Here is a 53446-nt window from a genome sequence, read left to right as displayed (position 1 = left end):
ATGTTTGCTCTTGTACTAAACAAGAGACCCTACACATTTGATTTGTCGAAACTTTATTCAGTTTTCAAAGGTCTACTCTTAGACATGACACAAGAAATTATTATACGTGTTATCCATTAGAATGTCAATAAGTTTTTCAAACTCAATCACAAATTTCCAAAATCAACAACCTGTTAAAATAACCTCACTATGTACGTCCTATCAAGGAGAAAAAAGTAATCTATCTCCTCGACAACAATGTATATCATACCAACTATTTCATATTGCGTCAACAACTTTTTTTATTTTTATCCTCAATAGTGGAGAATCTGCATCATCCAAACCGGTAAGACAAAACACATTGAAAAAAGAAAGTAACATGGATCATAATGGGAGTGTGCCATAAGTCGGGAAAATTTGAGTACTAACTCGAAATTACGAACATAGCAGGCACTTTGCTATGAGTAATTCGAAGTTAGACGGAGAATTTTGACTTATGAAACACGTTTATACGGAATAAATAGAGAAACTGAATCAAAATTTAACTTTTGCCCCCGTCTTTCAATGTAAAACAAAAAGTTCTGACATTAACTGATTTTCATCAATATAATGTCAGAACTAATCTTAGATTATTTAATCTATTCCATAAATCAATCTTTTGCTACTTAATAACCTCTAGGCCGTTCAAATATGGACGAAGCACTTCTGGTACAGTAATTGTACCGTCCTCGTTTTGACAGTTCTCTATGATTGCTGCCACTGTTCTTCCAACGGCAAGTCCAGAACCATTCAAAGTATGCACAAATTTTAATTTGCCCTCTTCATCACGGTACTGAATATGTGCTCTTCGTGCTTGAAAATCTTCACAATTAGAGCAGCTTGAAATTTCACGATATACATGCTGTGTAGGCATCCAAACTTCAACGTCATGGGTCATAGCTGCAGAAAAGCCCATATCGCCAGTCGAAAGTGTAATAATATGGTATGGAAGTCTTAATTTGTCAAGAATATTGCCAGCATTTAAAGTCATTTTTTCCAATTCATCATAAGAGTCTTCTTGCTTACAATATTTGACCATTTCTACTTTGTTAAACTGATGCAGTCTTATCAACCCTCTCGTATCTCGACCCGCACTACCAGCTTCTGATCTGAAAGATGGTGACAGCGCTGTAAAATATACTGGCAAATCTTCATCTGGAATAACTTCATCACGATAATAGTTTGTTAAAGGAACCTCTGCCGTAGGAATTAAAGTTAGGTCCTGGCCTTCAATCTGGAAAACATCTTCTTTGAACTTAGGAAATTGGCCTGTGCCAAACATAGAAGCCCCATTTACCATATACGGCGGCAGCACTTCTGTATAACCTTCTTTAGCATGTTCATCTAACATGAAGTTATAGATAGCGCGCTCTAACTTTGCACCCCATCCTTTATAGTATAGGAAACGACTACCTGAAACTTTTGCTCCACGTTCAAAATCCAAAATTCCCAGTTTTTCTCCGATATCCCAATGCGCCCTTGGTTTAAAATCAAATTCACGAGGAGTTCCAACAACTTTAATTTCTACATTTGCCGCTTCATCCGGACCAACAGGAATAGTTGGGTTAGGCAAATTAGGTAATCTTGCTGCCATATCAAGAACTTTATCATTCACTATATTGAGCTGCCCATCGAGCTGTTTTATCTCATTGCCGACTTCTTTCATTTCGGCAATCGCAGCTGCTGCATCTTCCTTGTTTCTTTTTGCTTGAGCAATTGCTTGTGATACTTCATTTCTTTTTTGCTTAAGGCTCTCTGTCTTAACAACTAGCTCACGCCGTACCTTATCTTGTTCAAGCAACTCATCAATTATTTCAGGTTTAATATTGCGCGTTGCCAGTCTTGTCTTAACTTCGTCTTCATTAAGCCGAATCATTTTGATATCTAACATTTTTATTTCTCCTCCTATTTTTATTGAATAAAAAAAGCCTTCTCATCCCTCAATTGGGACGAAAAGACTTCATTCGCGGTACCACCCAAGTTCGACTTCAATGAAATCGCACTCAACTAGAATAACGGTCTCCCGTGCAGCATTACCTGCCCACATAACGAACGCTGGAATTTCGACTTCATGATTTGCACCAACCATCATGTCTCTGAAAGTCTACTTGAGGCGTACTCAAATGTTTTCTGATATATCATCTATCCATAATAATAGTATTTCTTCAATAAAAATGCAACTGTTAATCACTTTTTTTGCTTGCAATATCATGCGGTGTTAAATCGACTTTTTCCAATGGAATCATTTTCGTATGATACTTAATCTTATAATAGAAAAACAAAACTAGAAACAATGGGATACTCATATAGCTGACACCAATTGCCTGCCAATCCCAGTTAGCAAACGACTTTAAATCTTGTCCGATTATTACCAATACACACAGAATAAACGAAAGTATTGGGCCAAAAGGAAACCATTTCGCATGATACCTCAAATTGTCCAAAGACTTGCCTTGTGCTTTAAATGCCTTTCTAAAACGATAATGCGAAACTGCTATTCCAAGCCATGCGATGAATCCCGTTAAGCCACTCGCACTTAACAAGAATGAATATATTCTAGTACCATACACACTTGCAAAGAAAGTCAGCAACCCAACCGCAGTTGTTCCCAGCAATGCATAGAAGGGAACTCCTCGTGTATTTAACTTACTAAATATCCGTGGAGCATTACCATGATGTGCTAGTGAAAAAAGCATTCTTGTAGAGGCATACATCCCAGAATTTGCTGCGGAAATTACTGAAGTTAAAATCACCGCATTCATCACACTAGCAGCCGACGCCAATCCTGCTCTTTTAAAAACAAGTGTAAACGGACTGATTGTAATATCACTCGCACTTGAACCTAATAAATTAGAGCTTGTATACGGAATTAAACAAGCTATCACAAAAATTGAAAGAATATAGAATAACAAAATTCTCCAAAACACCTGTTTAATTGCCTTGGGGATACTCTTCTCAGGTGTCGCAGATTCACCAGCTGTAATTCCAATCAGCTCTGTCCCTTGGAATGAAAAACCTGCCACTACAAAAACACTTAATAAAGTTGGAATTCCTCCAACAAATGGCGCTTTGTGGTAAACAAAATTCTCAAGTCCTACTGCATGACCACCCATAATGCCAATTATTGTCAAAAAACCGACAAGTAAGAAAATGATAACCGTAACTACCTTGATTAGCGACATCCAATACTCAGCTTCTCCAAATGACAAAACCGAAAATGCATTAATGGCAAATATGATTACCAATGCTGCCATACTAAATATCCAGGTTGGAATATGAGGAAACCAAAACTTCATCACTAACGCAACTGTACTGACATCAACTGCAAGTGTGATTGCCCAATTGAACCAATAATTCCAACCCATTGCAAAACCAAATGCAGGATCAACAAATCTGCTGGAATATGTTGCAAAGGACCCCGTGACCGGCAAATAGGTTGCCATTTCACCTAAGCTGGTCATCAAAAAATAGACCATTATTCCAATCCCTATGTAAGCTGCTAGAGCCCCACCAGGTCCCGCAGTACTAATTGCAGAACCGCTTGCAACAAATAAACCTGTTCCAATACTTCCCCCAAGAGCAATCATTGACAAATGTCTTGTCTTTAGGGTTCGACTAACTTTTCTTGTAACTTTTTTTGCTTCCATTTTTCCTCCTAAATTTTTAAGAGGCAACCAAGCATGTACTTCAGTCAATTAACCCTTTACATATGAATAACAGTGTAGATAAAAAGGAGCTGGGTCAAAAATTAAATTTTGAGCCAACTCCTCTATTTATTACGAACAAATGTGTTTCATAAGCCAAAATTTTCATGGCTTATGTCACACTCCCATATAATTCATAAACTAATAAAAAGTCATACTCGATAGCTCTCCGCGCAAATCCGCACGACAGTCTCCAGCCTCTTAAGCTGAATCCCAACAACTAGCTGTTAAAGCAGCCAATTATTTCGGCAAAATCTCCTTTCACTGCAACTCACCAATGCCTCAACATTTCGTAGCAGCTACTAATATCATCTGCAACCTCTTTTCGATATATTTAATTATACGCTGTCGAAAATAAAAGACAACACCTGTAAATAAGTGCAATCTTTCTCAACTGCTGCTTAATGAATTTGATCATCTAAAATTTGTGTACCCAGTTCATGATTAAAACTGTAATCGACTGGAATATCGACAACAACTGGTCCTTTTGTTGCAAATGCTTTATCAAGAACCGCTTTAAGTTCGCTTGCCTTTGTAACCTTCAATCCAGTAGCGCCAAAGCTTTCAGCATACTTGGCAAAATCCACTGGTCCGAATTTTACACCAGCATCCTGTCCATACTTAAGCTCTTCTTGGAATTTGACCATATCGAAATTACCATCATTCCAAATAATATGCACAATGTTTAAGTTAAGACGAACTGCTGTTTCTAAATCTTGACTAGAAAATAAGAAGCCGCCATCACCAGAAACTGAAACAATTTGCGCATCTGGTCGAACTAAAGCTGCCGCAATTGCCCATGGTAGTGCAACGCCCAATGTCTGCATCCCATTACTGAACAATAAATGACGGGGCACATAACTTCTAAAATGGCGTGCCATCCAAATATAAAAACTCCCCACATCAACAGTGACTGTCATGTCATCTGTTATATGGCTTTGCATCTCGCGGATAACACTCAACGGATGATTTAGCACTTGCTCTTTTTCAACTGCTGGAGCTTCATCACGTTCTTCAAGTTTGACGTGTAAATCTGACAAATAGTTGCGTGATGTTTCAGGCACCTTGTATCCTTTCATGTATGGTAACAAGAAATCCAATGTTTGTTCGATGTTTCCAATCAATTCGCGTTCAGGTTGAAAATTCTTGTCTATCTGGGATTCAATCGTATCAATGACAACAATGTTCGCATCACCTGCAGCATTCCAGTTTCTTGGCTCATATTCAATTGGATCATAACCAATTGCAACAACCAGATCACTCTTCTTAAGCAAACGATCACCTGGTTGGTTGCGGAACAAACCAACACGACCAAAGAAATCACTTTCCATATCACGAGGAATAATCCCAGCTCCTTGGAATGTTTCAACAACAGGTAGATGTGTCTCCGAAATCAATGTTCGAATTGCTTTTGTTGCTTCTGGAGATGAGGCACGCATTCCAACAAGTAAAACTGGCATTTGCGCAGCCTTGATTCTTTGCGCAAGCAATGTAGATTCAACGGGACTTGCTGGCCCTAATTTTGGCGCAATTAATGGCTTAATTACTTTTGTGTTTACTTCGGCATCAACAACATCTTGCGGTACAGAAACAAATCCTGCCCCTTGTTTTCCTGCCTCTGCTTCACGATAAGCATTAGCAACGACCTCCGAGATATTGTCAGGATCTTGCACTTCAGCACTATATTTTGTAATCGGTGCAAATAAAGCAGCATTATCCATGCTTTGATGCGTCAAACGAAGCAAATCAGTTCTTTGAACTTGTCCTGAAATCGCCAGCACTGGATCTCCCTCAGCAGTTGCAGTAACAAGTCCTGTTGCAAGATTGCTTGCACCTGGTCCTGAGGTCGTCAATACAACCCCCGGTTTGCCCGTAATTCGACCGATACCTGCAGCCATAAATGCGGCATTTTGTTCATGACGGGTCAAAATCAACTTTGGCGCTCTGGGGTTGGTCGGATGTTCAAGTTTCTCAAACACACGATCAATCTTTGCGCCAGGAATACCAAATACATATTCAACGTCATGATTTGCAAGGCTGTCAATTAAAGCATCAGCACCATAATATTTTCCTTTGTCTTTCATTGTAGCAAAACTCCTTTTTAATCAACTCATACTGACTTGTCTGCATCAATTAATAAATGATGCTTGTAAATTCAAGGATTATGATAGCATTGAGAACTATCAAATACTAGCTTGTTTTTTCCTTGTGAACAAAATAATTATCACTTATGTAAGCAATTACTTGTAATTAAGGAATTCAATAAATAAAAAAAGTATGCTTTGTTAAAGGGGTAACTTTACAAAAAAAGAGCTTATATACCAATTTTTCAGTACTTAATATTTTTCAATAGTTCTGCCATTTCTTGTTTTTTCGTCACATCAGGATCGTTCCAGTCAACCAACTTAACTTGTCGGTTACCAAAAGTTTCTAGGATGATATCATGGACAGTTTTTTCACTTAAATATTCACACCATCGTTTATCAGCTTCTTGAAAAAGTTCACCAATTACATGTGTTGCTTCATGCGATATTGGCAAAAAGTCTTTGAATACTAAGTCAAGAAAGCCTAAGTCAGGATATGTTTTTATATCCCCCTCAGTCGCATTCACAATCTGCAGAAAGGTTATCTCTTTGGGATCTTTCGCCAAAGAAAATCCACCGCTATTGCCTGAAACAGATGTTATTAAACCCGCAACTACTAATTTGCGCATTATTTTTTGCAAATAGGTTTGTGAGCCTTTTATCCTTTCGTGAATTATCTGTGACGACAGCGGGACATCTCTTTTTTGAGTTGCTAAAAGTGCAATAATACATGCTGCCTGCTCAAAGCCTTTGGTTAACTGCATATTCAATTCCTCCTTTTTTCAAGAATTTTTTCATAGGCTATTACTTTGTTTTTCATAAGTTGTGCTTCAAAATACGGAACCTCAATAACTGAAGAAACCGTAAATCCTGCTTTTTCCAGTACACGTTGTGATGCAACATTCTCGATGGTCACATACGCCTCAATTACAGCTATCATCTTTTTATTATTCTTAATCCACTCGACTAATAACTGCATCGCTTCAGCCATATAACCCTTATTCCAATACTTATTATTGAGAGCATATCCCACTGCCACTCGCTTTACGGTCTGTTCCACAAAAGCAAGTTCCTGTTCATACAAACAAATATTTCCAATCACTTTCCCATTTGGCAGAGTTATTACCCATGCCAATTCGGTATCAAGCTCTGTGTAGAAATCCTTAGCCGCTGAGTACGTGCCACTCTGAATAAAACCGGCCGCTTGTGCAACCTCTTTTTGAGAGCTATATTCATATAAATCACCGACATCACCAAGCTGGACATGCCGCAATCGTATTTTATTTCCCCTAATCATTGTTAATTCCCCAATACTGGATATAGTCTATCTATTACTTCTTATTAAAAGTATAACTCATATCGCGCTTTGATTGGGGTAAAATCAGCAGCAAAAACAGCAAAAAATCTCCAAATCCAAAGAAAAATTTTATAAGTATCAAAATTCCCGGTAAACTGCAATCATGAAGCCTTCTTATCTGGGCAGTTGTAATTGAAACATAGATCAAAGTCATCCAAATGCCTATCGCAATTTGTTCTGTCAAATCTATAGCCGCAGGGTCAAATTTATTTACAATTACAAGCACTTCTCCTAATATCATGCCAAATATTAATGATAGTGCAAAAATTCCCACAATTGACCACCAAAAATCAGCTCTTCCCATTCTTTTTTGCAACACAAGCATATCCTTAAGCATCAGTCTTGTAGAAACAAAAATTCCGGGGTTTTTATTTTCATTCAGTAACAGCTTTTTTACCTGTGTTTCCTTCGCATTTTTCTTTTCTTCTTCAATATCTATTTTTTCAGCAGTCATAGGATTTTCTGTGAAGCCTTTTACATCGATAAAAGACTGGTCTTTCCCACAGTACGAACAGTAATTCGCATTAATTGGAATCTTCTTCTTACAAAATTTACATTTTTTTGCTTCAAATTCCGCTTCAAAAACTTCTTGTTGCACTCCACAATGACTACAATAACGCTCATTTTTCTTGATACCATATCCACAACGTTGACATTTCATTAATTAAGCCACCTTGTCCCTTCACTAAATATAACAATTAATTCAGCTGTTTTACTATTTTTTATTTTATACTATTATACAGTATTTATTTCTGATATTTTTTGATACTACTAAAAATACATCGCTTTTAGCAAAAAAGCGCATTATTTATACATAATGTTCCTTTCAAAAGTCCAGCATAAATTGATAAAAGCCAAAATTTAATCTTTGACCCAGCTCTGGCGCTATACAACTTCTTGTTACAGTTGGCTTACAACCTGACTTATCGCTTTCTTAATTGGTCATAAGTATTATTCTCTGTTAAAATTGGAACTGTTGATTCATCAGAGGAGATGAAATATTGTGGGCACAGAGCCAGAATTGAAACGTTCAGAAGTAAAGAAAAGAAAAGATCAGGCTGCTAAACCGCGGAAGCATAAATATTTCACGGCATTTTTATGTGTGTTCGTTGTGCTACTTGGAATCTTCTTTCTATATCTTGGTCGTATCTATAACACTGCTCAGAAAATGACAACCAAAATATACAGTTCAAGCAATATAACAAAGGCTCGTAATACTCAAAATTTACTAAAAGCAGGCAAGCCCATTTCTATCTTACTGATGGGTACCGATACAGGTGCTGTTGGGCGAAGCTTTAAAGGTCGAACTGATACCATGATTGTCCTAACATTAAATCCGCAAAAAAAGAAAATGACGATTGTTAGTCTTCCACGTGATGCTCTTGTTGCAGTAACTGGGTACAAAAAATATTACCCCAGCAAACTAAATTCGGCATATGATTACGGTGGCTCGGGGACAGCGATTAAAACCATTCAAAATTACTTGAATATTCCAATTGATTTTTATGCAACAATCAACATGGGTGGACTTGAAAATATGGTTAACGCTGTTGGTGGTGTCACCATTAAGCCTCTTCTAACTTTTTCGTATGGCGGACATTCATTCGTTAAAAACAAAGAAACTCAGATGAATGGCAGTACAGCTCTTGCATACGTTAGAATGCGTCATTCCGATCCATTAGGAGATTATGGGCGTCAGCAAAGGCAGCGTCAAGTCCTAGCAGAAGTTGTTCAGAATGGAACAAAATTAAAGTCCCTTTTGACTGAAAGCTTCTTCAAAGAAATTAAAAAACAGCTAAAAACAGATATTACTTTCAATGATATGCTGTTATTGGCATTGAAATACCGTGGCACCACACATAATATGATTTCAGATCATTTACAAGGTTCCGCTGATTTAATATCAGGGATATCTTTTGAAGCAGTCCCAGCAACAGAAAAGCAGCGAATTACAAACCTAGTCCGTTCTTCATTAAATCTTGAAACTGCAACAACTGGTAATACTTTATTAAACTCAAGTAGCATCAATACAACTGAAAAGTAAGCTGCAACTGCATACACAGTTAATGACTTGATGCCCCTACGTAGGAAGAACAAATGCAGCATAAGACTGTAAAACTTGAGTACCAATATAAAACTAAGAATCTCACGTGTACCTTTACTATGAATAATTTGGAGTTGTCCAGAGAATTTTTACTTAAGAAAAAACAAGAGGTCAGATCAAAATTTATTTGATCCAACCTCTTGTTTTTTAATTTAACGCTGTATTCCTAAACTTGTTCGAACTTCTTTTGCCGGAGCTCAATGATTGAGTCACATTTTTGCGCGACATCAAACTCATGAGTTACGATGACCACACATTTATTTTGTTCATGTGCAATTTGTTGAAACAGTTCCAACACATCCTCTGTACTGCTTTCATCAAGGTTCCCTGTTGGCTCGTCTGCCACTACAAATCTTGAATCACAACACATTGTCCGTGCAATTGCCACTCTTTGCTGTTGTCCACCAGATAATTTTGTTACTTTTCTTTTTGCATTATCTTCATCAATCCCAATTCTATCCAATAATTCCAAAGCGTATTTTCTGTCACCTGCATGCTTTGCACCAGTAATCGCCATTGCACATAATAAATTATCAAGTGCTGACATGTATGTCAACAAGTTATATGACTGAAAGACCATTGAGACACATTTTTTTCGATAATTCATCAAACCTATCTTCTTCAACGGTTCGTCTTCAAATTCAATTGAACCGCTTTTGGGAGTGTCTAGACCAGCTATCAATGATAAGAATGTTGTTTTACCAGAACCGCTCTTACCGATTATTGCGTACAACTTCCCAGCGTCGAATTGTAAATTAATGTCTTCGAAAAGCTTCTCATCAGCATTATCATACCAGTATGCCAGATTTTTTGTTGTAATCATATTCTACCTCCTATAGTATCAAAATTTTCTTCGGTTCTAATCGCAAGACATTAACGGTTCCAGCCAAAATAGCAATTAAAATAATTATCAATCCAAAGCCAAACAATTCAAAGATCGACATCAGATCGACTGACACCTCTAAATTGGATAAACTACTGCTCTGTTGATTTCCAGTACTTTGCCCTTGCTGTGATGCACCTCCACCGCTTGGCATTCCACCTTGAGTTGGTGCGCCACCTTGACTTTGACCGCTGCTAACCGTCATTGTACTTGTAGTAGAAGATGTCGATTGTGAGACAAGTTCTTTTGACATATAATTTCCGACAAATCCTCCACCAATTACCGCAATAATTGTTGAGAAGATCAAAACAACAAACATTTCTGTGAAGAATTGAGAAATGACCTTCCATCTCTTCTCACCCATTGAAAGCAAAACTCCGATTTCGTATCTTCTTTCACGAATCATTAAGATCACAATTAAGGCAAGAATAATTGTCCCTGCAATACTTACTAACCAGACAATCTTATTAGCAAATGATTTAACGTTATTCAACGGTGTCAGCAATGACTGATAAGTGCTGTCATCAGTTGTCAAAGAGAACTTGCTTGTACTAATTTGTTTCTTAGCCTGTTTAATGAATGTGCTTGCCTTTGCAGGATTATTCATGGTAAAAGTTACTGATTCTGCTTTGCCAGTTGTTCCCTTAACTTTATTGACATACTGTGCAGATGTGTAGATTGTATTGCCTGGATCAGATTGTCCCATTCCACCAGAACTTGCAGTATTAGATGCCTTATATATCCCAACAACTTTCAAAGTCCGAACTGTATCATCTGTGTCCTTAACCTTGATTGTAGAACCAACTTTTAAGCTGTTATCCTTTGCGAGTTCCTTTTCAATAACAACATTATTAGTATTGGCATCACTAGTTGTTAATCCCCGTCCAGAAACTAACTTAGCACTACTGCTTGATAAGACGGTTGAAGTACTCGAGACCCCAGAAAGTGTAATATCACCGCTGGAACTCTGCGAATTATTACTTCCACCCATTGATGGTCCTGATTGACTACTACTTGAAGATGTCTTGATTGCAGTAAAGGATTTGGCATCCACCGTCGTACTATTTGTAATATTGTAACTCTTAACATAGCTAGACTTAGCTATCTTCTTGGCTGTAGCAATGCTAACGCTTGGTAAACTCAGCGTTGTCGCCTTAGATTTGCTCTTTCTAGTATTCTTAAAAGCTTGTTCTCTGTTAGCGGTCAATGTAACCGTAGCATTAGAACTTTCTTTTGCTGTTGCGATTGCGCTCTTCGCTGCATTCTGAATGATAATTCCAGATAGTACAAATAATAGTATTGCTGACATTACTAAAAGAAGTAATATTGATCTACCTTTCTTCTCCTTAATATTGAGAAAAGCTCTCTTGATAAAATTCATTCTTTCGCCTCCATATTTAAAGTGCCGAAATACAACCGATTTTTTGCGCCAGCTTCCTCCATTTTTTATCTCATAATTTCTAGCGCGTCTCAGAAGCTGTTCTTCTGCTGCACTTCATTAATACTAATTGTAAGTTGTGAATAAATTTAGAATATTTTCCGACAAAAGATTCTATTAAATTCGTAATTATCGTGAACTTGTTTTCTCAAAACAAAAAGGACTCAATTTGTTATCGCTCCAAACTGAATCCTCGCAAATTAACATCTAATGCTTGATGATAATTCTAAAATAGGTTCTAGCTACCAATTCTGAAACAAAAAAGCCCATCGCAATTGCACCGGCAATCATCGCAACCTGTACTAAATTGCTGATTGCTGCCAGATCATTCCCAATAGCAAAGTTACGCACTGCCTTATACGCCTGCCCACCAGGGACCAATGGAACAAGACTCGGAATGTTGAATAAAATCATTGGCATTTTTAACCTGCGCGCCATAAAAATTGAGCTTAGGCCAATTGCTAATGCAGCCACCGCATTAGCTAGCATCGTACCACCGTCAGCAGCCTTAACTACCAAATACATTACCCATCCCAGCACACCGACCCAACCACACGAATTAAGTGCCTTATGTGGAATATTAACAATAATGCCAAAACCAATTGTTGCTAAATAACTGCAAATTATCTGTATTATTATCATCCTCTTACGCCCTTCATAAAAAGCGGAAAACAAAAGCAATGCCCATGCCAATTGCACAAGCACTCAACAATGCCTCCATTGCACGAGCCATTCCACTAAGAAAATGACCAGCGAATACATCACGAACAGCGTTAGTAATTGGTACTCCAGGCACCAGCGGCATTACCCCGCCAATGGTAATCATACCAATCTGTGTCCCCCACTGTAACCGCACAAACAACACAGCTATAACTCCAATGAGAAAAGACGCCAAGAATTCACTAACAAATCTGATATTAAGCCGATTATTAATCAAATAATAGCAACTATACCCAAATCCGCCTGCAAATGCAGTTGCAATCATATCATGCCAAGACCCGCCATACATTATCATCAAAGTCACACTTACAACCACAGCCGCAATCAACTGTAGCCAAAAAGAAAAAAAAGGGGTCGAAATATTCAGCTTCACCAAGTTATTGCGAAATTCTTCTAATGAAATTTGCCCATCTTGAAATGCTCTTGAGTTCTGATTAACCAATGAAACTTTCTCTAAATCAATTGTCCTTTTTTGAATAGGTTCAACTTGTGCGGAAGATTGCTCTGGAATTGACATTAAAATTCCAGTGGTCGTTTCAAAAATCTTTGGATTATCAATGCCAGCGTTCCGTGCAATTCGTGTTAATGTATCATCAACACGAGCCATATCAGCACCATTTTCAATCATAATCTTTCCCGCCATTAAAATTGTTTCAATAATAAGATCGTTTTTAGTCACAAACTCCACAACCTTTTTGAAAAATTATCTAACATTGTTAGGAAAATTGCAATTATTTTTTTAAATTAAAATAAGTTATTATTAAGCTGATAATCGTAAATAACAATACCAATAAAACTATCACCTCAAACAATACTTCATACGAAAACATCTCAACTACCACACCGCCTAACAATGGCCCGACTGCATGACCAGTTGAAGCAGCAATACTAACAAATCCCTGATACTTTCCCCGTTCAGAATTACTGCTCAAATTTGCTACAATCGCTGGAATGACTGGGAATGCAATTACCTCACCAAACGTTACTATTATCATTGACATCATAAAGTGCATATAGTCCTTTGCAAAAATCAAAGATGCAAAAGCAATTACAAACATCACGTAGCCTACATATACTTTTTTAAAATCATTTATTCCATATCTTTTATCAAGGAAACTGATAATTGGTTGCCCGATTACCACGATTACTCCATTGATTGTCCATAAATAACTGTACTTATTTAATCCAATTCCTAATGACTGCATATAGACAGAAAGATTTGACTGCCACTGTGCATATCCAACCTGAATCATCAGATATGTCAATAATATTCCACCAATTATAAGAATACTATTGGTGGACGTTTTTTGAAGCAACTCTTTTTTTAGATGGTTCGTATTTTTCTCAATTTGAATGTTTTCAAATACATATTTTGTCAAAGCAATTATAAAAAAGATTACGTACAACAAAAACGTAACAACAAAAATATACCTAATATTTATTTTGACAATAAAACCCACAATTAATGTTCCTAAGACAACCCCTATATTTGCCATAAAATACATCATATTGAATACGTAGCTGGCTTCATGGTTCTTAATAGACGCAGCCAAAGCATTAATAATTGTATTTGCAATCGCCCCAGTAAAACCATTAATAATCAATAGTATCGGATATGCTGGCCACTTATTAAAGAAGACCAATAATAATAGTGCAATAATCGAAACCATGATCGAACATAGCATCCAAAAGCGACCATTGCCATGGTCATATATATATCCACCAATATAACTTCCGCCAATCATAATCAGCGATTCTACAAATAAAACTATCCCTGCAAGTGCTAGAGATTTTCCTAAATAATCATGCATATATACGGTTGTGAGCGGCCAAATAAAACTCATTCCAGTACTCGAAATCAAGTTTCCTATTAGCAGCCATCTTAATTTTAAACTTTTCATCTCTCTCCTAACAAAAAAGGTTCACCATAAATCAATAAGAAGCTAGTTCAAAATTGAATTTTGAACTGACAAAAAAAGAGTGTGTCATAAGTCGGAAAAATTTGAGTATCAACTAGAAATTACGAACATAGTAAGATCTTTGCTCTGAATAATTCGAAGTTAGACGGAAAATTTTGACTTATGAAACACGTTTATTCATAATAATATAGAAAAACTAGACCAACATGTAACTTTTGGCCCAGTCCTGACAAAAAAAGCCGAAATGAGACAGCTGTCTCACTCCGGTTGCTTTTCGACTTTAAATTAGTCTTTTGTAACGTTAACTGCTTGTGGTCCACGGTCGCTTTCTTCAACGTCGAAAGTTACATGTTGGCCTTCATCTAAAGTTTTGAAACCGTCGCCTTGGATAGCTGAAAAATGAACGAATACATCGCTACCATCTTCGCGAGTAATAAAACCAAAACCTTTATCTGCATTAAACCACTTTACTGTACCTTGTTCCATGAATAAACTCCTCCTTGTGCCTATCTGGCACTATTTAATAATAGTTGTAATTCTTGATCGGCACAAATGGGGAAAGTTATTTGAAACATTCTAACCACGGTAACCCATACAAAAATACACCCTTAGTATATCATGCCATTCTCAAAAAAGATAGTGCTCTACGACTATTTTACAAAAATATAGTGCGCCGCTTTAAAACTAACATTCATTTTCTGCCCAGTTTCCTTAATCATAATTTTAATTGGCCCCTCAAAAGGAGAATGTCCCATTATTTTAAGTTCATCACCAATTTGTAGCTCAATGTCATCCAGATAAGTTAATAAGTCATGATTATCAATGAATCGATCAACTCTTACTATTGCTCCATCTTCTGCTTCGGCCAAAACTTTATGCCCATCTTCTTGATAATCGCCATTTTTATTTGGAATTACCCCACCATGTGGGCAATGCGTAGGATGATTTAAGAATGTATCCAAATGTTCCATTAAATTTTCACTTGCAATATGTTCAAGAACTTCAGCATCAGTGTGAACATCCTGCAGCTTATATCCTAATGCGGATACTAGAAAAGTCTCCCAAAGGCGATGTCTTCTGACTAACTCCTCTGCAACTTTAATTCCTTCTTCAGTTAAAGAGATTCCTGCATAAGGTGTATGTACAGCTAAGCCATCTTTAACTAATTTTGCCACCATCTCCGTGACAGACCCCGCCGCAACATTTAAGCTTAATGAAATCTGCTTGTTTGAGACCTTTTTTTGGGTTCCACCCAATTCAAAAATGATTTTTAAATAGTCTTCTTTTTTTGGTGTCAAACAGTTCCACTCCTTTAGCACCCTTATATAATTATATCAATGTACTCACATTATATTATAGCAAAAAAAAATTGCTCTGCCAAAATAATATAGATTTTCTTTTCCTTAGTTAGCTCAATCCTTCAAAAACTGGGGGCTGGGTCAAAAGTTAAATTTTGATTCAGTCCCTCTATTTATTCCGTATAAACGTTTTTCATAAGTCAAAATTCTCCGCCTAACTTCGAATTACTCATAGCAAAGTACCTGCTATGTTCGTAATTTTGAGTTAGTACTCAAATTTTCCCGATTTATGGCACACTCCAAAAAATTGCTGCATATCTGCAGGCAAACTACACTCAACCTCAACATATTTTTGTGTGAATGGCTCTAAAAACTTTAATTTGAATGCATGCAATGCTTGTCGCCCTATTTTATCTAAGCTGCCACCATACAGTTCATCTCCAAGTAAAGGATGACCAAGCGCGTTAAAGTGCACTCTAATTTGATGAGTTCTTCCAGTATGAAGCTTAACCAGTACCAGTGAACGATCCTTGAAACAGTCACGTACCCAATATTCCGTAATAGCATTTTGCCCTTCAGCCATAACTCTTCTGCGTATCTCGGAATCTCTTCTTCCAATCGGTTTATCAATCATTGCGTGTTCTGCCGCTAGCTTGCCTTCCACAATCGCCAAGTAATATTTTTCAAAATTTTTGCGGTCAATCTTATCAATCATTCCTTGTGCAACCCTATTTTTAGCAATTAAAACAACACCACTCGTAAACCGGTCAAGTCTCGTAATAATATGTGGCACTAAGTCTTTGGCCCCAGATTCAGCTAGGTATCCTTTTACATAATTGACAAGGGTCGTTTTCCGATTGCTTGGCCCAGGAACAGTTGTCATTCCAGCTGGTTTATCGACAATCAGCCAATTTGTATCCTCATACAATATCGTAAGATCACCCTGAGCTGCTACTAGCTCATCATTATTTTCATTTTGCAGTCTTAATGTCACTGTTTGCCCACATGCCACCATTGTTTTTAGCTTACTATGTTTCGTGCCAACCAGCACTTCTCCACCTTCACCACGCCTTATTTGACTCAAAAGGCGCTGGCTTAGTCCGTTAGTTAGCAGCAACTGCTTGACGGTTTGTTTGCCCCTACTGTTTATCCACGTATATTCCATTGATTAAATCCTATCTTATTATCTTTCTTAGTAATCCTAAAACAAAGAGTATCACACCAAACGCAATCAACCACAGCCCATAACCTTGAATCTGTGTAAATGTAATTTGCAATAATGTTCCAATCAACCCGCTAGCCTGGTCTGCCATACTTGCAATTTTATTTGGGATTTCAGAATTTCCAATCAAAAAAGCAGTTGCCGCTAGTACAATTCCACTCCAGATGGCCGAAATTCCCCAATAATATATAATTCTAAAAATATTTCGATCATGAACAATCAATAGTAATGAAAGAATAACAAAAGAAATGATTCCAATAACAAATATCAGATTATTCGTCTTTTTGATGTTTGTAATTACTTTCGCCAATTTAGCTGCGGGTGTTGCACTTATTTTACTGGTAATATAGGAACTCATTCCACTCAAAAATGTATTTTGAGCAGACTGATATACAACATTGTCTGTAGAAACACCTGCACTTGTGGCTTTTTCGGTCAAATTCTGCTCAATTTGTTTCTTGATTAATGTACTATCAATTATCTCACTTTTTCCGGCATAAATATTACGTGTGACGGTTGCAAGGTCAGTCTTAACCTGACTCTCAGTAACTAAATTAGATGTTAAGGACGACGGGATATTATTTTGAGATGCCAAAGCGGCCACAACACTATTTAAAGTGCTTGTAGCCTGCTTGATATAAACAGTTTTAGTAACTTCTGAAACAGCTACTTTAACATTCAGTATTGTATTTTTTAATGCATATGTCCCAGCTATCATCATCAGTGCTATCCCAATAAAAAATGCTAAATACCTACTGATACTCTTCCCTGGTTCCTTTGTATATTTTTCTCTTTCACTTCGCCTGTATGCTTGTCCTGGTTCAATCACTGTAAAACACCAACCTTTTAAAGTTATCTACAATCTTAATCTTAGTATAACCCAAAAAGTTAGATTAAAAACAATATCTACTCATTCTTGATCTTAAAAAGCTCCATTATCTTATAACTTCCAAACAAGCAGACTACACCTGTGAGTACGGCCACAATAAATGGCATCGTCGGATTCCATGCTCCCACACGCGCATTAGTTCCACTATATCCAACAATAAAGTGTAGAAAAGAATCAGTATGTTTGATTATATTCAGCATATAATCATTTTGTACTGCTGCAGAAATCCAATTGATAAAGACCACTGCCATTACAAAGAGGCCAATGAAAATATAGACCCTAGCTTTTTTAGTAAAGAGACTAAAAATACTGCCTACCATGATTGCCCCAACCGTAACAACCGATGTTGAAAGCAAGATAAAACATAATCCCATAAAAGAGTTCATTGCAGTACTGCCAAAATATTTGCCGTAAACCTGCATATATAGCGAGCTTCCATACCATGAATGGTTCGTATAGGGATTTAAAAGTCCTACAACAATTCCAATTAATTGGCCTAGAATACTAACAGCTAAAAAAGAGAGAATTCTTGCCTTCCAAAATGTCTTACGCGATATTCCGCTTTGAATTAATAACTTGAAATCATTATAAGGGAAAAGTGCAATTCCTGAAATCAAAATGGAGAGGACTGGTCCTAATGTCGTATCTGTTAAAATACTCCTTAAGGATATACTACTGAAGTTAAAACCACTAAATACCCAAGGAAAGAATAAAGATGAAAAAATTATCCAGATTAATATATATCCAAGCTTTTTAAGTGTATTTTTAAAAAAATAATTGGTAACACTAACTTCTTTTGCCGTCATCATTTCTTAGCCTCCTCCATATTAGTAAGATTAACAAAGAGTTTCTGCAAATCCATCCGTTCCACAGAAACTGTATCTGGCAAAATTCGATTATCGTCCAAGTCACCATAGATATAATTTCCGTGAATACTTCCCAGACTCTCTTTGCCTATTATGTTAAGGCCACGGCAATAATCAGCAACATCTTTTTGTGGTCCAGCTATCAAATATGCTTTCTTCATTATATCTTCAACATTACCATCAATCACAACCTCACCATGGCAGAGAATAAAGACATGTTCAAGAATATTTGTGATTTCTTCAATGAGATGCGTTGAAATCACAAAAGTCTTCTGCGTTTTAACATAATTATCAAGCAGTTCGCGATAGAATAATTCGCGATGGTTAGCATCCAGCCCCAAAATCGGTTCATCTAAAAAAACGTACCTTGCGGGAACAGTCAAAGCAATAATCAGCTTAAAAATACTCCGGTAACCCGTTGACAGTTTACCAAATTTTTGTTTTACGTCTAACCCAAACTTGTCGGCCAATTCATTAGCATATTCATAGTCAAACGAACCATAAAAAAGTTCAGTCAATTTGAAAATTTTCTCAATCTTAGCTCCTTCAGGATAAAGATTGCGTTCACTCATCAAATAAATTTGTCCCAATGCCTCGTCACGTTCAAAGACACTTTCACCATCCAATACGACGTCGCCAGAATCTGAAAATATTCGATTGGCTATGATACTCAACAAAGTGCTCTTTCCTGCTCCATTACGTCCTAGGAGGCCATATATTTTTCCAGGTTCCAGTTCAAGACTAACGTCGGATAAAATTTTCTTTTTATTAAATTTTTTTTGGATATTTTTAACTTCAATTCCCATATCAATCAATACCCCCGTTTGATTAAATTTAATAGTTCTTCTTCTGATATCTGTAACCTTTTTGCCTCATCAACAACTTGCACAATCTTATCTTGGTAAAACAATTCTCGTCGTTTTTTTACGAGCTTTTCGTATGCACCTTGAGCAACAAACATTCCAATCCCACGCTTTTTTTCAACCAAGTCACTACTTACCAACAGGTTAATTCCTTTAAGCACTGTAGCAGGATTAATATGAAAATCTCGCGAAATTTCCGTGGTCGAAGGAATCTGCTCTTTTTCAGCATAGTTTTTAGTAAAAATAGCTTCTTCAATCTGACTGGCGACTTGCAAATAGATTGGTTCTGTGCTGTTAAAATTAAAATGCATCTCTTTTCACCTCATCATCCATAAAACACAAAATCAAGGATACTAACAATCGTTATTATTTGTCAAATCTTATTCTTCAGAACAATTCTTTGATACATGAAGAATATTATCAAATAATATATCAAATACAACACAGCAAATATCGAAAATGGAAGCCAAATACCATAATATGGATTAATCAGCAGCCCTTTGAACAAGTTTAAACCAACCAGAACATGAACAACACCCACAATTGCAGGTAAAACAAACAATACTCCAATCTCCTTGGCAATTGCACCTTGCAATAATGACTTGCGCACACCTAACTTGGACAACATTGCGTATCTTTTAATATCCGCAAACGCACCCGAGAGAATTTTAAACATCAAGCAGCTTGCTAACATTGCCAGAAAAGCAATTCCAAGGAAAATCCCCATAAACTCGAGTCCGGAATACAGTGGCTTGATGATATAAATCTTTGCATCATAATTTCCCTGAATTGCATTTGTTCTATCAGTCTGTTTGCTCTTTGCATATTCAAGATTTGAGATTTGTGAAAGGACACTTTGTGCGCTCTGGGTATCTTCTGCCCTAAAAAATAGTGCAGTCTGTGTTTGGCCCTGAATTGCGGCAAATTTTTGCCCGTCTACAAGTACAACTTGTTTATTAGGCTGAATGCTTGCAGTAAATTGCTGTAATATATAACTCTTTTTCTTGAGGTCTGTAGCACTCAACTTAGTATAGCTTGAAGTAAAGTTTTTATTATTGAACTTAACTGTCTCAAATGGTTGAGCTTTAAACTGTGCATCTTCAAAATAGACAGCATTACCTGAAACCTTATACGAATAACTTGATTGTCGTTCAACATCCAATTTTTTAATTAAAGCCTTCTGTTTTGAAGTTGGTTGAAACAAGCCAAATGTATATGCTGATTGTGACTGCGCTGTCTTATCGGTAATGTTATTGAATCCAATTCCTGTTGTTATTGCACCAAGTGCGAGTGCTAATAGCATCGTAACCACTGTTAACATCTTGGTATAGTCATGTACTCTAAATTCTAGTTGACCTAAAGTAAATCCATTTAATTTCTTCTTTGCAAGTGTTGTTTTACGTAGGAAACCAATTCCAACTGTCACAATTGAATTGAAGACGAAGAATGTTCCAAAGGTAATGGTAAACAAACTAATTGGAATAGTCTTACTGCCATACTTAACTGCATTTAGAATTACTCCATATCCTATCGTAAGTAAAATCACGCCGATTAAGGCCTGGATAATTTGTATCCAGATAGGAAGTTGTTTTTTTGCAGCTTTTTGCTGACTTTTCAATAATTTAAGCGCGGGCTTCTTTGTCATCAGGAAGGTATTATAGATTGCTGCCAAGAAAAATAATCCAAGATAAAGAATGAGCGTCCAAAGAATTGCTTTCCACCAAATTGGTTCATAATACCTTGTAGTTAAACCTAAAGCCTTGATAACAATGTTTTGCATTCCTGTACTCAATATAATACCCACAATAATACCAACGAACGTTGACAAGAAACCAATCAGCATTGTTTCTATCCAAATTAATTGTCCGATTTTTCGCTTGCGCGCTCCCAGCATCATGAATAGGCCATAGTCCCTTTGCCGCATACTTAACAAGAAATTATTTGCGTAATTAATGTATACCAATGTAATCAACATTAATAAGACAGAACCAAAGGTAAAGATATACCCTATCATGCTAATTATTGCTCCATTTTCTTTTAAGTATTTTCCATTTGTAGAAAGTGTTTCAAATAAATAAAAAATGGAACTTGAAATTACTAATCCGGAAAAAAGTACTAAGTAATCTTTCCAGCGATTTTTAATACCACCTACCGCTAACTTGCGTAACATCAATTTTCCCTCCTTTCTATTGTTCGAATGTTCCTAAAAGATCTAAAACTTCTTGATAAAAATTACTTCGATTCTGCTTATCCGCTCTGATCAATTCACGTTCGATTCTGCCATCCTTAATAAAAATTATTTTCTTACAAAAGCTAGCTGAAAAGGCATCATGTGTAACCATCAAAATTGACGTTCTCATGTTCTCATTAACTTCTGTCATAAGCTCTAATAACTCACGTGCAGATTTTGAATCAAGTGCACCAGTTGGTTCGTCACCAAATAAAATTGCGGGATTATGAACTAGTGCTCGCGCACAGGCAACCCTTTGCTTTTGTCCACCAGAAAGTTCACTCGGATATTTTTTTAATAATTCAAAGATACCCAGTTCACTAGCGACCTTTGTTGTAGTAGCATCAATTTTTTTAGCTGAAACACCCTGTAAAGAAAGCGGTAGCCCAATATTTTCTGCAGCAGTTAGATTCTCAAGCAGATTAAAATCTTGGAAGATGAATCCAATTCTACTAGCACGAAAATCAGCAAGTGCATTCCCTTTTAACTTTGCAATTTCTTTTCCTTTAATCTTTACGGAACCACTAGTTGGTCTGTCAAAAGTTGCAAGCATGTTTAGCAATGTTGTTTTACCAGAACCGGAAGCTCCCATAATTCCAACAAATTCGCCGTCTTGAACACTAAAATTAATTGATTTTAATGCCTCATATTGCTTTTCATTCTTCTTGCCATATATTTTCTTCAGATTATTAACTTCGATAATTGTTTCTTGCATTTTTATATCCCCTATCCGTTGATTAGTTAATCACTTATGTAACTAACCGTATCACTGATGAACTATTGTGTCAAATAAAAAAAGCCAGATCAAAATTTAACTTTTGATTTGACTTTTTTCTTGATTTTATCTAAATAGAGCTGGGTCAAAAGTTAAATTTTGATTCAGTTTCTCTATTTATTCCGTATAAACGTGTTTCATAAGTCAAAATTCTCCGTCTAACTTCGAATTACTCATAGCAAAGTGCCTGCTATGTTCGTAATTTCGAGTTAGTACTCAAATTTCCCTGACTTATGGCACACTCCCTCTGCTGTGAAGATTGGATTATTTTATGATTTTAAATTTTTCAGCCAAGTTAGTCTTCAACTTCTTTGAAATATTTTGTAATTCTGCGACATTACCTGTAAATTCTTCCATTGTTGCCAGGACTTCCTCCGAATTGGCTGAGACTTCTTCAGTTCCAGCCGCATTCTCTTCGGTTGAAGCAGAAATACTTTCTAAATTGCTCAAAACATGAGTCTGAATCTCTTCAATACTCTTGCTTGCAATTTCTACATCTTCAATCTTATTAGCAACATCCTTATTTTTATTAAAGACTTCCGTTGATGAATCAATCGCTTCTTTTATTAAAGCTGATTGCTTCTCTCCACCTGTTAAGGATTCATTGGTCTGTTGCGCCATTTCTTCCGATTGTTCAGTAATTATTTCGATTATCTTTTCAATCTCATTTGTTGATTCTTTGGTCTGTTCTGAAAGTTTCCTGATTTCACTAGCAACAACAGAGAATCCCTTTCCAGCTTCCCCAGCACTTGCCGCTTCAATAGAAGCATTCAGAGCCAACAAGTTCGTCTGCTGCGAAATTCCATTAATTACATTTACTATCTTATTAATATTCTTAACATTGTCATTCAATTCATTCATTGAATTATTTAATTTTTCCATTCTTAATAGTTCTTGATTCCAATTACTATCAACATTCCCAGCAATCTTTATATTTTCACCATTCAAATTAGATGCTTCTGTCGATTTTTTGGTCATTTCAATTATATTTTCTCGCAGTACTTGCACAACCTTAGATAAATCCTTTACTTGCCTTACACTCTTCTCGGTCTCTTGTGCCTGGACACTTGTCACTTCTGCAATTCCCGTAATTGTTTTTGCAACCTCTTCAGTTGCTGTATCTGTCTGCTGCGCAAGCGTGAATAATGTGTCTGATTTCTTAGCAACATTGTTCCCTTCTTGCTGAACTTTGGTAACGAGCTCAGAAATTGATTTAACCATCTTATTAAAGCTTACACTTAATACTTGAATTTCATTACCAGATGTATCAGGCTTTATCATCATTTTTGTGGATTTAAATAATTTGGCATTATTCAACTTCTTATCATCAATTACTTCAAGTTCTCCATTTCCAGCTTTCTCAAAGTATCCATTTAAAACCCAGAAAATCTGCTTAAGTATTTTGGTTGTCACAATCGATATCACGATGACAGCAGCAATCATAATTAACGAAATAACAATTGAATTTATTACTAGCGAACCTAGTTCCGGAGTCAATTCATTTGCTTTCGTTTGTACAACAGCAAATGTTTGACTGTTAGATCCCTCCTTATTAAAGTAAGCCGCTTGAACTTTTGGCTCTCCTTTAGGAACTACACTGCCTTTTGTCTTTGAAGAACCGATAACCGCTTTATATAGAGCTGTCTTTTTAATATTTTTACCAATTAGTGCTTTGTCCTTTGAAGCAATTACTATGCCGTCATCCGAAACCAGCATTACGTTACCAGTACGTCCAACATTCATATTTTCTATGCCACTCTGCACAATGCTGTACGAAACATTGAAAGATAATACTCCAACCTGTCCATATTTATTCTTTATAACCTTAGACGCACTCGTAGTATATTGATTTGTAGTCACAGCTAAAAAAGGTTTAGAAAAAAAAGTTTCCCCATCTTTTGCCATGGCTCCTTTGAACCATGGTCGAGTTGTTGGATCAAAGTTACTAACTAACTTATTACTATTAGCTACAAAGTTCCCGCTTTTAGTCGTAAAAATAGCATCCTCAACTATTTTATTACCATTTTCTGCATTCCTAATGCTCTTCTTAATATCTTTCAAATTGAATTTTTCTTTAAAAACATCTTGTTTTGCAATTCCATCTAATGCCCCTCGAGCTTGCTCCCTTAATTCCTTTCTTGTGTTTATGGCAGTACTGACTGCACCAATTTTACTCTGATTATTCCTTTGAATTAATAGGTTATATGTATTGATATATGAACTCAACAACATAATTATGATTGGTGTAATTGCAACAAAAATTAAGATCAGTCCGTAGACATGACCAATACTTTTATTTCTTTTCTTTGCCATTATGATATTCGCCTCCAAAGTTTCTAAGTTCTATATGTTTAGAATCGGAAAAAAAGCAAGACATTTAAGTATGCCCTGCTTTTTATTGTTATAAACTCGAATAATTATTTAATTTTACTTGCGCGTTTAAAACTATTGATGATTCCGACATCATCTGTCTGTAAGATCAGACCTGAATACAGTCTCCCAACATACATTGCCAAACCAAAAGTTGCTGCTAATAATATCAGTAATGACAATCCCACTTGAATAGGACTAACACTACTGTATATCAAGCGCATTGGCATAAAGAATGAAGAAATAAATGGGATAAAGGATGCGACCTTCACAATAATATTGTTTGCGTTTTCTCCAAATACCAATGATCCGATGAATCCAACCAAAACAACATAGATTACAGGTTGGACTGCCTTTGAAGTATCTTCTGGGCGAACAACAAGCGCCCCACATAAAGCCGCTAGAATTGTAAAAATTATTACTCCCAACAAAACATAAAGCAAATTAATCGATAATAGGTTGCTCACAACTTTGCCAATCATCGTATTGTATTCTACGAACATTTTCTTGGAAATTTCTAATTTGGGAAGAATCAGATACAAGGCACTACCGCCAACTAGGTAGATCAATAAATGAGTTGCAATTACCGCAAAAGTCCCAAGTATTTTACCGTAAAAATATTTTTTGGCTGGCATACTAGAAAACACCATTTCCATGATTTTCGTGCCTTTTTCAGAGGCAATATCTTGTGCTACCGTTGTTGTATAAGTAATCAAGATAAAATACATTAGAAAAATAGTAATTGTAAACGAAATGGTTTTGATTGTTTCATCTGATACTCCCTTTTTTGATACCTGCTGCTCTAAAATTGATTGCGTTGCAAGTGCTTTTAATTGTGCTTGCGTCATTTGTGCTTTTTGTACATTTAAACTCTGTTGATTTGCTTGCAGCACTTGCTGGAAATGTGTTTTTTGTGTAGTACTGAGTCTTTCTTTTCCAACATATTTAGCTGTTAATTGACTATTCTTTTGCTCAACTACTAGATAACCTTCTATCTTTTCTTTCTTCAAGGCTTGCTGTGCGCTCTTTTGCGAGTGATATTTGAGCGTCATCTCGTCTTTATCGTATCTTAATTGCTTAGCTAGTCCCTTATTGGTTGAAACAATTGCAATCTGATCACTGCTATCTGCACCAAGAGTACTACTTAAATAACCAAATCCAAATGAAATAAAGATAAATATAAAAGGTGATATCACGAGCAAAATAAAGCTCCAGTTCTTAACCTGTCTTCTGTATGTTTCCATAAGAACTAATAAAATTTGCCGCATCTTATTTACCTGCCTTCATTTTAAAGATTTCATTTAACGTTGGTGGCTGCTGATCAAAGGTTTTCACATAATGTCCGCCTGTAACTTCATCAAAAATTTCTTTACCATATTTTTCATTTTCAATATCTAATCGATATGTTCCAAATTTAGTTTTCGCAACAGCTGTCACATGTGATAAGCTTTGAAGCTCTTCTTGTGTCATCTCGGTTTGTACAAAAATTCTGGTACTTCCAAAGCTAAGGCGTAATGCTTGAATCTCGCCATCTAGGGCAACCTGTCCATCACTGATCATTACAAGCTTGTCACAAAGTTCTTCTACATTAGTCATATCGTGATCCGAAAAAATAATTGTTGCGCCCCGTTCTTTTTCAGCTAAAATGACTTCCTTTAATAAGTCAGTATTAACAGGATCCAAGCCGCTGAAGGGCTCATCCAAAATGATTAGTAACGGTTGATGAATTAGTGTACATATTAATTGTATCTTTTGTTGATTTCCTTTAGAAAGGCTCTTGATCTTGTCATCAATTTTGCCCTTCACTTCAAGCTTGTCCATCCACCTAAGCAGCTCTTTTCGTATGACACTTGCCTTCATCCCTTTCAAGCTTGCAAGAAATCTGACTTGTTGAAAGACAGTCAGCTTAGGCATCAAACTTCTTTCCTCTGGCAGGTACCCAATTCTTTTATATGTTTCCTCCGTAATTTGCTGATCATCAAATACGATTGCACCGTCAGACTTAACAAAGTTCAAGATACTGTGAAAGATTGTCGTCTTTCCTGCTCCATTCTTCCCAATCAGTCCAGTAATCTCACCTGAATCCGCAGAAAAACTAACATCGCTTAAAACCTGCTTGGCACCAAAGTTTTTGCTTAGTTGAACTATTTTTAACATTTGCTTGCTCCTTACCCCTATATTTATATATCTTCACACTATACCAATGTTTAGTTTCCTTTTCACTCGTTTTTAATAAGCGTTTCTCTAATATTGTCTAAAATTGCCTGCTGCAGCTTATTAAAGACATGCGAACGACGATAAGCGATGCTCGTTACAAACATCGGTACGTCGGTATCTAACAACTCAACCTTGACAATATCCTTGCGAATGGGATTCACAACTGCCGTGAGAAGCCCTATTCCAACACCATCAGCAATCAAATTCATCAGACTATGTGTACCATTTGACCTAAAAACAACATGTGGGCGGAAATGATTACGTGCAGCGAGTAAATCAAACGCATGATTATGCACAAAACCATTTTTAAATAAAACAAAATCTTCACCTCTTAAGTCTTTAAACCACACTCTTTTCTTTTGTGCCAATGGATGCTTTTTAGCTACAAAGATCACGAAGGGTTGGCGATCAAACTCTTCAGTCATGATTAACTCATCACTTAGCGGATCAATCGAACCTAAAAGTGCCATATCGATTTCTCCATTTTGCAGCGCTTTTAAAGTTGTTCTTGAACCATATTCCATTGTCTGAATCCTATCCAACAGACCATCTTTTTTTAAGTTCTTAGCGACCTCTGGAAAATAGTTATTTTCAATAATAGGTGGCAGCCCCAGTGACAGCATCTTTAACCGGCTGTTCGTAATTTCTTTTTGTACTAAGTTATAGTGCAGCAGCATTCGCTTAGCGTGGTTCAGCAGTTGCGCCCCGCTGTCCGTTATCAGCAATCCACCTTGTGCACGATGTCTGACAATTAAATGCGCATTCAATTCTTCTTCCAATCTCTTTAATGCAAAAGTAATCGTGGGCTGGCTAACTCCAAATTCCTGCGCAACTTTTGAAAAATTCTTAATTTCTGTTAGCCTTATAAAATATTCAAGATCTCTAGTATTCATAAAGAGTATGTCCTTTCTTTGGTATAAAAGCATTTCAAAACTCATTATAAGAATTTCTTATTAAAAAAATATTTTTTGACTATAAAAAAGCAACAGGTTTATTATATGTATATCTTAACACAAGGAAGGTCTAAATGACATGGGAATGAATATTATAAATGATCCATTCAAAAATAAAGGTACTGCTTTCACACTAGAAGAACGTAAGGAATTCGGTTTGGAAGGACTCTTACCTCCATATGTTCAAACACTTGACCAACAAGTTGCTCAAACATATGCACAATTCCAAACAAAACCAACTGACCTTGAAAAACGCATGTTTTTAATGGAAATCTTTAATGAAAATCATATACTTTTCTTCAAACTCTTTAGTGAACATGTAGTTGAGTTCATGCCAATTGTCTATGATCCAACAATTGCAGATACCATTGAGAACTATAGTGAATTATTCGTACAGTCGCAAAATGCTACTTACTTATCAATCGATGATCCTGACGCTATTGAAAACTCGCTTAAAAATGCTGCTAATGGCCGTAATATTAGACTAATTGTTGTAACTGATGCTGAAGGAATTCTTGGAATTGGTGATTGGGGCACAAATGGGGTTGATATTTCTGTTGGCAAGTTAATGGTCTACACTGCTGCAGCTGGAATTGATCCTAGTCAAGTATTACCTGTTGTCTTAGATACAGGAACAAATAATGATAAGCTTCTACATGATTCACTTTATCTTGGTAATCATCATAGCCGCATCACTGGTGACAAATATTACGAATTTGTAGATAAGTTTGTTGAATCTGCCGAACGCTTATTCCCAAATCTTTATCTTCATTTTGAAGATTTCGGTCGTGACAATGCAGCTAACCTGCTCAACAAATATAAAGATAAAATCACAACATTCAATGATGATATCCAAGGTACAGGAATTATTACCCTTGCTGGGATTCTTGGTGCATTAAATATTTCTAAGCAAAAAATGACTGATCAAATTTATCTTTGCTTTGGTGCTGGGACTGCAGGAGCTGGAATTACAAAACGGATTTGTGATGAATTTGTTCAAGAAGGATTGAGTGAAGAAGAAGCTCGTAAGCATTTCTATATGGTTGACAAGCAAGGACTGTTGTTTGATGATGACACAACGTTAACACCTGAACAAAAACCTTTTGCCCGTTCAAGAAGTGAATTTACCAATGCCGCTGAACTCACTAACCTTTTAGCAGTTGTTAAAGCTGTTCATCCTACGATTCTTGTTGGGACATCCACACAGCCCGGAGCATTCACAGAAGATGTAATTCGTGAGATGGCTTCTCATACCGAGAGACCTATCATTTTCCCTCTTTCTAACCCAACAAAATTAGCAGAGGCTAAAGCTCATGATTTAATCGAATGGACTGAAGGACGTGCACTTGTTGCCACTGGAGTTCCTGCACCTGATGTTGAATTCAACGGTGTATCTTATCACATTGGACAAGCAAACAACGCTCTTGTATACCCAGGTCTTGGCTTAGGTGTAATTGCTTCAACTGCAACACTGTTAAATGATGAGATGATCTCAGCTGCTGCTCATTCATTAGGTGGAATTGTTGATCCTAAAGAAGCTGGAGCTGCCGTCTTACCCCCTGTTTCAAAACTAGATCATTTTTCAACTACAGTTGCCCTTGCAGTTGCTGAAAGTGCCAAAAAGCAAGGCTTAACAAGAGAAAAAATCACTGATGTTTCTGCAGCAATAAATGATACTAAATGGGTACCTGAATACTAATGGAGGCTTAACTATCTTGGCTACCAATAGGAATTATAAAAAGTTTATTATTCCTATTGCTGTAGCATTAATTATATGGCTGGCAACACCATTTCGACCAGAGAGTGTTTCAGTCGTCGCATGGCACATGCTTGCAATCTTTGTTGCTACAATAATTGGTTGTATTACCCAACCATTACCAATTGGTGCAGTTGCAATCTTAGGATTCACTACAACTGTTATTACTCACGAAATTCCTATTGATACGGCTGTCGCAGGTTTCGGCAACAATAGTATCTGGTTAATTGCGATGGCATTCTTCATTTCAAGAGGATTTATCAAAACTGGGTTAGGTCGTAGAATTGCTCTTGGTTTTGTGAGGATTTTCGGTAAAAAAACACTTGGACTAGCATATTCACTGATTGGTGTTGATTTAATTCTTGCACCTGCGACACCTAGTAATACCGCTCGTGCGGGTGGCATCATGTTTCCCATTATTAATTCTTTGTCTCGATCTTTTGGCTCTACTCCTGAAGATGATACTCAACGTAAAGTCGGATCTTTCTTGACCTTCGCCGAATTTCATGGAAATATGATTACCGCTGCCATGTTCCTAACTGCGATGGCCGGAAATCCATTAGCACAGTCTTTGGCTAAAAGTGCGCATATCAATATTTCTTGGATGGGGTGGTTTATCGCTGCTCTTGTCCCCGGAATTATAAGCTTAATTCTTGTTCCATTCATTATATATAAGCTTTATCCTCCCGAAATCAAGGAAACTCCTAACGCCAAAGCGTGGGCCAATGAACAGCTTTCGGAAATGGGCAAAATGTCTTTACCTGAAAAATTTATGGCCGGGATTTTCGTCATTGCGTTACTTCTTTGGGTTTTGGGTGACACATTAAATATCGATGCAACTTTGACTGCATTTATTGCTCTTTCTCTTTTACTGTTAACTGGTGTGCTTAATTGGAGCGACATCCTACAAGAAAAAGGAGCTTGGAATACATTAACATGGTTCTCCATATTGGTAATGATGGCTAACGAGCTGAATGTTCTTGGCTTCATTCCTTGGCTAAGTAAGACCATTGCAGTTAGCGTACACGGTTTGTCATGGCCTCTTGTCTTAATTGTTCTAATCTTGTTTTATTTCTACTCACATTACCTCTTTGCGAGTGCAACAGCACATGTCAGTGCGATGTATTCTGCCTTGCTTGGAGTAGCCGTTGCCTCGGGTGTTCCACCATTACTGGCGGCACTATCTCTTGGATTCTTCGGTAACTTATTTGCATCAACTACTCACTACAGTAATGGACCCGCACCAATCCTTTTCTCAGCAGGATACGTTTCACAAAAAGATTGGTGGCGTCTCAATGCAATCTTAGGTATTTTCTACCTCGTTGTCTGGCTTGGTCTTGGCAGCTTATGGATGAAGATTTGTGGAGTCTATTAATAATAATTAATGCTAAGAAGAAGGAATATACCATAGATCGAGAAATTCGAAGTTGAATGAAGCGCTTTGACCTATGAAACACGTTTATTCGTAATAATTATAAAGAGGCTGAATCAAAATTAAAATTTTGATTCAGCTTTTTTGGCTTTCCTGATAAATGTGTCACAGAAATCACATTTTCAGTTTCTTTTTTCTTTTGAATTCGTTATAAATAATATTTAATGAATAAATATTCCGCTTTATTATCCAAAGAAAAACATTGTGTGCAATTAATTAAATAATTTAAAACCGTCTTTCTATAATTAAAATTAGGTTTTAGTTAGATTCTATTTAAAAAGTTCTCAATAAACGTTATAATATTAATTATGAACTTATAAAAATGCGAAGTCTATTTTCAGCATAATTAGAGGTGTTATCCGTGATAACTTACAAATATGATTTTGTCCCCGCGGGTGAACAAGCACTCCACATTGTTTTCCCGGAACAGGTAGATGTCTCAGAAAATCAGCTGATTCAAGAGCTGGCCCAACAATTGCAGAATACATTTGGCTACGAAATCACAGACATTGTCCCTGCATACAGGACCTTAACTATCAGTTTCGACATCAGAAAAACAACTTATTATGAATTCAGTTCTAAGCTAAAAGGTTTTCTTGCTCAATATGTTCCAGATACAAAAAATGAGCATACCCGAACATTCGAAATCCCGGTTTGCTATGATTCTGAATTCGGAATAGATCTCGAAGATGTTGCTGCTTTTGGTAATCTAAGTGTCACAGAATTAATCAAACTTCATTCTGCTAATAAGTATTTTATTTATATGATGGGGTTCCTGCCTGGTTTTACCTTTATGGGAAATGTCCCTGATCAGATTGCAATGCCCAGACTTTCTGTTCCGCGAGCCTCAATCGCTCCAGGAAGTGTGGCAATTGCAGGAAAACAGGCAGGAATGTATCCTGTTGATTCACCTGGTGGCTGGCGAATTTTAGGCAGAACCCCCATTACACTTTATACTCCCGAGAATCCATTACCACCATTTCAAGCAGGAGATTGGATTAAGTTCCGGCAAATTGATCGTGCTGAATATTCGGCAATAAAAGAACTAGCAGCTCATAGTGAATATCAGCTTAAAATAATTTCAGAATAAAAGGAGAAAGCCATGCCAAATATTGAGATTATTAATTCAGGCTTAGCAACAACTATCCAGGATCTTGGACGAATCGGTCATCAGGCAAAAGGTATTCCTGTTTCAGGTGCAGTTGATCAATACTCACATCGGTTAGCTAATATTCTAGTAAATAACCCTGAAAAATCTGCAACACTAGAATTTAGTCTTCTTGGACCAACAATCAAGTTCAATGTTGAGACATTCATTGCAATTACAGGTGGCAAGTCAGAACCGGTACTTAATGATTCAAGTATCAGTTTGAATACGACTTATCCAGTAAAAAAAGGTGATCTTTTGACATTTCGTCCTATGAAAAGTGGTCGTTTTGGTTACATTGCTTTTGCTGGTAATGGGCTTCAAGTCAAGCCGATTCTCGATAGTCAATCCACTAATACTCGTCTTAGCCTTGGAGGATATTATGGCCGATCACTTATCAAAGGTGATTGTTTAACTATTAATGATTGCTATCAAATGCCAAGCTTAGCCAATCGAAGCTTATCTTTAAATGAAGAACCAATTGGAAATTCATTTCGGTTTATCAGAGGACCGCAGTGGGACCTATTCTCTGAAAGTGCTCAGCAGCTATTTATGACTGGGCCCTTTACAATTTCATCAGAAGCTGACCGAATGGGCTTCAGATTAGATGGTCCAATCCTTGAAATACCACAAAAAAATATGTTGTCCGAAGGTGCAGTTCTAGGAAATATTCAAATAACCAGATCCGGTCAACCAATTGCCTTATTGGCGGATCGGCAAACTGCTGGCGGTTACCCGGTAATTGCAACAATAATCGGTGCAGATCTTAGTAAATTTGTTCAATTCGCTTCAAGTTGTCCGCTTGTCTTTGAACAAGTTTCACTCAAAGAAGCCACTGCTGCGCTTCGCAGCCAGTATCAATTCTTAAATACTCTGGCAGATTCCATTTATCAAAAAAGATATCAATACCCAATTGGTCCCACTAGAAAAGCAAGTAGCAAAATCGCAGAAACAATTTTAAACAGTTAAAGGAGGCTTCTATTATGGAAATACCAAGTCTGGATGAACTAATTAGTAAATTCCAAGCGGCAGGTCTGACACATCTCGAGATTAAAAACGGTGAAGATAAGATTGTTTTGAAAAAAGAAGCAACCATTTTTCCGACTGCTTCAGTTACGAGTGAACAAGCACCACTGGTCGGTGGAGAAGCCGTAGAAAATAAAAAACTTACAGTAAATGCACCATTTGTTGGAACCTTCTATACATCGCCAAGTCCACAAGAGGAGCCCTTCGTCAAGGTTGGCGACCAGATTCAAAAAGGGCAAATTATTGGTATTATCGAAGCGATGAAAATGATGACTGAAGTTAAGTCCGATGTGGCTGGTATTATTACAGATATTCTAATTACCAACGATAGTCCCGTTGAGTACAATACGCCTCTCGTTGTACTTGAGAATTGAGGTGTTAAATTTGAAAAAGGTTTTAGTTGCTAATCGTGGAGAAATTGCCGTGCGTATCATTCGTGCCTGCCACAATTTAGAATTAAAAACAGTAGCAGTATACTCTGTTGCAGATATAAACAGCTTGCATGTCCAATTAGCAGATGAGGCTGTCTGCATCGGACCAGCTGAACCAAACAACAGTTACCTGAACATTCACGAAATAATTGCAGCCGCAGAAATTACCCATTCCGATGCTATTCATCCCGGATACGGTTTCCTATCGGAAAATGAAGAATTCGCCAAAAAGTGTGAAGATGAAAAAATTACTTTTATTGGCCCGCGATCACATGTAATTGCACTGATGGGTGAAAAATCACGTGCGCGTGAAACAATGCTAAAAGCCGGCGTTCCAGTCGTTCCAGTCGTTCCAGGTGGAGCGACTGAATTTACCGATTTGGCTAGTGGTGCAGCATATGCTGCAGATATTGGCTTTCCAGTTATGCTAAAAGCAAGCGCTGGCGGTGGTGGTAAAGGAATGCGTGTCATTCAGAGTGCTACTGGCTTCGCCAAAGAATTCGGATTAGCTCAAAGTGAAGCTCAACATGCTTTTAATGATAATCATATGTATCTTGAAAAATATCTACCTCATCCGCGCCATATCGAGGTTCAAATCATCGCTGATCAGCAAGGCAACGTGTCCGCAGTTGGTGAGCGCGACTGTACAATTCAACAGCACCATCAAAAAGTAATTGAAGAAGCACCTGCAATCGCACTACCAGAAGAAACTCGTCAAAAAATGTTTGCTGTTTCTGTGAATGCTGCTAAAAAAATCGGTTACGTTGGTGCAGGAACGATGGAATTCTTGTTGGATGACCCAGAACATTTTTATTTTATGGAGATGAACACCCGCATACAAGTCGAACATCCTGTCAGTGAACTAACAAGTGGGCTTGATCTTGTTGAATTACAGCTATTAGTTGCTCAAGGTGAGTCGCTTTCCTTCAAGCAAGAACACATCTCGACAGACGGTTTTGCACTTGAATGCCGTATAAACGCCTTAACTGCAGGTAAAATATCCGCTTTGCATCTTCCAACTGGATATGGAATTCGTATAGATACAGGCCTTTATCAAGGATATACTGTTCCTCCTAATTATGACTCAATGATTGCTAAAATCATTGCTTTTGCCCCATCAAGGAAGAAAGCAATGGCTTTGATGAGAACTGCGCTTGATGAAACAGTTATAGCGGGTGTAAACACAAATCTTGATTTTCTGGTCCAGTTGTTGAATGAACCTGATTATATTGCAAATAAGACTGATATTAATTGGCTGGATAAACTAACTGCCACAATCTAACCTTGGAGGTGTCCACATGAATTCACTAAAAGATATAACATCATTATCACCAGTCGAAGTTCGTCATCTGATACGTGCAGGAAAATTTACTAAACCTACGAGTGGATTAGCTTCAGGGTATACTCAAGCAAACTTAGTAATTTTACCAAAAAATTTGGCATATGACTTTCTGTTATTCGCCCAACGAAATCCCCGTCCCTGTCCAATCTTAGAGGTTAGTGATGTCGGAAGTCGAAAGCTACACAAATTTGCGCAAGATATTGACTTGGCAAATGACTTTCCGCGCTATCGGATCTATCGCAATGGCAGTTTTACAGATGAAGTCACCAGCGTCGCGGATTACTGGCAAGACGATTTAGTAAGCTTCTTAATTGGCTGCAGCTTTTCTTTCGAAGCGGAACTAATTGCTGCTGGAATTGAAATTCGCCATTTGACAGAAGGTGTAAATGTTCCTATGTACAATACAGCGATCCCACTCGAATCTGCAGGTAAATTCCATGGAAATATGGTTGTCAGCATGCGCCCAATTCCTGAAAATCAGGTGGTGACCGCCGTCAATGTAACTGCCGCGATGCCGAAAGTCCACGGTGCACCTATTCAAATTGGCAGTCCTGAGTCAATCGGAATTACAGATATTTCAAGTCCTGATTATGGTGATCCTGTCACAATCAAACCTGGTGAAGTCCCAGTATTTTGGCCATGCGGTGTAACTCCACAAAATGCAATTATGCAGGTAAAACCTGAATTCGTAATCACACATGCTCCTGGTCACATGCTAGTGACAGATATTAAAAATACCGTACTAAAATATGAATAGGAGTTGATTTTGGTGACAAAAATTGATTTGAACAGTGATTTAGGTGAAAGTTTTGGCCGCTATAGTCTAGGAAAAGACAAAGAAATCATTCAATTGGTGACCTCTGTCAATATTGCTTGTGGCTTCCATGCTGGTGATCCTGACGTAATGGCTAAAACAGTTGCACTGGCCGAAGCAGCAGGTGTCGGAGTTGGGGCACATCCAGGTTATCCTGATTTGCAGGGCTTTGGCAGACGGAAGATGCTGTTGCACCCCACAGAAGTTGAGCACCTTGTAACATATCAAGTTGGGGCACTTCAGGCCTTTACATCTTCAAAAAAGCTCCATCATGTTAAACCTCATGGTGCACTCTATAACATGGCTGCTAAAGATTATGATCTTTCACTAGCAATCTGTCGCGCAATTAAGGCTGTTGATCCAGATCTTCCAATTTATGCTCTTGCAGGCAGTAAAACCGTTCAAGCTGCAGAAACAGTTGGAATACGTTGTGCACAAGAAGTGTTCGGAGATAGAAACTATCTGCCTGATGGTAACCTAGTACCGAGAAGTGAAGCAAATGCTGTTATTACTGACCCCGCAGAAGTTGCTGCCCATGTAATTGAGATGGTAAAAAATCAGTCAGTAACTGCAATTGATGGCTCAACCGTACCACTCCAGGCTGACTCTATCTGTGTCCATGGTGATAATGCGGCAGCATTGGCAATTGTTGCAAACCTCCGTGAGACATTGCAAAATAATAAAATTGCACTGCATGCCTTTTAAAGAAAACATAAAGAGAGACGGATTTGTAATATGATGAATAAACCAAAAGATTCTAACAATATCCCTGATTTAAACGGACCTAAAGCTTCACCCCGCAGCATTGCTATGGGCGCCGCATTCTTAATGGCTATGGCCGCCGTAGGTCCCGGATTCTTAACACAAACTGCAACATTTACTGGTCAAATGGGTGCCGACTTTGGCTTTGCAATTCTAATTTGTATTATTTTCGATATCATCGTCCAAATGAATGTTTGGCGGATCATTGTGGTCAGCGGCAAGAAAGCACAAGTGATTGCTAACGAAATCTTCCCTGGCCTTGGCTATGTACTTTCATTCCTTGTTGCTGTTGGGGGTCTTTTTTTCAATATTGGGAATGTTGGGGGCGCAGGTCTTGGCCTCAATGTACTTTTCGGGATCTCACCTGAAAATGGTGCCGTAATTGCTGGTGCACTTGCAATTATCATCTTCGTGGTCAAAAATGCTTTAACTGTTATGGATCGTACCGTTCAGGCTCTTGCTGTTGTTAAAGTTGCAATCTTACTTTATATTATTTTTATCATGGCTGTCCCTTACCAAGCGGCCGTTCACCATGCATTTTTACCTACAAAAATCGACTTCTATTCCATTGTTACAATCGTTGGGGGAACTGTTGGTGGTTATATTTCATTTTCAGGTGGTCATCGCTTAATTGAGGGTGGAATGAAGGGTAAGCAAAATATTAAATACGTTAATGAGGGTGCGTTGACAGGAATTGGAATTGCCTCCGTTATCCGTGTACTGCTCTTCTTGGCAGGCCTTGCTGTTGTCGTAACAGGCTACAAACTTGATCCCACCAACCCAGCAGCCTCAATTTTTAAATATGCTGCAGGTAACTTTGGCTACAAGTTCTTTGGCTTATTACTCTTTGCGGCTGGGATGACTTCAATCCTTGGTTCGACATTTACCTCAACTTCTTTCTTAGATTTTGCAGTTAAGTCAAAAAGTGGTTTGCAGAAGTCACGCAAAGTTCTAATAATCAGTTTCATTGTAATCTCAACTGTTATCTTCTATATTATCGGTAGCCCTGCAAAGGTCCTTGTTTTTGTTGGTGCGGCCAACGGATTTGTTCTTCCAATTGCACTAGCAATTCTCCTAATCGCCAGTGTTTCCAAGAAAATTATTGGTGACTATCACCACCCCAAATGGTTAATTATTTCTGGCTGGTTTGTTGTGGCTTTCATGGCGTTCGCAAGTATCAAGACAGTGATTGGATTGTTTTAAATAACTTAATGGCACTTTTAACACAAAAAGTGTGATATAAATCGGAAGAATTTAGAGTTAGACATTTTGACTCATGGAACATATTTACTCGCAATAAAAAAGAGATAGGTTCAAAAGCTAATTTTTGGCCTAATCTCTTTTTTAGTTTCACATATTATTTTATCTGTGGCAATACTTTCTGGATATCATTCTCAAATGCCTTAGGTTTTGTTTTTGGTGCAAAGCGCTGCAAAACTTTACCAGTTGGATCTATCAAAAACTTAGTAAAATTCCACTTAATGGAATTCCCTAATTCACCGGGTGCCTCTTTTTTCAGGTACTTGAATAATGGGGCAGTTTCCTTCCCATTCACAACAGTTAGTTCATGCATTGGAAATGACACTCCATATGTTGTTCGACATGCCTGTGCAGCATCTTGTCCATTAGCAAGCTCTTGCTTAAACTGGTTAGACGGGAAGCCCAAAATAACCAAACCATCATCTTTATACTTCTCATAAAGTTCCTCTAATTCTGCAAACTGTGGAGCTAAACCGCATTTTGTAGCTGTGTTGACAACTAACAGTGTCTTCCCTTTATACTTAGAAAGCGGATACTCTTTCCCATCTTCACGCGATACCTCAAAATCATAGATTGTAGCCATTCTTGTGTCATCTCCTTTAAGTACAAGTATAATCCCAAAGTTTTATTTTGATAAGATATTAGGCTGGCTCATTCAAGCTTCAGAACCATTTATTATCCTTAGCCATTTTAATTGCCTCAATCCTATTATGTACCCCTAACTTGCTGAAGATTGCAGATAAATAATTACGCACCGTTCCTTCTGATAAAAAGAGCTGTTGTGCTATCTGCTTCGTTGTAATTCCAGATTCAGCCACCGTCAGAACTTCCATTTCTCTTGTGCTAAGTGGATTGTTCTCTTCAGAAACCATATTAACTACAAGTTCTGGTGCAAAAATTGTTTTACCGGCTGACACCGCTCTGATTGCTGTTATAAGTTCTTCGCTCGGACTGTCTTTCAACAAGTATCCTGAGACATTTGCCAAGACAGCTTGTTCAAAATAAGCCTTTTGTGCAAATGTTGTCAGAATAATAACCTTCTCCTTTAATTTCTTTTCATTTACCCTCAATGCAACTTCTAAACCTGTCATCTTAGGCATTTCAATATCTAAAATTGCAACATCTGGTTTCAAAACTTGCAGGTCTTGCCAAGCTCTTGCTCCATTAACAGCATTGCCTATGACCATAAAGTCATCTTCCAAATCTAATAATTGTGTCAAAGCGCTATTTAACAAGCTTTGATCTTCTGCTAAATATATTTTAATCATCGTCTTCGTTCACCTTCATTTGTGTCAACACCACATGCGTCCCACGATAATCGTGATAGATTTCAAACTTTCCATTTGCTTGAATCATTCGTTCACGCATTCCTCTAATCCCATTGCCGCCAACCCTTACAAATTCCTTCCCAATTCCATCATCAATCACTTCAACCCTATAGGAGTCTTCATTGGCAGAAAAGATTAATTGAACCTGATGAGCCTTAGCGTGGTGCAAGATATTGCTGATTGCCTCAGTTAAAGTCTTTCCAAAACTTGCTTGAATTTGTGTCGGCCATTTAACTGCCTGTTCCTCTCCTGTGGTAAGCAATAAAAGGTTTGCTGTTGCAAGATTCTTACTTTGTTCTAAGAGAATTTCATTAAAGGATTGTTGATGCAGGTTATTAACGATTGAACGTACTAATTGCAGATTTTGGCGACTGGTCTGTTCAATATCATTTAATTCTGCAGCCACCTTATCTGGACTCTTAGTCAAGAGCTTTTTCGCCAATTCTGTCTTAATCGTAATCATCGAGAAACTTTGACCTAATGTATCATGGAGATCACGTGCAATTCGTTCACGTTCACCACGCTGAATAATCGTCTCAAGTCTACGATTTGTTTGATTTAACTGATGTTGTCTGAATGATGAGATTGCTAATGTATTGGAAATAATTGGAGAAACACAGGGAAAAAGTAACCCCATTGATGAACCATCCCTCCAAAACATCGGATATTTTACTTGAATTCTAGCCAAAGCAATTCCAACTATGACATAATAAGCCACTATAAAGTATTTTTGATATTTTCTTGGATAATGAACTAGTATCCAAGGTACTTGCCATGCAGGAAAAATAATCAAGTATAGATTAAAATTGAAAACTGCAAAGAGCCCTGTCACAAATAATTCGAGGGGAATTGTAAGATAACGATACTCCCTTACCTCATTAACTATGATATACAGCAGTAAAAATAGGCTTGCTAGTAAGAGCCAATATACATCTTTACTACTTTTAATTGGAATAAACTGAATTAATGTGTAAGGTAAATATATTAGCCAAACATATGAAATCCAATCTAATCTTTTAAGCTTATTAAAGCCATTAAGCTTCACTAATTCTTAGTCCCTTCTTTTGCTGTATCTTCACAACCAATCTTGTCAGACAACCCATCATCACTATCCACGTAATAATACCATAGATATCCTCTAAATCGAACTGGCTATGCAGCATTGCTTTTTCTAATAAATTATTCGCAAAATACGTCGGCATTACTTTGCCAATTCCTTGCAGCCAATCTGGCATAGTATTGATTGACCACCACAATCCACTAACTATCGCTAATGGAAAAGCAATCAAGTTGCTGGCAACGCTCAAAGTCTCTTGCGTTTTAAAGTAAGACATCAGTGTTCCCAATAAAATCATTGGAATCTGCCCAACTAGTACAATCAATAAAATCATAGCAGATTGTTTTAAGCTCAAATCAACATTGTTAACAAGTCTTGCTAGTAGACCCAAAACTATTACTGCACAAAGATTAAGCAACACCGTAATTGTATACACTGAAATATAATAATTCTTACTACCTGTTGGCGTCATTTGCAGAAATAAAACCAAGCCCTTATCACGATCTCTTTTTAAGATTGTTGATACCCCAAAAATTGCACCGATTACTCCACTGTAGATTGTCATACTACCCATATAGGTCATATAGAATTGATGCATCTCTGTCCCGCTTCCAACTACCATTACCTTCGTAAATAATAAATAAAAGCCTGCAGGCATCAGTAATGTGAAAAATAAAAATGATTTATTGCGAATTACCAATCTTAGCGCGTCAAATTTTAGCTGTCTCATGATGTTAATCATTTTATCGTTGCTCCTTATCTTTTGTCATCTGCAAAAATATTCTTTCCAATGACTCATGTTCAACCGTAATATTCGAAACATCTGGATACTTCAATAATAATTCCTTTAATGTACTGTCTCCATCAACTGTCTTGATTGCAACTTGACTGCTATTTCTTTCAACACTGATTACGCCCATTAATTCTGCAAAATTTGGTTTTTCAGATTCACTAGTAATAGTAATTGTTGTTTGTTTATGCCTATCTTGTAATTCTTTCAAAGTTCCTTGGAATATGAACTGTCCTTTTTGTAAAATAATTAATCGACTAGCAACTTGTTGAATTTCCTCCAAATAATGACTTGTAATAATCATTGTTTTCCCTTGTCGTTGGAGTTCTTTGATATGTTCCCAGAAAACATGCCTTGCTTGGGCGTCCATCCCAACGGTTGGCTCATCTAAAAAAAGCAAGTCGGGATTGCTTAACAATGCTTGCGCAAATGTGACTCTGCGCATCAGTCCACCTGATAACTCCTTTAAAAACTTGCGTCGCTGTTGTTCTAAGCCTAACTGCATTAATATTTGTTCGAGTGGGATAGCATTGCTATACTGCATTGCAACTTCTTCTAAGAATTCTTCAACTCTGACGCTAGATAATACTAAATCGCCTTGCAGCATTGACCCTATCTTTTGTTTAGCTATCAACGAACCCGGTTGCTTTCCAAAAACCTGAACATTGTTTTTACTTGGCAATAGGCCTAGTAGAATATTCAGTAAGGTGGTCTTTCCTGCACCATTTTCACCAATTAAACCAATAATTTCTCCTTCATTAATACTCAAATCTATTCCTTTTATAATTTCAGTTTCGCCATAACTAAAGCTCAAATTCTTAACACTTATAATCTGTTTCATCATGCACCCCCATGCAACATATCTTAAAACAAGACAGCAAAAATCCCCAGTCAGGATTGTAATTGACTGGGGATGACAAATGTCATAATTCGTTATAATTTTCAAAAAGATTTAACCATCAAAACAAACGGATAACTTCCTCCATTCGTTTCTTGTTCGTGATAATTCACAACTTTGAAGCCAATCTTTTGGTACAATTTTTGCGCACGTACATTAAACTTTGCAACATCAAATAAAATTTTTTCTGGAGTTTTTAAATGCAATACATACTTCAAGACTGCTCTCACAAATTCAAAGCCCTTTCCTTGACCCGTTAACTCTGGTGCCATTCCAAGACCAACCTCAACTACTTCTTGTCTATCAGTCTTCTCAACTACGAAAAAGCCAATTAACATCCCTGCTTGTGTAACCTGATAGTAACTATCACCACGTAGTTCTTTGTTCATCAATTCTTGATAGTCTTCTGGATCAGCTATCATATCATAAAACTCGTACTCATCTTGATAATGCCATTGTGCAACACTTACTGCACTCTTTTGAGTCATCTTCGCAATCACATAGTTCACCATTACTCACCTCAAAAGTGATTATAAACTTCACTTCAAAAATCAACAAGAAACCTATCTAATTATTGTGTAGCTAACTTCCGATACAAATCAACTAATTCCCCAGCTAAATCTCTAAAAGTAATTGCATTCATAATATGATCTTGTGCATGGACCATTAACAAGTTTACCTCTGCATGGTCACCATTAGCTTCAGCTGTTAACATCCCAGTCTGCACATTATGCGCCTGAGACATGAACTCATCTGCACTTTCCAGTTTTTTATCTGCCGTCTCAAAATCGCCGTCTTTAGCCGCCTTAATAGCCTCAAATGCTGCACCTTTAGCATTCCCGCCATTTATAATTAATCCCATAACTATCTCTTGCTGTTTTTCATCCATTTAGATCATCTCCGAAATTATAATTGTGCACCTTGTGATTCGATAACTTTTTTATACCAGTAGAATGAATCCTTTCGGCTTCTGTCCAGTGTGCCTTCAGCCTTGTCGTTCTTGTCAACATAGATAAAACCATAACGTTTATCCATCTGACCGCTTCCAGCAGAAACGAGATCGATACACCCCCATGGAGTATAGCCCATTAATTCAACACCATCTTTTTCAACCGCTAACTTCATCTGTTCAATATGCTTCTTTAAATAATCAATTCGATATTGATCATGGATTGAACCATCCGATTCAACTTTGTCAATTGCACCTAAACCATTTTCAACAATGAATTGGGGTAAATGATAGCGGTCGTTCATCCAATTCATTACATACCGTAAACCTTCAGGATCAATCTGCCAACCCCAGTCTGATGCAGGAAGATACTCATTGCGCACAAGATCCTCCATCTCATCGTAACTATAAACTGAATTAGCATCCCCATGAGCTGAAACAGTAAATGACATATAATAACTAAACCCTAAATAATCAACTGTTCCTGCTTGAAGGACATCAAGATCTTCCAGTGTACGATCAATCTTCAAATGGTGTTCTGCCTGATATTTTAATAACCATTCAGGATACTTGCCAAGTACTTGCAAGTCACCCAGCCAGTAACGCCATTGCATTGCACGTTGTGCCTTGAGGATGTCCTTCGGATCAGAAGTTGCCGGATAAAGCGGAACCATTGAAATCATTGCACCAATCTCAAAATTAGGATTAATCTTATGCCCTATCTGAACCGCCAAGGCACTCGCAACTGCTTCATAATGTGCTGCTTGAAACATCGCCTCTTCCACATTTTCTCCATCCTTTGGTATAATTCCTGAATTAGTAAAGATTGAAAAAACACGCTTATAATCTGTTTGGTTATTGATCTCATTGAATGTCATCCAATACTTAACCTTGTTTTTGTAGCGTTCAAAAACAACAGTTGCAAAATTCACAAAATAATCAATTACTTTGCGGTTACGCCATCCACCATATTCTGTTACCAAGTAATATGGCATCTCAAAATGAGAAAGTGTGATTACAGGTTCTATCCCATATTTGAGACATTCATCAAATAAGTCATCATAGAACTTCAGCCCTTCCTCGTTTGGTGCCACTTCATCACCCTTGGGGAAGATTCTTGTCCAAGCAATTGATGTTCTAAAACACTTGAATCCCATTTCAGCAAAGAGCTTGATGTCTGTCTTGTACTGATGATAAAAATCAATCGCATCATGATTGGGATAATATTCTCCGGCAATTACGCCCTCTGTAATCTTCCTTTCGATTCCATTAGCTCCGTTGGTCATCACATCTGCAACGCTAACACCCTTGTTGCCTGCTTGCCAACCACCTTCCAGTTGATGTGCGGCTACTGCACCACCCCATAAGAAATCCTGCGGTAATTTGTAATTATTTTCTTTACCCACTTTATATCACTCCTTAAATAATTATATTCACTATAATCAGTGTAACTGAAAGCGTTTAAAATTTGCTGAAGATCTGCTCTTTTGCATCAACATTCTTAAATTGTTACTTGTTTTATTTTTTGAAGAATGTTTCAGTAACATGCTTTTTTAATTTATCAATCTACACCAAATTGTTAAGCAAGTTTGAAAAACAAAGAGCTCTCCGAAGAAAGCCCTCTATGATCCTCTACCAACCTAATTTCCATTCGACAAGAGCAATCATGTTTTATATTCTTAGTCCATTGATTCTCAACTAACTACTAATGCTTCTCTGCTGTCTGTTCCTGTTCTTGTTTCAATAAGGATCGATCGTAGAGCTTGATAAATGGATACCATACAACAAACGCAACTGACGCACAAATAATTGCAAGGATTGCACCTTTCCAGCTTGCAGTCGCAATAAATCCACCTAATCCGATTGGTGTCGGCCATGGCTGTTGGGCAATAATTTTATCTACCAAATGTGTGGTAACTGCAAAGTACCCAACTGCACCAGAAGCCAACGGTGCAAAAACGAACGGAATAAATAGCTGTACATTATAGACAATCGGTAAACCAAAAAGTAAGGGTTCATTAATATTAAAGAACGCAGGTACTATCTCTGCTTTTCCAATTTCTTGTAATTGAACTGACCTTGCTCTAGCAACCATCCAGATTGTCATTCCTAAAGTTGCTCCAGAGCCACCGATAATAACAAAGGCATTCAACGGATCACCAGCAAAGAAGTGATCTGCTCCCAATTTATTAGATGCCATATTCGCTAAGACAATCGGAGTATAAAATGAACTCATAATTGTTGCACCATGAATCCCAAACCACCAGAGAAAATGGATCAAGAAAATAATGATCAAAAATCCCCACCATGTATCTGCAATATCACTAATAAATGAAAATGGAATATAAAGAATTTTGAAAATATCTGTCCCGGCAAAAACAAGCAACATATTGAGTATCGAAACAGCAATTGCAACACAGAATCCAGGAATCAAAGAGCTGAATGAATTAGCAACGCCAGCTGGAACTGCAGGTGGCATCTTGATTGACCAATTATGTTTGACAGTAAAAGATAAATCTGTACTGTTAACCAACCTACAACTAACCCTGTAAAAATCCCAACAGCAGCTATTCTAGTAACCCCTGAAGATGCTGAAACCGCATACCCACCGCCAATAACATTTGACTTACTAAGAGATTGTACAAATTCAATAGAGCCACCCTTCCACACCAATTGTGGAACAGTGATGAACATCGCCATAAAAAACATGAATAGGCTGTTAAGCGGATTCAGATTAAGATGTTCTTCCTCTTGATAAATCTTGGTATAACTATAAGTGAATGTCCCTGCAAAAATTAGTGCTAAAATTCCCATGGTTGCATTATAAACAACCTGAAATAGATTCGTAAAATGTCCTATTGTGTTAGCATAGAGAGTAGCAAAGCCTGGTATTGGAAATGCTTGCGGTAAAATTTGTAAAATTAAAAACACAGCACCAATAATTGAAAATGCAATAACACTATAACCCGCCTCCATAATCGCTCGTACGAACCGCGAGCCAGCAAATTTACCAGCCTTCTCGGTTACATTTTCTTTAAAAGAATCAGAGATTTTCATTAGATCAACGCCTCTTTTCACGAATTTTGTTTATTCTCAATATAATTTGTGATTTATAATAAACACTAATTAATCATTACTCTTTTTTCTCTGTGCCATGCTTTTTTTGGAAACCAATTACATTCTGTCAAATCAATTTCGAGTTCTGCCGTTTGCACCAGAATAAACATACATAAACCTGCAACATAATATAATTATTTTTATTTCTTCAATCCATATAAGGTTCCCTCCCAACTAGTTCTGTAATCTAGTACGTTTTGTTACACCCTCCTTGCCTTTATTTACTATCTTCATTTTATCGAAAAATTTTAACTGTTTCTAGCTTTTAAAGAAAGCGGTTACACTATACAGATAATGTAACACTTACTGTTTTTCTAACTTTTAAATGTTATTATATATTTATTGTGTAATACACTTGTTACTCACTTTAGAGAGGTGGTTAGTTCTAAAATGATTGATTTAAATAACTTTACCCCAACAGAAATTTTGATCTATAATTACCTGATTTCCCATCCCGATAAGGCACTTAGTCTGAGTATTCGTCAATTAGGCAGTGCCATCCATGTGTCCTCTGCTTCTATTATTAGATGTATTAAAAAAATGGGTTACGATAGTTTTCAAGAATTTAAGTTTAATTTAAAACAACAACAAATCATCTTGCAAAACCAAAAGTTAGCAGTAGATTATGATACTGAAATCGTTGACTCAGCAAGCACATTTTTTAATCGTCCTCTTCTTCAGCAATATTCGCATGAATTAGCAGCTTTTAAAAATTTAACTTCAAATACAAATAATGTCCTTTTTTTTGGAATTGGGACATCTGGTGTCCTTGCCCAGTATGGTGCCCGTCAATTCTCTAATCTGGGAATCAACTCCATTTATAACGTCGATCCCTTTTACCCTTTGCCACAACAAATTCACAATGATACTACTCAAATTGCTATTATACTTTCAGTTAGTGGTGAAACACCTGAAATTGTCAACCGAGCTATTAGTCTAAAGGCCGACAACTTCCACATTGTATCCATTACCAACAATAACTTTTGCACCTTAGCAAAAGTTTCTGAAATCAATTTTTCATATAACGTCAGCCCTGAAATCATTAAAAAGGACTTAAATATTACCACTCAAATTCCAGTAATTTTCATCCTAGAAGCTTTAGCAAGAAATATTGGACACGGTTTATAATTACAGACAAAAAAATTCTGTTAGCAGTCAGCAAAAGCTGCGTACTATCAGAATTCTTTTAGATTATTTATAACAATAAGCATCAAACTCATAAGAAACTATTTATCAGTAATACCTTTAACTGCCATCATTCCAGCAATTCGACCAAATGTGAAAATATCCGTTAGTGAATTACCCCCTAGTCGATTCCCAGCATGAATTCCGCCGGCAACTTCTCCAGCTGCATACAGGTTGTCAATTATCACACCATCTTTATTCAGCACATGAGTATTACTATCAATTTTCAAGCCGCCCATTGTATGGTGCATTGCAGGTTTTCGTGGTGTTGCATAAAAAGGAGCAACCTGTACTTTCAAGTCAAAGACTTCCTTGCCAAATTCTGGATCATTCCCCATATCTGCGTATGAATTATATTTAGTAATTGTGTCAACAAAAGTATCTGGATCAATTCCAATTTGCTGTGCTAATTCGGCTAATGAATCTGCTCTATATAATGTACCTGCAGCGACTTGTTCATCAATCTTTTGCTGACTTGTATTGTATGCCGTCTCTTTAATCTTGTCATCCGCAATTAAATAAAACAAGCTTCCATTGTCAATAGCCGCCTGCGTTAAGACATCTCGGCTTTCATATTCATCAACAAAGCGTTCGCCTTCTTTATTAACCATTACATAGTTAGCTGGTGGAACCTGCAATCCAGTAAATAATTCACCTGTTACAGGATCTGAAACAGGCATCATCTGCGTAAAGCCCATTCCAACTAATGCCGCATTAACACTTTCCCCCAGTTTAATCCCATCACCTGTAATTGCAGGTGAATTGGAAGTAGCAATCGCATCATCGATTTTTGTCCAATAAGTGTTATATTTTTGAATCATCTTTGTATTTGCGCCAAAACCGCCAGAAGCCAGCACCACACTCTTGGCATGAATAACCACACGTCGCCCTTCAGCATTACGTCCAATTACACCTTTGATTGTTCCTTCTTCTATCAATAACTCTTGCACTGGAACATCTGTCAAAATCTTGCCGCCTTGATTATTAATAAAGTCTTGCAAAGCAGAAATATAAGCATAACCTTGGTTCTTTAATGGTTTATGCCCCCGGCGCCATTTTGCTCCAACGGGCATTGAGACCTCATTAGGATCGAACTCAACTCCGATATTTTCAAGCCATTTGACTGATTCCAATGCCTTATTGGTTAGTATTTTCACCAGCTCGTATTGTCCATGAATCTCATTTCCGTTTAAATCAGTCCGTTTTCCACCAAGGTATGTCTGAATTCGGTGCCACAAAATACTATCGAATAATTTATTATTACCGTTCTGTAGATAGTCTTTAATTTGTTTTCTCAGGTCTTTAAAATCATTCCTGTACTCTTCATCAATTTGATTCTCATCTTGGGACAAGACTTCCTCTAAGGTTGCTGCCTCGCCAGAAAGTGCATCAAATGTTCCTTGCCACTCTGGATCTGCCGCGTTCATTGGTCCCCCAGTGCGAATAGTATTTCCACCTATTGAAGGAAACTTCTCCACAACTACCACTTGCCGCTCAGCTTTCAAGACACATGCCGCAGCGCTTAGTCCTGCACCACCCCCACCAACCACAACAACATCTGTTGTTAATTCAAGCGGATCTTGCTCCATCGCTTTTTGAGGCTTTGGTCGTCTTTTCAGAACTGCTGCATCTCCACCGGCTAAATCAATAGCTTCTGCCACTCCATCAATCACGCCATGACTTGTAACCGATGCACCTGATACAACATCAATATTCAATGTCTGCGCACTAACAATCTGCTCTGGAATTCTTTTAAATACAGTATCCGCAATTCCTTTTGTTTCATTCTTTGTATCAATTTCAATCTTTTCGATTCTTTTTTCTGATACAGTAATTGTCATTGGCAACTTACCATTATGGCCAATTGCACTGACTTGATACTCTCCTGGTTCAAAATGAACCTCTTCAGAAGCATTTAAGAACTCGGCTGCTTGAATAAAATGTAGAAAGTTTTTGAAACATGACTGTAAGAACTTGATAGTTGACGTATCTTTTAAATTATTCTGTTCATCAAACGTTGAAGCAGAACTACCAAGTAGAAATTCATTGCCGGGCAATACTAACGCATCAACTCCGGGAGCATCTAGAATCTGTCGCAAGTGTAATTGTGCGCTTGATGACCCTTGTACTCTAATTGAAGTTCCAATTATCATAACTGGCTTGTTATTAAATGGATGCTCTTTGAAAGACATCCACTCAATAAAACTATTCAATGCAGAGGGAATTGAACGATTATGTTCTGAAGTTGAAATAATCACACCATCTGCCTCAGCCATTGTTCGGCTAATATCCTGAACAAGCTTACTTGTCCCAATCTCAATTGATTCATTGAATAGTGGTAATTGTCGAATATCAATAATTTCAATCTCAGCGAGACTACTAAATTCTTTTTTAATAAAATTCAACAATAATGTCGTTGCCGAATCATCAACGTTTGTTCCGCTAATTCCAATTAATTTCATTATAATTTCCTCCTATAGTCTCTATCATCGATTCTTAGCAACAAATTGCATGAAATCCCCAAAATACCTGTCTAGTTCTTCTTTTTTTGCAACATCTGTTAATTCGCCTTCATCGGTAAATGCTTGCAGCGATCCACCTAACAAGTATTCTCTACCAGGCATTAATAATCCACTTAACTCAGGTGCATTCAATATTTGCCGCAAATGAGATTGTGCTCTTGAAGTTCCAAGTACCCCATAGGAAGCGCCCGTAATCATAACAGGCTTATCTCTAAGTGGCTGTGTGGTATACGCGAACCATTCCAGCAAACTTGCTAAAGCCGCAGGAATCGTATGATCATACTCAGGGGTACTAATGATCACACCGTCTGCCTCAACTATTTTTTGCGATAGCCGAGCGATTATTTCTGGCGCTGTTTGAGAGACAGGCTTATCAAAAAACGGTAAATTTGTTAATTCGTAAATCTCAATTGTTGCTTGTGTAGAAAAATTTCTCTTCATATACTGCAGAAGTTTTCGATTCGTCGACTCAACTGCTCCTGTCCCGACAATTCCAATTAAATTTATCATTTTAAATAACTCCTTCTAATCATGTGATTTTATTTTCAATAATGTCGATATGACTACTAGAAAGGGATTGAGCCAAAAGTTAAATTTTGCCTTCGCCTCTCTATTTATTCCGTATAAACGTGTTCTATAAGTCAAAGTCCTCCGTCTAGCTTCGAATTACTAATAGTAGAATTCCTGCTATGCCAGTAATTTCGAGTTAGTATTTAAATTTTATCGTCTTATGTCACACTCAACCTCTTTACTAATTCATAGGAATTAAAAGTATACTTAAGGTCTATAATTAAGTATACTGACGTTAGTATATTTTGTGAAATTTTTATTTAATTATTGGCTGATAACTAATTTGCTATCGAAAGAAGGAATCATTTTGTTTTCAAAGAATCCATCATTGATGCTCCAATACCTAGACGTACTTCTAAAGCACAGTAACTTTACCAAAGCTGCTAAAGATCTCTACATCTCACAACCCTACTTAACCCAGATTATTAAACAAATTGAACAAGAATTAGGTGTTCCCATTATTGATCGTCAAAGTCAGCGACTTAAACTCAGCGAGGCTGGAAAAATATACTATCACTATCTTGAAAAACAAAATACTGCAAATGCGATGCTGACTCAAGAGTTATCCCAATATACTCATCCTGATAAAACTATAATCAAATTAGGTGTACTCCAAAGCCTAGGAAGTTTTTTACTTCCACTTTTCCTGCCTAAGTACTTGCAAGAACATCCTTCCGTTCATCTAATTTTAGTTGAAGATGTTCCCACAGTTAGCGAAAAACTCGCTATTAATGGTGAAATTGATTTTTTTATCGGGCAAAATCCGGAAACAATTGCACCTCCATTGCGACTAGAAACTGCAAAAGCAGAAAATTATTATGCGATAATTCCTTCTACCTCACCTTTCTTTGAAGAAAAAAAACAGCAGCTCGCAATTGGGTCAATCCCAATCAAGACGCTGCTAAGTTCACCACTAGTTTTAAGTTCACCTGGATCTGCTATTCGTAATCAAGTTGATTCACTTTTTAACAAGTACAAAATCAAGCCCCAAATAATTATTGAAAGTCAAAATATTATAACTGCTGTCGAATTGGCTACACATGGACTTGGGCTGACGCTTGTACCTACGAGCATTATTAATAAGCTGACCCCTGGTGCATATAATCTTTATCCCTTATCAAGTGACTTAATAAATTTAAACTATTTTATTGCTATGAATCGTACAAAAACTCTCGGTCCCTATGAAAACGAGCTTGTTGAATCATTTTTAACAATCGGAAAATAATAATTCAATCAGGTATCTTATCACTGTCCTAAAAACTGCTTTATTCTGTTAAATAAAAGCCATCCTAGATATTCATATTTATTTTAGATATTTAAGGGATTCTGTAATCATACTATTATTATTTTTAAAATCTTTTGTTTTTGTGTCGGATACTATATACAATTGTCGCGGTAACCAAAACTGCTGCACCAACTATCACTGAAACACGCGTATCTGGATTAATAAACATGAAGAAAACAATCACAATAAGCATCAATAATGCAAAATAATTTGAATATGGATATAGTGGTAATTTAAAAGGGTGCTCCATCATCAATTGCGGGTTATTCTTGCGAAAGCGAAGTTCTGCTAGTAGAATCACAAACCATGGTACCATCCCGGGGAGAACCGAGGAACTAAAGACAATCACAAACATATCAGAGGTTGACTTACTATATGCGCTTGCAATAATATCAACAACAAATCCAATTAAGATACCACTAGAAATCCCAATAATCGCAACATTTGGTACAATCCGCTTAGATAAACGTCCAAATATTTTAGGTGCATCTCCTTCGTGTGCCAATTTAAAAAGCATTCGACTCGAAGAATAAATTCCTGAATTTGCACCTGACAATGCCGCGGTCAACACTACGAAGTTAATAATCGAAGCTGCAGCTGTAATCCCAACTTTAGCAAATGTCGAGACAAAAGGTGAACCAACTGAACTTAGTTGATTCCACGGATAGATTGTCACAATCACAAAAATTGCGCCTACATAAAAAATCAAAATTCTAAATAAAACAGATTTGACTGATTTAACAATTGCTTTTTGCGGATTTGCCACCTCGCCAGCCGAGATACCTAGTAACTCAATGCCTTGATAAGAACCAACAATAATTGACATTGAGAAGAAGAAACCTGTAAAGCCCCCTGTGAAGAAACCACCATGACTCCACAAATTACTGAGACCAACAGGATGACCATGATTACCAAAACCAAAGAAAATTATCATGAAGCCCAAGATAATCATCATGATAATTGTAATTACCTTAATCATTGCAAACCAAAATTCTAGTGAACCGTATGCTTTAGCACTGGTCAGATTGGCTAACAACAAAAAAGTAATAATAATAATTCCCGCGAAGAATGGATTAATATTCGGCCACCAGTACTTTAAGTATTCAGTCGCAGCGACAACTTCTGACATTCCCACAACTATGTATTCAAAGACATTTGCCCATTTAGCAAGATATCCTGCCAATGGGTGCACATATTCCGCTGCATAGTCTGCGAATGAGCCAGTCCCCGGATTAATATAAATCATCTCACCTAAAGCACGCATTACTATGTATAATACCAGGCCCACAAACATGTACGCCAATAAAACTGATGGTCCAGTCCATTTAATTGTTGACGTTGCACCCATGAACAGTCCAACTCCAATTGCCCCACCAAGAGAAATCATTTCCATTTGTCCAGCAGTCATGGAGCGTTTTAGATCAGGTGCTCCATTTGATTCTTGTTTCATTATTTTCCCTCCAAAAAAGGCTGTGACAAAATGATTGTAGTATCACAGCCGCTATCTATATACAATGAAAGTTAAATCAATAAATTTTGCTCTCATCATTAATGTTTATTCTATTTACACATCGCAACACGAATAATTATAGATAACTTAAGCGGTCAACGCAACTTTTGGGAGAAAATCAGATTGTAAACTTTTAATTTACTTTTCTCTAATAAACCGTATTATTTAACTTTTTATTTTTTAAAAACTTGTTGGATGTAAAAATTTAAATTTATTCTTCTTTTCAAATATCTTTGCGATTTGAAGCAATAAGTTTTCTTGCCCTTTGCCAGTCTCAAATTGAATTCCAAGAGGTAATCCCTCTGCCGTGACATGTGTAGGCAGACTTATCGCCGGATTACCAGTTAAGTTTGCT

49 protein-coding genes, 1 pseudogene and 1 riboswitch (1 of these 51 only partly in view) are annotated in these 53446 nt (G+C 37.2%); of the genes and pseudogenes, 12 read left to right on the top strand and 38 right to left on the bottom strand.

The window, feature by feature from the left end:
- Window positions 1-640: 640 nt before the first annotated feature.
- The 7 genes from serS to ABF682_RS02775 form a co-directional block, all read right to left on the bottom strand.
- A complete protein-coding gene (gene serS / locus ABF682_RS02805) occupies window positions 641-1909 on the bottom strand; it encodes a serine--tRNA ligase (RefSeq protein WP_415618956.1) in 1269 nt (422 codons plus the stop codon).
- Window positions 1910-1978: 69 nt separating this feature from the next.
- The gene (locus tag ABF682_RS02800) at window positions 1979-2110 is read right to left on the bottom strand and encodes a hypothetical protein (RefSeq protein WP_415618955.1); all 132 of its coding nucleotides are present in this window, start codon (window positions 2108-2110) and stop codon (window positions 1979-1981) included.
- Between the two features lie 91 nt (window positions 2111-2201).
- Window positions 2202-3665: an amino acid permease gene (locus tag ABF682_RS02795; RefSeq protein ID WP_289981706.1), complete on the bottom strand. Its 1464-nt coding sequence runs from the start codon at window positions 3663-3665 to the stop codon at window positions 2202-2204.
- Between the two features lie 211 nt (window positions 3666-3876).
- Window positions 3877-4054: riboswitch (Lysine riboswitch) on the bottom strand.
- 69 nt (window positions 4055-4123) lie between these two features.
- Entirely contained in the window at window positions 4124-5806 is a 1683-nt protein-coding gene (gene alsS, locus ABF682_RS02790) for an acetolactate synthase AlsS (RefSeq protein ID WP_289981701.1), read from the bottom strand.
- Window positions 5807-6051: 245 nt separating this feature from the next.
- Complete coding sequence (locus tag ABF682_RS02785; RefSeq protein ID WP_289981686.1) at window positions 6052-6570, bottom strand: Rrf2 family transcriptional regulator; 519 nt, start codon at window positions 6568-6570, stop codon at window positions 6052-6054.
- 2 nt (window positions 6571-6572) lie between these two features.
- Complete coding sequence (locus ABF682_RS02780) at window positions 6573-7103, bottom strand: GNAT family N-acetyltransferase (RefSeq protein ID WP_289981680.1); 531 nt, start codon at window positions 7101-7103, stop codon at window positions 6573-6575.
- Window positions 7104-7137: 34 nt separating this feature from the next.
- On the bottom strand, window positions 7138-7824 hold the full coding sequence (locus tag ABF682_RS02775; protein WP_415618954.1) for a DUF805 domain-containing protein: 687 nt from the start codon (window positions 7822-7824) through the stop codon (window positions 7138-7140).
- A gap of 342 nt (window positions 7825-8166) precedes the next feature.
- Here ABF682_RS02775 and ABF682_RS02770 point away from each other — a divergent pair, with 342 nt between their 5' ends.
- Window positions 8167-9207 (top strand): LCP family protein, encoded by a 1041-nt coding sequence (locus tag ABF682_RS02770; RefSeq protein WP_415618953.1) that lies wholly within the window; start codon window positions 8167-8169, stop codon window positions 9205-9207.
- Between the two features lie 226 nt (window positions 9208-9433).
- On the opposite strand, the gene ABF682_RS02765 is transcribed toward ABF682_RS02770, so the two are convergent.
- The 18 genes from ABF682_RS02765 to ABF682_RS02680 form a co-directional block, all read right to left on the bottom strand.
- On the bottom strand, window positions 9434-10090 hold the full coding sequence (locus tag ABF682_RS02765) for an ABC transporter ATP-binding protein (RefSeq protein ID WP_289981114.1): 657 nt from the start codon (window positions 10088-10090) through the stop codon (window positions 9434-9436).
- 10 nt (window positions 10091-10100) lie between these two features.
- Window positions 10101-11531: an ABC transporter permease gene (locus tag ABF682_RS02760; protein WP_289981115.1), complete on the bottom strand. Its 1431-nt coding sequence runs from the start codon at window positions 11529-11531 to the stop codon at window positions 10101-10103.
- A gap of 264 nt (window positions 11532-11795) precedes the next feature.
- Window positions 11796-12230 (bottom strand): threonine/serine exporter family protein, encoded by a 435-nt coding sequence (locus ABF682_RS02755; protein ID WP_289981117.1) that lies wholly within the window; start codon window positions 12228-12230, stop codon window positions 11796-11798.
- Between the two features lie 13 nt (window positions 12231-12243).
- Entirely contained in the window at window positions 12244-12987 is a 744-nt protein-coding gene (locus ABF682_RS02750) for a threonine/serine exporter family protein (RefSeq protein WP_289981118.1), read from the bottom strand.
- A 52-nt stretch (window positions 12988-13039) separates the two neighbouring features.
- Window positions 13040-14209 carry an MDR family MFS transporter gene (locus ABF682_RS02745; RefSeq protein ID WP_415618952.1) on the bottom strand — a complete coding sequence of 390 codons (1170 nt, stop codon included), beginning with the start codon at window positions 14207-14209 and terminating at the stop codon, window positions 13040-13042.
- Window positions 14210-14512: 303 nt separating this feature from the next.
- Window positions 14513-14713, bottom strand: coding sequence for a cold-shock protein (locus ABF682_RS02740; RefSeq protein WP_003689193.1), 201 nt, complete (start codon window positions 14711-14713; stop codon window positions 14513-14515).
- A 164-nt stretch (window positions 14714-14877) separates the two neighbouring features.
- A complete protein-coding gene (locus tag ABF682_RS02735; protein ID WP_289981124.1) occupies window positions 14878-15525 on the bottom strand; it encodes a metal-dependent transcriptional regulator in 648 nt (215 codons plus the stop codon).
- A 265-nt stretch (window positions 15526-15790) separates the two neighbouring features.
- On the bottom strand, window positions 15791-16690 hold the full coding sequence (locus ABF682_RS02730) for an RluA family pseudouridine synthase (protein WP_415618951.1): 900 nt from the start codon (window positions 16688-16690) through the stop codon (window positions 15791-15793).
- Between the two features lie 10 nt (window positions 16691-16700).
- Window positions 16701-17576, bottom strand: a complete 876-nt coding sequence (locus ABF682_RS02725) for a hypothetical protein (protein ID WP_415618950.1) — start codon at window positions 17574-17576, stop codon at window positions 16701-16703.
- 77 nt (window positions 17577-17653) lie between these two features.
- Entirely contained in the window at window positions 17654-18445 is a 792-nt protein-coding gene (locus ABF682_RS02720; RefSeq protein WP_289981130.1) for an ABC transporter permease, read from the bottom strand.
- Complete coding sequence (locus tag ABF682_RS02715; RefSeq protein WP_289981132.1) at window positions 18442-19308, bottom strand: ABC transporter ATP-binding protein; 867 nt, start codon at window positions 19306-19308, stop codon at window positions 18442-18444. Before ABF682_RS02715 ends, ABF682_RS02720 begins: the two co-directional genes overlap by 4 nt.
- A gap of 5 nt (window positions 19309-19313) precedes the next feature.
- Window positions 19314-19676: a GntR family transcriptional regulator gene (locus ABF682_RS02710; RefSeq protein ID WP_289981134.1), complete on the bottom strand. Its 363-nt coding sequence runs from the start codon at window positions 19674-19676 to the stop codon at window positions 19314-19316.
- 62 nt (window positions 19677-19738) lie between these two features.
- The gene (locus ABF682_RS02705) at window positions 19739-21535 is read right to left on the bottom strand and encodes an ABC transporter permease (protein ID WP_415618949.1); all 1797 of its coding nucleotides are present in this window, start codon (window positions 21533-21535) and stop codon (window positions 19739-19741) included.
- A 16-nt stretch (window positions 21536-21551) separates the two neighbouring features.
- Window positions 21552-22310: an ABC transporter ATP-binding protein gene (locus tag ABF682_RS02700; protein WP_415618948.1), complete on the bottom strand. Its 759-nt coding sequence runs from the start codon at window positions 22308-22310 to the stop codon at window positions 21552-21554.
- 324 nt (window positions 22311-22634) lie between these two features.
- A complete protein-coding gene (locus ABF682_RS02695) occupies window positions 22635-24683 on the bottom strand; it encodes a methyl-accepting chemotaxis protein (protein ID WP_415618947.1) in 2049 nt (682 codons plus the stop codon).
- 104 nt (window positions 24684-24787) lie between these two features.
- Window positions 24788-26008: an ABC transporter permease gene (locus ABF682_RS02690; protein ID WP_415618946.1), complete on the bottom strand. Its 1221-nt coding sequence runs from the start codon at window positions 26006-26008 to the stop codon at window positions 24788-24790.
- A gap of 1 nt (window position 26009) precedes the next feature.
- Window positions 26010-26897 carry an ABC transporter ATP-binding protein gene (locus ABF682_RS02685; protein ID WP_289981142.1) on the bottom strand — a complete coding sequence of 296 codons (888 nt, stop codon included), beginning with the start codon at window positions 26895-26897 and terminating at the stop codon, window positions 26010-26012.
- 62 nt (window positions 26898-26959) lie between these two features.
- Window positions 26960-27850, bottom strand: a complete 891-nt coding sequence (locus tag ABF682_RS02680) for a LysR family transcriptional regulator (RefSeq protein ID WP_289981143.1) — start codon at window positions 27848-27850, stop codon at window positions 26960-26962.
- A gap of 139 nt (window positions 27851-27989) precedes the next feature.
- On the opposite strand from ABF682_RS02680, the gene ABF682_RS02675 reads away from it, so the two are divergent.
- The 9 genes from ABF682_RS02675 to ABF682_RS02635 all read left to right on the top strand — a co-directional run bounded on the left by ABF682_RS02675 (window position 27990) and on the right by ABF682_RS02635 (window position 37823).
- Entirely contained in the window at window positions 27990-29609 is a 1620-nt protein-coding gene (locus ABF682_RS02675; protein WP_415618945.1) for a malolactic enzyme, read from the top strand.
- A 16-nt stretch (window positions 29610-29625) separates the two neighbouring features.
- Window positions 29626-31041: an anion permease gene (locus tag ABF682_RS02670; RefSeq protein ID WP_415618944.1), complete on the top strand. Its 1416-nt coding sequence runs from the start codon at window positions 29626-29628 to the stop codon at window positions 31039-31041.
- Between the two features lie 418 nt (window positions 31042-31459).
- Window positions 31460-32188, top strand: a complete 729-nt coding sequence (gene pxpB / locus ABF682_RS02665; RefSeq protein ID WP_415618943.1) for a 5-oxoprolinase subunit PxpB — start codon at window positions 31460-31462, stop codon at window positions 32186-32188.
- Between the two features lie 12 nt (window positions 32189-32200).
- Complete coding sequence (locus ABF682_RS02660) at window positions 32201-33214, top strand: biotin-dependent carboxyltransferase family protein (RefSeq protein WP_289981154.1); 1014 nt, start codon at window positions 32201-32203, stop codon at window positions 33212-33214.
- Window positions 33215-33228: 14 nt separating this feature from the next.
- Entirely contained in the window at window positions 33229-33645 is a 417-nt protein-coding gene (accB, locus tag ABF682_RS02655; RefSeq protein WP_415618942.1) for an acetyl-CoA carboxylase biotin carboxyl carrier protein, read from the top strand.
- Between the two features lie 10 nt (window positions 33646-33655).
- Complete coding sequence (locus ABF682_RS02650) at window positions 33656-34984, top strand: acetyl/propionyl/methylcrotonyl-CoA carboxylase subunit alpha (protein ID WP_415618941.1); 1329 nt, start codon at window positions 33656-33658, stop codon at window positions 34982-34984.
- A 16-nt stretch (window positions 34985-35000) separates the two neighbouring features.
- Window positions 35001-35801, top strand: coding sequence for a putative hydro-lyase (locus ABF682_RS02645; protein WP_415618940.1), 801 nt, complete (start codon window positions 35001-35003; stop codon window positions 35799-35801).
- A 12-nt stretch (window positions 35802-35813) separates the two neighbouring features.
- Window positions 35814-36563, top strand: coding sequence for a LamB/YcsF family protein (locus ABF682_RS02640; RefSeq protein ID WP_415618939.1), 750 nt, complete (start codon window positions 35814-35816; stop codon window positions 36561-36563).
- Window positions 36564-36593: 30 nt separating this feature from the next.
- Entirely contained in the window at window positions 36594-37823 is a 1230-nt protein-coding gene (locus tag ABF682_RS02635; RefSeq protein ID WP_415618938.1) for an NRAMP family divalent metal transporter, read from the top strand.
- A 154-nt stretch (window positions 37824-37977) separates the two neighbouring features.
- Here the strand turns inward: ABF682_RS02635 and ABF682_RS02630 are convergent, their stop codons facing one another.
- The 9 genes and pseudogenes from ABF682_RS02630 to celB form a co-directional block, all read right to left on the bottom strand.
- Window positions 37978-38463: a glutathione peroxidase gene (locus tag ABF682_RS02630; protein ID WP_289981253.1), complete on the bottom strand. Its 486-nt coding sequence runs from the start codon at window positions 38461-38463 to the stop codon at window positions 37978-37980.
- 79 nt (window positions 38464-38542) lie between these two features.
- Complete coding sequence (locus ABF682_RS02625) at window positions 38543-39148, bottom strand: DNA-binding response regulator (RefSeq protein WP_289981252.1); 606 nt, start codon at window positions 39146-39148, stop codon at window positions 38543-38545.
- A complete protein-coding gene (locus tag ABF682_RS02620; protein ID WP_415618937.1) occupies window positions 39141-40253 on the bottom strand; it encodes a sensor histidine kinase in 1113 nt (370 codons plus the stop codon). The genes ABF682_RS02625 and ABF682_RS02620 overlap by 8 nt, the downstream gene beginning before the upstream one ends.
- Window positions 40243-41007 (bottom strand): ABC transporter permease, encoded by a 765-nt coding sequence (locus ABF682_RS02615; protein ID WP_415618936.1) that lies wholly within the window; start codon window positions 41005-41007, stop codon window positions 40243-40245. Before ABF682_RS02615 ends, ABF682_RS02620 begins: the two co-directional genes overlap by 11 nt.
- Before the next feature lies 1 nt (window position 41008).
- The gene (locus ABF682_RS02610) at window positions 41009-41896 is read right to left on the bottom strand and encodes an ATP-binding cassette domain-containing protein (protein WP_415618935.1); all 888 of its coding nucleotides are present in this window, start codon (window positions 41894-41896) and stop codon (window positions 41009-41011) included.
- A 101-nt stretch (window positions 41897-41997) separates the two neighbouring features.
- Window positions 41998-42465 (bottom strand): GNAT family N-acetyltransferase, encoded by a 468-nt coding sequence (locus ABF682_RS02605; RefSeq protein WP_415618934.1) that lies wholly within the window; start codon window positions 42463-42465, stop codon window positions 41998-42000.
- 59 nt (window positions 42466-42524) lie between these two features.
- The gene (locus ABF682_RS02600) at window positions 42525-42842 is read right to left on the bottom strand and encodes a PTS lactose/cellobiose transporter subunit IIA (protein WP_415618933.1); all 318 of its coding nucleotides are present in this window, start codon (window positions 42840-42842) and stop codon (window positions 42525-42527) included.
- Between the two features lie 17 nt (window positions 42843-42859).
- Window positions 42860-44308: a 6-phospho-beta-glucosidase gene (locus ABF682_RS02595; protein WP_415618932.1), complete on the bottom strand. Its 1449-nt coding sequence runs from the start codon at window positions 44306-44308 to the stop codon at window positions 42860-42862.
- A 299-nt stretch (window positions 44309-44607) separates the two neighbouring features.
- Window positions 44608-45959, bottom strand: a pseudogene (gene celB, locus ABF682_RS02590) (PTS cellobiose transporter subunit IIC).
- Window positions 45960-46409: 450 nt separating this feature from the next.
- Here celB and ABF682_RS02585 point away from each other — a divergent pair.
- Window positions 46410-47147 (top strand): MurR/RpiR family transcriptional regulator, encoded by a 738-nt coding sequence (locus tag ABF682_RS02585; RefSeq protein WP_415618931.1) that lies wholly within the window; start codon window positions 46410-46412, stop codon window positions 47145-47147.
- Window positions 47148-47245: 98 nt separating this feature from the next.
- On the opposite strand, the gene ABF682_RS02580 is transcribed toward ABF682_RS02585, so the two are convergent.
- Entirely contained in the window at window positions 47246-49666 is a 2421-nt protein-coding gene (locus ABF682_RS02580) for an FAD-dependent oxidoreductase (RefSeq protein ID WP_415618930.1), read from the bottom strand.
- A gap of 24 nt (window positions 49667-49690) precedes the next feature.
- Complete coding sequence (locus ABF682_RS02575) at window positions 49691-50236, bottom strand: NADPH-dependent FMN reductase (protein ID WP_415618929.1); 546 nt, start codon at window positions 50234-50236, stop codon at window positions 49691-49693.
- A 367-nt stretch (window positions 50237-50603) separates the two neighbouring features.
- On the opposite strand from ABF682_RS02575, the gene ABF682_RS02570 reads away from it, so the two are divergent.
- On the top strand, window positions 50604-51521 hold the full coding sequence (locus ABF682_RS02570; RefSeq protein WP_289981238.1) for a LysR family transcriptional regulator: 918 nt from the start codon (window positions 50604-50606) through the stop codon (window positions 51519-51521).
- 124 nt (window positions 51522-51645) lie between these two features.
- On the opposite strand, the gene ABF682_RS02565 is transcribed toward ABF682_RS02570, so the two are convergent.
- Together ABF682_RS02565 and ABF682_RS02560 are read right to left on the bottom strand one after the other, a co-directional pair.
- Window positions 51646-53031 (bottom strand): amino acid permease, encoded by a 1386-nt coding sequence (locus ABF682_RS02565; protein ID WP_289981236.1) that lies wholly within the window; start codon window positions 53029-53031, stop codon window positions 51646-51648.
- 240 nt (window positions 53032-53271) lie between these two features.
- Window positions 53272-53446: the final stretch of an amidase gene (locus tag ABF682_RS02560; protein WP_415618928.1), read on the bottom strand. 1316 nt of this gene lie beyond the right edge of the window; the window shows 175 of its 1491 coding nt (coding positions 1317-1491); its start codon lies off the right edge, out of view — the gene reads right to left on this strand; the stop codon is at window positions 53272-53274.

This window comes from Liquorilactobacillus sp., from assembly GCF_047719775.1.
GTDB lineage: Bacteria > Bacillota > Bacilli > Lactobacillales > Lactobacillaceae > Liquorilactobacillus.
The sequence above is the reverse complement of the archived record's forward strand: the minus strand, read 5'-3'. Positions and strand labels throughout refer to the sequence as shown.

Coding starts and splice junctions, on each gene's coding strand:
- ABF682_RS02775 (WP_415618954.1), bottom strand. CDS start 7,824: ATGAAATGTCAACGTTGTGGATATGGTATCAAGAAAAATGAGCGTTAT.
- accB (WP_415618942.1), top strand. CDS start 33,229: ATGGAAATACCAAGTCTGGATGAACTAATTAGTAAATTCCAAGCGGCA.
- alsS (WP_289981701.1), bottom strand. CDS start 5,806: ATGAAAGACAAAGGAAAATATTATGGTGCTGATGCTTTAATTGACAGC.
- ABF682_RS02630 (WP_289981253.1), bottom strand. CDS start 38,463: ATGGCTACAATCTATGATTTTGAGGTATCGCGTGAAGATGGGAAAGAG.
- ABF682_RS02785 (WP_289981686.1), bottom strand. CDS start 6,570: ATGCAGTTAACCAAAGGCTTTGAGCAGGCAGCATGTATTATTGCACTT.
- ABF682_RS02680 (WP_289981143.1), bottom strand. CDS start 27,850: ATGAATACTAGAGATCTTGAATATTTTATAAGGCTAACAGAAATTAAG.
- ABF682_RS02740 (WP_003689193.1), bottom strand. CDS start 14,713: ATGGAACAAGGTACAGTAAAGTGGTTTAATGCAGATAAAGGTTTTGGT.
- ABF682_RS02710 (WP_289981134.1), bottom strand. CDS start 19,676: ATGCATTTTAATTTTAACAGCACAGAACCAATCTATTTGCAAGTCGCC.
- ABF682_RS02755 (WP_289981117.1), bottom strand. CDS start 12,230: ATGATAATAATACAGATAATTTGCAGTTATTTAGCAACAATTGGTTTT.
- ABF682_RS02715 (WP_289981132.1), bottom strand. CDS start 19,308: ATGGGAATTGAAGTTAAAAATATCCAAAAAAAATTTAATAAAAAGAAA.
- ABF682_RS02675 (WP_415618945.1), top strand. CDS start 27,990: ATGGGAATGAATATTATAAATGATCCATTCAAAAATAAAGGTACTGCT.
- ABF682_RS02700 (WP_415618948.1), bottom strand. CDS start 22,310: ATGCAAGAAACAATTATCGAAGTTAATAATCTGAAGAAAATATATGGC.
- ABF682_RS02615 (WP_415618936.1), bottom strand. CDS start 41,007: ATGATTAACATCATGAGACAGCTAAAATTTGACGCGCTAAGATTGGTA.
- ABF682_RS02780 (WP_289981680.1), bottom strand. CDS start 7,103: ATGATTAGGGGAAATAAAATACGATTGCGGCATGTCCAGCTTGGTGAT.
- ABF682_RS02690 (WP_415618946.1), bottom strand. CDS start 26,008: ATGCGGCAAATTTTATTAGTTCTTATGGAAACATACAGAAGACAGGTT.
- ABF682_RS02685 (WP_289981142.1), bottom strand. CDS start 26,897: ATGTTAAAAATAGTTCAACTAAGCAAAAACTTTGGTGCCAAGCAGGTT.
- ABF682_RS02705 (WP_415618949.1), bottom strand. CDS start 21,535: ATGTTACGCAAGTTAGCGGTAGGTGGTATTAAAAATCGCTGGAAAGAT.
- ABF682_RS02600 (WP_415618933.1), bottom strand. CDS start 42,842: ATGGATGAAAAACAGCAAGAGATAGTTATGGGATTAATTATAAATGGC.
- ABF682_RS02660 (WP_289981154.1), top strand. CDS start 32,201: ATGCCAAATATTGAGATTATTAATTCAGGCTTAGCAACAACTATCCAG.
- ABF682_RS02575 (WP_415618929.1), bottom strand. CDS start 50,236: ATGATAAATTTAATTGGAATTGTCGGGACAGGAGCAGTTGAGTCGACG.
- ABF682_RS02695 (WP_415618947.1), bottom strand. CDS start 24,683: ATGGCAAAGAAAAGAAATAAAAGTATTGGTCATGTCTACGGACTGATC.
- ABF682_RS02635 (WP_415618938.1), top strand. CDS start 36,594: ATGATGAATAAACCAAAAGATTCTAACAATATCCCTGATTTAAACGGA.
- ABF682_RS02730 (WP_415618951.1), bottom strand. CDS start 16,690: ATGGAATATACGTGGATAAACAGTAGGGGCAAACAAACCGTCAAGCAG.
- ABF682_RS02580 (WP_415618930.1), bottom strand. CDS start 49,666: ATGAAATTAATTGGAATTAGCGGAACAAACGTTGATGATTCGGCAACG.
- ABF682_RS02720 (WP_289981130.1), bottom strand. CDS start 18,445: ATGATGACGGCAAAAGAAGTTAGTGTTACCAATTATTTTTTTAAAAAT.
- ABF682_RS02565 (WP_289981236.1), bottom strand. CDS start 53,031: ATGAAACAAGAATCAAATGGAGCACCTGATCTAAAACGCTCCATGACT.
- ABF682_RS02585 (WP_415618931.1), top strand. CDS start 46,410: ATGATTGATTTAAATAACTTTACCCCAACAGAAATTTTGATCTATAAT.
- ABF682_RS02625 (WP_289981252.1), bottom strand. CDS start 39,148: ATGATTAAAATATATTTAGCAGAAGATCAAAGCTTGTTAAATAGCGCT.
- ABF682_RS02745 (WP_415618952.1), bottom strand. CDS start 14,209: ATGAAAAGTTTAAAATTAAGATGGCTGCTAATAGGAAACTTGATTTCG.
- ABF682_RS02795 (WP_289981706.1), bottom strand. CDS start 3,665: ATGGAAGCAAAAAAAGTTACAAGAAAAGTTAGTCGAACCCTAAAGACA.
- ABF682_RS02645 (WP_415618940.1), top strand. CDS start 35,001: ATGAATTCACTAAAAGATATAACATCATTATCACCAGTCGAAGTTCGT.
- ABF682_RS02800 (WP_415618955.1), bottom strand. CDS start 2,110: ATGATGGTTGGTGCAAATCATGAAGTCGAAATTCCAGCGTTCGTTATG.
- ABF682_RS02605 (WP_415618934.1), bottom strand. CDS start 42,465: ATGGTGAACTATGTGATTGCGAAGATGACTCAAAAGAGTGCAGTAAGT.
- ABF682_RS02765 (WP_289981114.1), bottom strand. CDS start 10,090: ATGATTACAACAAAAAATCTGGCATACTGGTATGATAATGCTGATGAG.
- ABF682_RS02610 (WP_415618935.1), bottom strand. CDS start 41,896: ATGAAACAGATTATAAGTGTTAAGAATTTGAGCTTTAGTTATGGCGAA.
- ABF682_RS02760 (WP_289981115.1), bottom strand. CDS start 11,531: ATGAATTTTATCAAGAGAGCTTTTCTCAATATTAAGGAGAAGAAAGGT.
- serS (WP_415618956.1), bottom strand. CDS start 1,909: ATGTTAGATATCAAAATGATTCGGCTTAATGAAGACGAAGTTAAGACA.